73 protein-coding genes and 1 tRNA gene (1 of these 74 cut by a window edge) are annotated in these 52126 nt (G+C 58.3%); 53 read left to right on the top strand and 21 right to left on the bottom strand.

Annotation, left to right across the window (positions count from 1 at the left end):
- A protein-coding gene (gene hppD / locus OO25_RS17210; protein WP_040181478.1) for a 4-hydroxyphenylpyruvate dioxygenase crosses the window boundary here: on the top strand, positions 1-931 show its 3' portion. The gene continues 170 nt to the left of window position 1, outside the view; the window shows 931 of its 1101 coding nt (coding positions 171-1101); the start codon falls outside the window, past its left edge; its stop codon occupies positions 929-931.
- A 120-nt stretch (positions 932-1051) separates the two neighbouring features.
- Here hppD and OO25_RS17205 read toward each other — a convergent pair whose 3' ends face one another.
- Entirely contained in the window at positions 1052-3766 is a 2715-nt protein-coding gene (locus OO25_RS17205) for a hypothetical protein (RefSeq protein ID WP_040181476.1), read from the bottom strand.
- 169 nt (positions 3767-3935) lie between these two features.
- Between OO25_RS17205 and OO25_RS17200 the strand changes: the two genes are divergently transcribed.
- Complete coding sequence (locus OO25_RS17200) at positions 3936-4652, top strand: SIMPL domain-containing protein (protein WP_040181474.1); 717 nt, start codon at positions 3936-3938, stop codon at positions 4650-4652.
- Positions 4653-4719: 67 nt separating this feature from the next.
- On the opposite strand, the gene OO25_RS17195 is transcribed toward OO25_RS17200, so the two are convergent.
- The gene (locus OO25_RS17195; protein ID WP_040172471.1) at positions 4720-6012 is read right to left on the bottom strand and encodes an O-acetylhomoserine aminocarboxypropyltransferase/cysteine synthase family protein; all 1293 of its coding nucleotides are present in this window, start codon (positions 6010-6012) and stop codon (positions 4720-4722) included.
- Positions 6013-6187: 175 nt separating this feature from the next.
- Positions 6188-7177, bottom strand: coding sequence for a hypothetical protein (locus tag OO25_RS17190; protein ID WP_040181472.1), 990 nt, complete (start codon positions 7175-7177; stop codon positions 6188-6190).
- Between the two features lie 386 nt (positions 7178-7563).
- On the opposite strand from OO25_RS17190, the gene OO25_RS17185 reads away from it, so the two are divergent.
- Positions 7564-7639, top strand: a tRNA-Thr gene (locus OO25_RS17185).
- A gap of 74 nt (positions 7640-7713) precedes the next feature.
- On the opposite strand, the gene OO25_RS17180 is transcribed toward OO25_RS17185, so the two are convergent.
- The 12 genes from OO25_RS17180 to OO25_RS22310 form a co-directional block, all read right to left on the bottom strand.
- The gene (locus OO25_RS17180) at positions 7714-8805 is read right to left on the bottom strand and encodes a site-specific integrase (RefSeq protein ID WP_082035356.1); all 1092 of its coding nucleotides are present in this window, start codon (positions 8803-8805) and stop codon (positions 7714-7716) included.
- Positions 8799-8972, bottom strand: coding sequence for a hypothetical protein (locus OO25_RS23015; RefSeq protein WP_161496925.1), 174 nt, complete (start codon positions 8970-8972; stop codon positions 8799-8801). Before OO25_RS23015 ends, OO25_RS17180 begins: the two co-directional genes overlap by 7 nt.
- 54 nt (positions 8973-9026) lie before the next feature.
- Positions 9027-9353 (bottom strand): DUF4031 domain-containing protein, encoded by a 327-nt coding sequence (locus OO25_RS17175; protein WP_052465715.1) that lies wholly within the window; start codon positions 9351-9353, stop codon positions 9027-9029.
- Positions 9353-9601 (bottom strand): hypothetical protein, encoded by a 249-nt coding sequence (locus tag OO25_RS17170; RefSeq protein ID WP_040181468.1) that lies wholly within the window; start codon positions 9599-9601, stop codon positions 9353-9355. Before OO25_RS17170 ends, OO25_RS17175 begins: the two co-directional genes overlap by 1 nt.
- Positions 9602-9859: 258 nt before the next feature.
- On the bottom strand, positions 9860-10075 hold the full coding sequence (locus tag OO25_RS17160) for a hypothetical protein (RefSeq protein ID WP_082035355.1): 216 nt from the start codon (positions 10073-10075) through the stop codon (positions 9860-9862).
- 62 nt (positions 10076-10137) lie between these two features.
- The gene (locus OO25_RS17155) at positions 10138-11130 is read right to left on the bottom strand and encodes a DUF2303 family protein (protein ID WP_052465713.1); all 993 of its coding nucleotides are present in this window, start codon (positions 11128-11130) and stop codon (positions 10138-10140) included.
- Between the two features lie 32 nt (positions 11131-11162).
- Positions 11163-11585 (bottom strand): hypothetical protein, encoded by a 423-nt coding sequence (locus OO25_RS17150; protein ID WP_123585446.1) that lies wholly within the window; start codon positions 11583-11585, stop codon positions 11163-11165.
- Between the two features lie 34 nt (positions 11586-11619).
- Positions 11620-12165, bottom strand: coding sequence for an NYN domain-containing protein (locus OO25_RS17145; protein ID WP_040181462.1), 546 nt, complete (start codon positions 12163-12165; stop codon positions 11620-11622).
- Positions 12166-12191: 26 nt separating this feature from the next.
- On the bottom strand, positions 12192-12413 hold the full coding sequence (locus OO25_RS17140; RefSeq protein ID WP_139044799.1) for a hypothetical protein: 222 nt from the start codon (positions 12411-12413) through the stop codon (positions 12192-12194).
- Between the two features lie 65 nt (positions 12414-12478).
- On the bottom strand, positions 12479-12811 hold the full coding sequence (locus tag OO25_RS17135; RefSeq protein ID WP_206778545.1) for a hypothetical protein: 333 nt from the start codon (positions 12809-12811) through the stop codon (positions 12479-12481).
- Complete coding sequence (locus OO25_RS17130) at positions 12811-13173, bottom strand: hypothetical protein (protein ID WP_040181455.1); 363 nt, start codon at positions 13171-13173, stop codon at positions 12811-12813. Before OO25_RS17130 ends, OO25_RS17135 begins: the two co-directional genes overlap by 1 nt.
- 140 nt (positions 13174-13313) lie before the next feature.
- Entirely contained in the window at positions 13314-13874 is a 561-nt protein-coding gene (locus OO25_RS22310) for an autoinducer binding domain-containing protein (RefSeq protein WP_052465712.1), read from the bottom strand.
- Between the two features lie 303 nt (positions 13875-14177).
- Between OO25_RS22310 and OO25_RS23470 the strand changes: the two genes are divergently transcribed.
- Positions 14178-14846: an acyl-homoserine-lactone synthase gene (locus OO25_RS23470; protein ID WP_082035353.1), complete on the top strand. Its 669-nt coding sequence runs from the start codon at positions 14178-14180 to the stop codon at positions 14844-14846.
- A gap of 117 nt (positions 14847-14963) precedes the next feature.
- On the opposite strand, the gene OO25_RS22305 is transcribed toward OO25_RS23470, so the two are convergent.
- Positions 14964-15365 (bottom strand): helix-turn-helix domain-containing protein, encoded by a 402-nt coding sequence (locus OO25_RS22305; protein ID WP_082035352.1) that lies wholly within the window; start codon positions 15363-15365, stop codon positions 14964-14966.
- Between OO25_RS22305 and OO25_RS17115 the strand changes: the two genes are divergently transcribed.
- Entirely contained in the window at positions 15364-15564 is a 201-nt protein-coding gene (locus OO25_RS17115; protein ID WP_040181452.1) for a helix-turn-helix transcriptional regulator, read from the top strand. The two genes, OO25_RS22305 and OO25_RS17115, sit on opposite strands and share 2 nt — an antisense overlap.
- Before the next feature lie 319 nt (positions 15565-15883).
- Here OO25_RS17115 and OO25_RS17110 read toward each other — a convergent pair whose 3' ends face one another.
- Positions 15884-16159, bottom strand: a complete 276-nt coding sequence (locus OO25_RS17110; protein ID WP_040181450.1) for a hypothetical protein — start codon at positions 16157-16159, stop codon at positions 15884-15886.
- A 69-nt stretch (positions 16160-16228) separates the two neighbouring features.
- Here OO25_RS17110 and OO25_RS17105 point away from each other — a divergent pair, with 69 nt between their 5' ends.
- The 13 genes from OO25_RS17105 (at position 16229) to OO25_RS17050 (ending at position 23701) form a co-directional block, all read left to right on the top strand.
- Positions 16229-16681, top strand: a complete 453-nt coding sequence (locus OO25_RS17105) for a hypothetical protein (protein WP_052465710.1) — start codon at positions 16229-16231, stop codon at positions 16679-16681.
- Positions 16678-16815 carry a hypothetical protein gene (locus OO25_RS23010; protein WP_161496926.1) on the top strand — a complete coding sequence of 46 codons (138 nt, stop codon included), beginning with the start codon at positions 16678-16680 and terminating at the stop codon, positions 16813-16815. Before OO25_RS17105 ends, OO25_RS23010 begins: the two co-directional genes overlap by 4 nt.
- Entirely contained in the window at positions 16805-17314 is a 510-nt protein-coding gene (locus tag OO25_RS17100) for a DUF1937 family protein (RefSeq protein ID WP_052465709.1), read from the top strand. The genes OO25_RS23010 and OO25_RS17100 overlap by 11 nt, the downstream gene beginning before the upstream one ends.
- Positions 17311-18090, top strand: a complete 780-nt coding sequence (locus OO25_RS22300) for a site-specific DNA-methyltransferase (RefSeq protein WP_052465708.1) — start codon at positions 17311-17313, stop codon at positions 18088-18090. Before OO25_RS17100 ends, OO25_RS22300 begins: the two co-directional genes overlap by 4 nt.
- Complete coding sequence (locus OO25_RS17090; protein ID WP_040181448.1) at positions 18087-18389, top strand: hypothetical protein; 303 nt, start codon at positions 18087-18089, stop codon at positions 18387-18389. The genes OO25_RS22300 and OO25_RS17090 overlap by 4 nt, the downstream gene beginning before the upstream one ends.
- Positions 18389-18799, top strand: a complete 411-nt coding sequence (locus OO25_RS22295) for an ASCH domain-containing protein (RefSeq protein WP_052465707.1) — start codon at positions 18389-18391, stop codon at positions 18797-18799. Before OO25_RS17090 ends, OO25_RS22295 begins: the two co-directional genes overlap by 1 nt.
- Positions 18796-19182, top strand: a complete 387-nt coding sequence (locus OO25_RS17080) for a hypothetical protein (protein WP_040181447.1) — start codon at positions 18796-18798, stop codon at positions 19180-19182. The genes OO25_RS22295 and OO25_RS17080 overlap by 4 nt, the downstream gene beginning before the upstream one ends.
- A 217-nt stretch (positions 19183-19399) precedes the next feature.
- Complete coding sequence (locus OO25_RS17075) at positions 19400-19804, top strand: hypothetical protein (protein WP_242407066.1); 405 nt, start codon at positions 19400-19402, stop codon at positions 19802-19804.
- A gap of 3 nt (positions 19805-19807) precedes the next feature.
- A complete protein-coding gene (locus OO25_RS17070) occupies positions 19808-20458 on the top strand; it encodes a hypothetical protein (RefSeq protein WP_040181445.1) in 651 nt (216 codons plus the stop codon).
- Between the two features lie 248 nt (positions 20459-20706).
- Entirely contained in the window at positions 20707-21294 is a 588-nt protein-coding gene (locus OO25_RS17065; protein ID WP_040181443.1) for a hypothetical protein, read from the top strand.
- Positions 21291-22160, top strand: a complete 870-nt coding sequence (locus OO25_RS22290) for a transcription termination/antitermination NusG family protein (protein ID WP_052465706.1) — start codon at positions 21291-21293, stop codon at positions 22158-22160. Before OO25_RS17065 ends, OO25_RS22290 begins: the two co-directional genes overlap by 4 nt.
- A 319-nt stretch (positions 22161-22479) precedes the next feature.
- Positions 22480-22668 carry a hypothetical protein gene (locus OO25_RS17055; protein ID WP_040181441.1) on the top strand — a complete coding sequence of 63 codons (189 nt, stop codon included), beginning with the start codon at positions 22480-22482 and terminating at the stop codon, positions 22666-22668.
- A gap of 460 nt (positions 22669-23128) precedes the next feature.
- Entirely contained in the window at positions 23129-23701 is a 573-nt protein-coding gene (locus OO25_RS17050) for a phage tail protein (RefSeq protein WP_040181439.1), read from the top strand.
- An 8-nt stretch (positions 23702-23709) separates the two neighbouring features.
- Here the strand turns inward: OO25_RS17050 and OO25_RS17045 are convergent, their stop codons facing one another.
- Positions 23710-24411 carry a DUF4145 domain-containing protein gene (locus OO25_RS17045; protein WP_040181437.1) on the bottom strand — a complete coding sequence of 234 codons (702 nt, stop codon included), beginning with the start codon at positions 24409-24411 and terminating at the stop codon, positions 23710-23712.
- Between the two features lie 64 nt (positions 24412-24475).
- On the opposite strand from OO25_RS17045, the gene OO25_RS17040 reads away from it, so the two are divergent.
- From OO25_RS17040 to OO25_RS16925, 24 genes are all read left to right on the top strand, one after another.
- A complete protein-coding gene (locus OO25_RS17040) occupies positions 24476-24700 on the top strand; it encodes a hypothetical protein (protein WP_040181435.1) in 225 nt (74 codons plus the stop codon).
- A gap of 156 nt (positions 24701-24856) precedes the next feature.
- Positions 24857-25591 carry a helix-turn-helix transcriptional regulator gene (locus OO25_RS22285; RefSeq protein WP_052465705.1) on the top strand — a complete coding sequence of 245 codons (735 nt, stop codon included), beginning with the start codon at positions 24857-24859 and terminating at the stop codon, positions 25589-25591.
- The gene (locus OO25_RS17030) at positions 25591-27558 is read left to right on the top strand and encodes a phage terminase large subunit family protein (protein WP_040181434.1); all 1968 of its coding nucleotides are present in this window, start codon (positions 25591-25593) and stop codon (positions 27556-27558) included. Before OO25_RS22285 ends, OO25_RS17030 begins: the two co-directional genes overlap by 1 nt.
- Positions 27555-29150, top strand: a complete 1596-nt coding sequence (locus tag OO25_RS17025) for a phage portal protein (protein WP_040181432.1) — start codon at positions 27555-27557, stop codon at positions 29148-29150. Before OO25_RS17030 ends, OO25_RS17025 begins: the two co-directional genes overlap by 4 nt.
- A complete protein-coding gene (locus OO25_RS17020) occupies positions 29147-29416 on the top strand; it encodes a hypothetical protein (RefSeq protein WP_040181430.1) in 270 nt (89 codons plus the stop codon). Before OO25_RS17025 ends, OO25_RS17020 begins: the two co-directional genes overlap by 4 nt.
- A 17-nt stretch (positions 29417-29433) precedes the next feature.
- Positions 29434-30492: a head maturation protease, ClpP-related gene (locus tag OO25_RS17015; protein WP_040181429.1), complete on the top strand. Its 1059-nt coding sequence runs from the start codon at positions 29434-29436 to the stop codon at positions 30490-30492.
- A gap of 3 nt (positions 30493-30495) precedes the next feature.
- Positions 30496-30879, top strand: coding sequence for a head decoration protein (locus tag OO25_RS17010; protein WP_052465704.1), 384 nt, complete (start codon positions 30496-30498; stop codon positions 30877-30879).
- Positions 30880-30892: 13 nt separating this feature from the next.
- Positions 30893-31897: a major capsid protein gene (locus tag OO25_RS17005; RefSeq protein ID WP_040181427.1), complete on the top strand. Its 1005-nt coding sequence runs from the start codon at positions 30893-30895 to the stop codon at positions 31895-31897.
- A gap of 114 nt (positions 31898-32011) precedes the next feature.
- Entirely contained in the window at positions 32012-32398 is a 387-nt protein-coding gene (locus tag OO25_RS17000; protein WP_040181425.1) for a hypothetical protein, read from the top strand.
- Positions 32398-32769: a hypothetical protein gene (locus tag OO25_RS16995; RefSeq protein WP_040181423.1), complete on the top strand. Its 372-nt coding sequence runs from the start codon at positions 32398-32400 to the stop codon at positions 32767-32769. Before OO25_RS17000 ends, OO25_RS16995 begins: the two co-directional genes overlap by 1 nt.
- A complete protein-coding gene (locus OO25_RS16990; RefSeq protein ID WP_052465703.1) occupies positions 32769-33545 on the top strand; it encodes a hypothetical protein in 777 nt (258 codons plus the stop codon). Before OO25_RS16995 ends, OO25_RS16990 begins: the two co-directional genes overlap by 1 nt.
- Positions 33545-34066, top strand: coding sequence for a phage baseplate assembly protein V (locus OO25_RS22280; protein WP_052465702.1), 522 nt, complete (start codon positions 33545-33547; stop codon positions 34064-34066). Before OO25_RS16990 ends, OO25_RS22280 begins: the two co-directional genes overlap by 1 nt.
- On the top strand, positions 34066-34356 hold the full coding sequence (locus tag OO25_RS16980) for a PAAR domain-containing protein (protein WP_040181422.1): 291 nt from the start codon (positions 34066-34068) through the stop codon (positions 34354-34356). The genes OO25_RS22280 and OO25_RS16980 overlap by 1 nt, the downstream gene beginning before the upstream one ends.
- 23 nt (positions 34357-34379) lie before the next feature.
- Positions 34380-34586: a hypothetical protein gene (locus tag OO25_RS16975; protein WP_040181420.1), complete on the top strand. Its 207-nt coding sequence runs from the start codon at positions 34380-34382 to the stop codon at positions 34584-34586.
- A gap of 6 nt (positions 34587-34592) precedes the next feature.
- Positions 34593-34982 (top strand): GPW/gp25 family protein, encoded by a 390-nt coding sequence (locus tag OO25_RS16970; RefSeq protein ID WP_040181418.1) that lies wholly within the window; start codon positions 34593-34595, stop codon positions 34980-34982.
- Positions 34979-35935, top strand: a complete 957-nt coding sequence (locus OO25_RS16965) for a baseplate J/gp47 family protein (RefSeq protein WP_040181416.1) — start codon at positions 34979-34981, stop codon at positions 35933-35935. The genes OO25_RS16970 and OO25_RS16965 overlap by 4 nt, the downstream gene beginning before the upstream one ends.
- Complete coding sequence (locus OO25_RS22275) at positions 35928-36650, top strand: phage tail protein I (RefSeq protein ID WP_052465701.1); 723 nt, start codon at positions 35928-35930, stop codon at positions 36648-36650. Before OO25_RS16965 ends, OO25_RS22275 begins: the two co-directional genes overlap by 8 nt.
- Positions 36650-37264, top strand: coding sequence for a phage tail protein (locus OO25_RS16955; RefSeq protein ID WP_052465700.1), 615 nt, complete (start codon positions 36650-36652; stop codon positions 37262-37264). The genes OO25_RS22275 and OO25_RS16955 overlap by 1 nt, the downstream gene beginning before the upstream one ends.
- 4 nt (positions 37265-37268) lie before the next feature.
- The gene (locus OO25_RS16950) at positions 37269-37607 is read left to right on the top strand and encodes a hypothetical protein (RefSeq protein ID WP_040181414.1); all 339 of its coding nucleotides are present in this window, start codon (positions 37269-37271) and stop codon (positions 37605-37607) included.
- Positions 37604-38473: a hypothetical protein gene (locus OO25_RS16945; protein ID WP_040181411.1), complete on the top strand. Its 870-nt coding sequence runs from the start codon at positions 37604-37606 to the stop codon at positions 38471-38473. Before OO25_RS16950 ends, OO25_RS16945 begins: the two co-directional genes overlap by 4 nt.
- Before the next feature lie 11 nt (positions 38474-38484).
- Positions 38485-38964 carry a hypothetical protein gene (locus tag OO25_RS16940; protein WP_040181408.1) on the top strand — a complete coding sequence of 160 codons (480 nt, stop codon included), beginning with the start codon at positions 38485-38487 and terminating at the stop codon, positions 38962-38964.
- Between the two features lie 102 nt (positions 38965-39066).
- Entirely contained in the window at positions 39067-40245 is a 1179-nt protein-coding gene (locus OO25_RS16935; protein WP_052465699.1) for a phage tail sheath subtilisin-like domain-containing protein, read from the top strand.
- Between the two features lie 84 nt (positions 40246-40329).
- Positions 40330-40836, top strand: coding sequence for a phage major tail tube protein (locus OO25_RS16930; RefSeq protein WP_040181407.1), 507 nt, complete (start codon positions 40330-40332; stop codon positions 40834-40836).
- Between the two features lie 11 nt (positions 40837-40847).
- Positions 40848-41234 (top strand): hypothetical protein, encoded by a 387-nt coding sequence (locus tag OO25_RS16925; RefSeq protein ID WP_040181404.1) that lies wholly within the window; start codon positions 40848-40850, stop codon positions 41232-41234.
- 151 nt (positions 41235-41385) lie between these two features.
- Here OO25_RS16925 and OO25_RS16920 read toward each other — a convergent pair whose 3' ends face one another.
- Positions 41386-41589: a hypothetical protein gene (locus tag OO25_RS16920; RefSeq protein ID WP_139044797.1), complete on the bottom strand. Its 204-nt coding sequence runs from the start codon at positions 41587-41589 to the stop codon at positions 41386-41388.
- 65 nt (positions 41590-41654) lie between these two features.
- Here OO25_RS16920 and OO25_RS22270 point away from each other — a divergent pair, with 65 nt between their 5' ends.
- The 9 genes from OO25_RS22270 to OO25_RS16870 all read left to right on the top strand — a co-directional run bounded on the left by OO25_RS22270 (position 41655) and on the right by OO25_RS16870 (position 49262).
- Positions 41655-44633: a phage tail tape measure protein gene (locus OO25_RS22270; RefSeq protein WP_052465698.1), complete on the top strand. Its 2979-nt coding sequence runs from the start codon at positions 41655-41657 to the stop codon at positions 44631-44633.
- A gap of 8 nt (positions 44634-44641) precedes the next feature.
- Positions 44642-45064: a phage tail protein gene (locus OO25_RS16910; protein ID WP_040181399.1), complete on the top strand. Its 423-nt coding sequence runs from the start codon at positions 44642-44644 to the stop codon at positions 45062-45064.
- Positions 45064-45276, top strand: a complete 213-nt coding sequence (locus OO25_RS16905) for a tail protein X (RefSeq protein ID WP_040181396.1) — start codon at positions 45064-45066, stop codon at positions 45274-45276. Before OO25_RS16910 ends, OO25_RS16905 begins: the two co-directional genes overlap by 1 nt.
- 206 nt (positions 45277-45482) lie before the next feature.
- Entirely contained in the window at positions 45483-46475 is a 993-nt protein-coding gene (locus tag OO25_RS16900) for a phage late control D family protein (RefSeq protein ID WP_040181394.1), read from the top strand.
- A 45-nt stretch (positions 46476-46520) separates the two neighbouring features.
- Complete coding sequence (locus tag OO25_RS16895; RefSeq protein WP_040181392.1) at positions 46521-46766, top strand: hypothetical protein; 246 nt, start codon at positions 46521-46523, stop codon at positions 46764-46766.
- Positions 46763-47218, top strand: a complete 456-nt coding sequence (locus OO25_RS16890) for a hypothetical protein (protein WP_040181391.1) — start codon at positions 46763-46765, stop codon at positions 47216-47218. The genes OO25_RS16895 and OO25_RS16890 overlap by 4 nt, the downstream gene beginning before the upstream one ends.
- A 248-nt stretch (positions 47219-47466) precedes the next feature.
- Positions 47467-48228, top strand: a complete 762-nt coding sequence (locus tag OO25_RS23115) for a lysozyme (protein ID WP_052465697.1) — start codon at positions 47467-47469, stop codon at positions 48226-48228.
- Positions 48228-48569: a hypothetical protein gene (locus OO25_RS16880; protein WP_040181390.1), complete on the top strand. Its 342-nt coding sequence runs from the start codon at positions 48228-48230 to the stop codon at positions 48567-48569. The genes OO25_RS23115 and OO25_RS16880 overlap by 1 nt, the downstream gene beginning before the upstream one ends.
- A gap of 237 nt (positions 48570-48806) precedes the next feature.
- Positions 48807-49262: a hypothetical protein gene (locus OO25_RS16870; protein WP_040181388.1), complete on the top strand. Its 456-nt coding sequence runs from the start codon at positions 48807-48809 to the stop codon at positions 49260-49262.
- Positions 49263-49636: 374 nt separating this feature from the next.
- Here OO25_RS16870 and OO25_RS22840 read toward each other — a convergent pair whose 3' ends face one another.
- Positions 49637-49912 carry a hypothetical protein gene (locus OO25_RS22840; RefSeq protein ID WP_014873323.1) on the bottom strand — a complete coding sequence of 92 codons (276 nt, stop codon included), beginning with the start codon at positions 49910-49912 and terminating at the stop codon, positions 49637-49639.
- Positions 49913-50453: 541 nt separating this feature from the next.
- On the opposite strand from OO25_RS22840, the gene OO25_RS16865 reads away from it, so the two are divergent.
- Positions 50454-51062 (top strand): hypothetical protein, encoded by a 609-nt coding sequence (locus OO25_RS16865; RefSeq protein ID WP_040181387.1) that lies wholly within the window; start codon positions 50454-50456, stop codon positions 51060-51062.
- A gap of 485 nt (positions 51063-51547) precedes the next feature.
- On the opposite strand, the gene OO25_RS16860 is transcribed toward OO25_RS16865, so the two are convergent.
- On the bottom strand, positions 51548-51832 hold the full coding sequence (locus tag OO25_RS16860; RefSeq protein WP_052465696.1) for a hypothetical protein: 285 nt from the start codon (positions 51830-51832) through the stop codon (positions 51548-51550).
- Between OO25_RS16860 and OO25_RS23135 the strand changes: the two genes are divergently transcribed.
- Positions 51824-52126: hypothetical protein (locus OO25_RS23135; RefSeq protein ID WP_206778544.1), on the top strand; the 303-nt coding region annotated here is incomplete at its 3' end. The two genes, OO25_RS16860 and OO25_RS23135, sit on opposite strands and share 9 nt — an antisense overlap.

Raw genomic sequence — 52126 nt, 5'->3', positions numbered from 1 at the left:
CATCGAGCTGTGGCAGCAGGGTGATATCACCTATATCCTGAACGCCGAGAAAGGCAGCTTCGCAGAGCGTTTCGTGGCGGATCATGGTCCATGCGCGCCGTCTATGGGGTGGCGTGTTGTCGATGCGCAGAAGGCCTTCGAACACGCCGTCGCCAAAGGGGCAGAAGCTTATGAAGGCGACGACAAGACGATGGACGTCCCTGCGATCAAGGGGATCGGCGGCTCGCTGATCTACTTTATTGATCAGTATTATGACACCTCGCCGTATAACACTGAGTTTGAGTGGCTCACCCAGTCGAAACCGCGCGGTGTTGGCTTCTATTACCTCGACCACCTGACCCATAATGTTTTCAAGGGCAATATGGACAAATGGTTCAGGTTCTATGGTGAGTTGTTCAACTTCAAAGAAATCCGTTTCTTCGATATCGAAGGAAAATTCACCGGACTGCTGAGCCGCGCACTGACCTCGCCCTGTGGGCGCATCCGCATCCCGATCAACGAAGATCGTGGCGAAACCGGGCAGATTGTCTCCTATCTGAAAAAATACAACGGCGAGGGTATCCAGCACATCGCGGTCGGTAGTGAGGATATCTATGGCGCGACGGATGAGATTTCAGACCGCGGGATCAAGTTCATGCCGGCCCCTCCGGCCAGCTACTACGAGATGAGCCACGACCGGGTGGTCGGCCATGAGGAACCGCTGGACCGGATGCAGAAACACGGAATCCTGATTGACGGCGAAGGTGTGGTGGACGGCGGGGAGACCAAGATCCTGCTGCAAATCTTCTCCAAAACCGTGATCGGACCGATTTTCTTCGAATTTATCCAGCGCAAGGGCGATGATGGCTTTGGCGAGGGTAATTTCAAAGCGCTATTTGAGTCGATTGAGCGTGAGCAGATTGCCAACGGAGAGCTTGCAGGGGCTGAGTAAGCAACCATTCGCAGACCAAAACGACAAAAGCCGGGCCCAGGGTGGTCCGGCTTTTTCGATTTGGTTCGCAATTTGGGGCATCTTCTGCGCCGTGGTCGTATCGTTCCGGCTGGGTTGGCCTTAACTGCTGGGAATTTTCAGCGTTAGATTGCGATTGCCCTTTTGGTATTGCAGCTGGCTGTCGCCAATGGCCACAACACGCCCGCCATCGATCCGATCTCCGACTTTTACCTTCTTGTAACGGCCGTTGGGCATCAGGATCAGCGCGCGGCGATTTGACGGGGTGCCATAGACACCAATCAGGTTCACGCGGCGCAGATTGATCGCGTTGTCGACGGTCGCTTGCCGCGCAACCGAGGCGCTGGATGGGATCCGTGGTGTGACTGTCCGGGGCGGGGCGCTGGTGACCGCCTCTGAGATGCTGGCCGCCGCATTGCGCTGGCGATTGCGCTGCGCACGGTCGACCAGATTGGCGAAATTGGCTGGCCGCCCACGGGGCACAACGGAGCGGGCAATCGCCTGTGCGGTTGCGGGCAGACTGTTTTCCTCTGGCGGTTTCAACCCCGGTGGACGGCTGCGAGGGCGTAGCGCGCCCAGTTCAGCACGGCTCAATCCGCCAAGCTGCGCGCGTTCATTCTGCTCGACGAGATCATTGGGGCGCTGTTTAGGGCGAAGTTCCGACAGGATCGCCTGACGCGCGGCTTCCTCCGCTGCAGCGGCAACGTCCGGGTCTGGACGGGCAGGGGTCGGTGGGGGCACCTTTTCAGGTCGGCCGAGAAACACCATGATCCCATCCGGGTTCAGCGTCCCGTTCGGGGTGGCCTTGACCAATCCGCGCTCATCCAGCTCAAACTGCTGTCCGGCGGCGGTGGGGGTGCTGATCGCGCCCAGTTCCAGATCCGTGGCGAACAGGGTCTGATCGGGCAGGGCTATTGCATCTTCGGAGATATCGGTCGGGTCAATTGACGCCACATAGAGCGTCTCAAGCGTATCTGTTCCCGGGGTCTCGGGCGTTTCAGGTGCGTGTTGCCAGATGCCGGTTGCGGCATATTGTGCCGCGCGTGTCAGCGACGTGTCCTGATCTGCCGTCACCTCAGGTTCATCCGTTTCCGGGGCCAGCTCGGCGCGGTCCAGATCCTCCGTGAGCGTTCCACCTGCTGTTGGAGTAGTGTCCTGCTCCAGCCGCAGCGCGTCCAGAACCGCGGTATCCGTACTGGACAACCCTTCATCACCCTCCGCAGGGGCAGCCGTGTCATCGGGCGCTGTGCCGTCTGGCGTTGCGTCCAGCGGTAACAACGCTCCCCCATCAGGCTGATCTGGTATCGCGCTGACTTGGGGCGCGATATCACCGGGACCACTTGTGTCTGATCTGTCCAAGGGCGCTGTACTTGCATCACTGACCGCGTTGCGGGACTGCTTGTCGGCGAGGATCGCCCAAGCCACCACAATCGCCATGAAGATTAGCAGACCGCTCACTAGGGCCAAGCCAAGGAACCGTGGCTTGCCGCCGACCTTCTGCTTTGAGACGCCGGCCAGCAGCGAGGCCTTGCCAGCCTCATGAAGCGATTTCTTGTCCTTGGGCGTCTCGGTGAGTGGGATTTCCGTTGTGTCGTCGCGGGGTAGAACCGGCGCCGGGCCTGATGCCTTTGGGGCGGGCGGGATGACGCCCTTGGCGGCGGGGGATGGTATGACCAGCCCGGCCGTCGGAGCAGTTGGCGGCCGGGTTTTGGCGGTGCCGTCTCCCGGTGTCGCCGGGCTGTCGGCCAATGCAATGGAGCCTAAGGCAGCATGAGGCACCACCCGCGGGCCGTCCTTTGGCTTGGTATCTGTACGTGGCGTTGCGGTATTGGCCTCAACACCGGGCTTGGTTGCGGCAGGGGCTTTGGGCGGTGTGGGGGAGGCCGTTGGTACAGAGGTTTTCTGCGCGCGCAGGTGCCCATCCTTGCGTCGTCGTGTCGAAAATCCGCTCGCAGCGACAGCTGTTGGCGGTGCCGGTGTGTCTTCGGTGACCGCGACGGGCGCGGCGTCTGGGACGTGATCCGGCTCAACTATGGTCTGGTCAGCCTCTTTGCCCTTGGCTGCGGCAGTGTCAGACACATCGTCGGGATTGTCATCGGCAGATGCGTCCTTGGGGTCTGTTGGGGCAGGGACCGCAGAGGCAGTATCATCAGCGGTGGTGGTCAGCGGCGCCGCAGTGGTGTGGGGCACCTCGGGTGATGCGTTTTCGTCTAAGGGCGTGTCTGCATCGCCCTCTGCATCCACATCAGCGTCAGCAATAGTCGGCGGCGCGTCGGCGGGGCCGATGTCAACCACCGCGACGCCGTCAGGCTCAACCAGGGCTTCGCCGGATTGAAGCAGGGTTTGGGACGCTCCAAAAAACGGCTCTCCCAGAAAACTCATCTCCTGCGGCATCGCAACAAAGCTCACCGGCAGGAAACCATGCGCCAGCGCAAAATCTTCGGCCTCTTGCAAGGTTTCGCGGGCGACGGCGGCCACATGGGTTTGTGCGCCATCCTCGCTCAGGTCGAAGACCAGCTCATCCACCTGATAGGGCGTGGCCCCATCGAGGCCTTGCTCAGCAGCGGCGCGGCGGCTGTCGGGATCGGTGACCCCGGTTTCAAGCGTCAGATATCGAATCTGATCGTTCGGGATGATCAGCTTGCACGCGATTGGCCCCTGCGCATGGCGTTCGCCCAATTGGCGCAGATCCGCTAGCGCGCCGCTTAGATCTTCGACATCCAGCGAGACCGTGCCAATCTGGCGCCAACCACCGGCGGCACGTTGCAACAGGCCAACGCCGGTGGAGGACAGAGAGAGTGCAAACCCCGGTTTCATGATGCAAACACGCCTTCAGCTTTAGTATGCCCATACCCCTGTGTGGCAGGGCGATCTTGGCGCAGACCATAAGGCAGAGCGCGCGCAAGGGAAAGGAAAAGACACGATTTCCCCCTTGCAGGCGGTCAATTGCCATCCCCATGTTACACCCAGAAAAAGGAGCAGTTCGATGAAAGCTAGACATATCTTTGCCTCGGCGCTGGCGGTTCTGCTGGCAACAGGGCTTGCCCATGCGCAGGAAACCCCGGTGGATCGCCAGATCTCGGTCACCGGTGAGGCGCGTATCGCCGTCACCCCGACACTGGCGACAATCACCCTGGGCGTCACTGAAGAGGCCGAAGAGGCCGCTCTCGCCATGTCCGCCGTCTCAACCAAGATGGTCGCGGTTGTTGATGAATTGCGGGCGGCTGGTATCGCAGCGGAGGATATGCAGACCCAGCAGATTTCCCTAAATCCTGTCTGGTCTCAGGACCGCAGCTATTCGGATGGCCTCCGCAAAATCACCGGGTTCAACGCCTCCAATACCCTGTCCCTGCGCATCCGCGACCTGGATCAACTCGGCGAGGTGCTGGATCAGGTGCTAAAAGTCGGCGCCAATGATTTCCGGGGGTTGAGTTTTGGCGTCGCCGATCCGGCGAAAGTGCAGGACCAGATCCGCGGCGCCGCAGTGAAAGATGCACGACGCAAGGCAGCCCAGCTGGCAGAGGCCGCGGGGGTTGAGCTGGGCCCTGTGCGGTCAATTCTCGACCGCGACACCGGTGGTGGCCAGCCGATGATGGCGGTGGAGATGGCTCGCAGCGCTCCTATGCCGATCGAGGCAGGTGAGTTGAATTTCAGCCACAGCGTTTCCGTGGTTTACGATATCAAGCTGCCGACAAACGACTGAGAACCAAAAAAGGCCGGGATGTCCCGGCCTTTTCCTTATGACGTAACACTGGCTGGGTATCAGCGGGTTAGCTGCTCGCCTTGCTCAGGGCCTGATCTAGATCGCCAATCAGGTCATCGGCGTTTTCAATCCCGATAGAGACGCGCACAACATTCGCCCCGGCGCCAGCCGCCTCCTGCTGCTCAGGCGTCAGCTGGCGGTGGGTGGTTGAGGCAGAGTGGATAATCAGTGACCGGGTATCGCCAAGGTTGGCGACATGGCTGAAGATCTCCAGCGAGTTCACCAGTTTGACACAGGCGTCATACCCGCCCTTCACCGCAAAGGTGAAAAGCCCGCCAGTGCCCTTGGGATAGTGTTCTTTCGCACGATCATAATAGGGCGAGGATGGCAACCCGGCGTAGGTCACATAGTCCACGCGCGGATCCTGCTCCAACCACGAAGCCACGGTTTTGGCATTCTCGCAGTGGCGTTCCATCCGCAGGCTGAGGGTCTCAATCCCCATCAACGTATAATGCGCGGCCTGTGGGTTCATGGTCATGCCAAGATCGCGCAGGCCGATGGCAATGCCATGGAAGGTGAAGGCCAGCCCGCCAAAGGTCTCGTGGAACTTCAGCCCGTGATAGGCCGGCTCGGGCTGCGACAGCGACGGGAATTTGTCATTTGCCGACCAGTCAAATGTGCCGGAGTCCACGATCACACCACCGGTCACGGTTCCGTTGCCAGTCAGATATTTTGTTGTGGAATGCACAACCAGCGTCGCCCCATGAGCAATCGGATTGCAGAGGTAGGGCGTGGCCGAGGTGTTGTCGATGATCAGCGGTACACCCGCCGCATCCGCAACATCCGCAATGGAGCGGATATCTGTGACATAGCCGCCAGGGTTTGCAACAGATTCGCCAAACACAGCCCGCGTGTCGTCATCAATGGCTGCGGCCACCGCCTCAGGGTCGTCAAAATCCACGAATTTGGCCGACCAGCCAAACCGCTTGATGGTCTGGCTGAACTGGGTGACGGTGCCCCCGTATAGCCGGGTTGAGGCCACCACATTGCATCCCGGTCCCATCAGCGGGAACAACGCCATGATCTGGGCAGCGTGGCCGGAGGAGCAGCAGACCGCCCCAACGCCACCTTCCAAGGTCGCAATGCGCTCCTGAAGTACGGCCACTGTCGGGTTGGTCAGACGCGAATAGATAAAGCCGACTTCCTGAAGGTTGAACAGGGCCGCCGCATGATCTGCATCGCGAAACACATAGGCGGTGGTCTGGTAGATCGGCGTCTGCCGCGCACCGGTGGCCGGATCGGGCTTGGCGCCGGCATGAATTTGCAATGTGTCGAACCCGTAGCTTGGCGCTTCAGACATTGAATGTGCTCCCCTTGAATGGTCGACCCTACTGGTCGGAACTTGTTTCGCGCGTAAGAACACTCTGCCACGACCGGTAAGGCAAGCTGCAATTTGGCGCTGGCCTCGCGTGGCGCAGGATCCGGCTGGGCACACGAGGCACTCTTCCGCAGAGTGCGCATGTCTAAGAGGCTGATTATCGCATCCAGAAACCGGCGGATTTGATCCGGTTGCGCAAAGCCTGCTCCTTACGAGGCAGGTTCTCTCGATCAAACATCGCGCGTACCTTGGCGCCGCGACCCTGATAGATCATGCGCTTCATCGGCTCATATTGCTTCAGAACTTTCTTGATCTTATTCGGTCTGGCGACGGTCTCCAGCGCGGCGACCACATCATCGCTTTCCCGCGCGTATAGCAGCGGCAGGCTGCGGTAATGGCAACTCATCTCCCCATCAAGATAGCCCTCGGGCAGTGTCGCCCGCCCACCGCCAAGGCTGTGAATGACCAAGGGCAGGGCGATCTGATCCAACCAGGGATCCAGAGACTGGCCGATCAAGGCCCTTGGCAGATCGTCGCGGATGGAGACTGCATACTCAAGAAACCGCTGACCAAAGGCGCGGGGACAGGTCCCATAATAGTAGCCGGCATTGAAATAGAGATAGCGGCGCCAGAAATTTTCAGGCTGGCTGTGATCAAGGCTGCTGTCGAAATCCAGACCAAAGCGATCATATAGCGCGCGCCAAATCCCGGTCATGTCGGGACCATAAAGCGTAGGCTTCGGCCAGGTCCCCTCCCGGCGCAGTGACGCCGAGGGGCGGGCAAAATCCAGCGGTATCTGGTTGAGCGGACCGGTGATCAGCGTGTCACTGTCAAAGAATACAAATGGTTCGCCCTCTGGCATGGCCAGAAGCGCCTCAATCTTGTTGCCATAGGGGTAGCTCTCGCCAAAGGCGACGGATTGAAACGGCAGAATCTCCGCTCCCAAGGCTTCCAACGCCTCCAATACCGGTTTGTTGCGAATGCTGGGATCCTTGGTCCAGAGCGCGCCTGACTGCGGGACCGCCACATAAAGCCGCCCTGTAAATTCAGGGGCGTATTGGCGCAGGGAGGCCGCAAACAGCACCGCCTCATATTGCAACCGCCCCGCCTGTCCGACAATCATGATATTGAAACGTGTTTCCGTCATACGACTGCTTCCGGTTGCTCGGGGCGGTCAGCACGTCGCCTGCGCTGGCACGCAACAGCCCCTCTCATCTTGTTGATGGCATGATCATATATTTCCGCAGCGGTCACCAGCATGTCTTTGGATCGATTTGACATTTGGGTCCAGACCGCAACGCAGATCAAGCTGAAGAGAGCTATTTGGCGGGGCGCGACCGCCGAACCTGACTGATCACGTGGCGAGCGCAGGGAAGATACCACAGCAGTTGCTCATCAGGCAGCTATGGCGTCGATATCAGCCACAGTAAAACCAACTGGAAACACCATTGAAAACCGCTTTGAATTTCTCGCAGCCAAGATGAACTTTTCATCTTGCACCCCCACGCGAGAGACGCTAAATCGCTGCTCAAGGCCCCTATAGCTCAGCTGGTAGAGCAACTGATTTGTAATCAGTAGGTCCGCGGTTCGAGTCCGTGTGGGGGCACCATCTACTTTCCATAGCATTGATATTGCTGTGAAAATTCGGATTTTGGACCATGTTGAAATGGTCCGTGGTCCACATTACCACTCGAATCCATTGATGGTCCGCATTGCTTCCGCGGCCAGAACACGGCGCTCGGCGTCTTTAGTGTATATGGCTGACGTGCTGGGCTGGGTGTGCGAAAGGACTGCCATGATCTGGTGTTCACTGCAGCCTTCCTCCGCCAATAGCTCGGCTAGTGCCTTGCGTATGCCGTGGGAAGATTTGCCTGTCAGTCCGGCTTCGTCACAACGCTTTCTAAGCCAGTTACGGTAGCTGTCGGCATTCTTGAATGGCTTGCCGTGCTCGTTCAAAATGAATGCATCACCTATCCGGGCGACTGCTGCCACCGCTTCCCGAAGCGGTGAGGCCATCGGGATTTCCACATATGCGGCCCCCTTTTTGCGGGGTTGCCAGCCAAGCCAGCGCATTCCGTGGCTTTCAAACTCCTGATTGCGCCCCAGCCAGATTGCATCACCTGACCTCGCACCCGTGAACATGTGGAGGGTGAGAGCAAGGTGGGCCATAGTTCCCTTTGGGTGGCGTTCCTTGAACCTTTTCAGGTCGCTTGTCGTCCACGGGGTTGCCCCGCCTTGGCCGCGATGGATTTTGGCGATTCCGACCAGCGGGTTAACCTCCGCGTGCCCAACTTCGCAGGCCCATTTGTACATCACGCGCGCCGCTTTGATGATGTTGTCCGCTTCGGCAGGGGTGGCGGCACGCGCGTCCCGCGCCCGAACGAAAGCCGCGCTGGGGGCGGTAAGGCTCATTTCGCCGTATGCGTCGCCATCTTCCGTTTTGAAGCTGCACAGCCAGTTTAGCTGGCTCTTACGTTTGCGAAGAGTTGTGGGGGATGCTTGGCGGGCTTTCACCATGTTTTCCAAGTGCATCAGGTACTTGTCAGTGAGCCATTGGATTGAGAAGCGGATGGCAGTGGTTTCCGGTTCGAATGGCAGCTGAATTCCCGCGCGTGCGTTCCAATAGTGTTCGGAGAACTTCGGGTGATCCAGATCGACATTCAGGCGAATTTTGCGATTCGGCTTTCCTTCGACACGGACGCGCAGTCGCTGTTTGCCGGACGGCAGCGTTTCAATCGTTAGGCCGGGATAGTTCTTCCGCACATCGGTCACCATTGTTTTGGACCCTGACCTTTGCGTTTTTCGGGTGCTACGTCTACCGGGCAGCAAATTTTGATGGTGCCGTCAGGGCCGATCTCCACGGCGGTGACAATCAAATCGCAGGCTTTGGCAGCCTCCACAGCACGTGTAATTTCTGCTTTTGTGAAGCGCGTTGCTGCCATGGCTAATCTTCCCGTGCGTTGAACGCGTGGTCCGTCCATTCGATATTCGGCTGTTCAGCCATTGCGTGTTCCCTTCACGCTTGCAGCCATCGCGGTGTGCACGGCGGCGCGTTCCTGCGGATCTGTTGCCAGCCTTGCGCGGTAGCGTTTCATCGCATTTGCCAGCTGGCGGCGGTCCACTTCGACGGCCCCGGCGGCGACGGCTTTGGCGCGCTTCGCCTTGCAGATGTCGAAATGCGGATGGCTGAGTGGTTGAAACCACTTGCGGTCCACGCCAATCTGGTCGGCCATCGCCAGCAGTTCTTCCATGCTGTCGGCCAGCATGTGGCACATTATCATCCGGCCCATGGGGTGGCGGGGGGTGTCGACATAGACGGCCATCAGGACACCTGTTCCGGCTTGTCGATTTCCGGCACCGGTTTAGCATTGCCCATCATGGTTTTGATGGCCTGCTGGTAAATCCGTGCCCCATTCCAAATTTGTTTGGCAACCGCCGCGCGGGCGTGCGCTTCGGCGGGGCTAATCCTTCCCGCCCGCAAGTCCTTCAAATCCTGTGACAGTCCAAGGATGGTATCCTTCAAATTCAGTTCGTCGGATACCGGCGTGGAAACATAGTCGCGTTCAGCCATAAAGCGGTCCCTCTCCAATCAGAATTCTGTGGGCGTCAATTTCGAGCGCGCAAATCAGAGCGCTAATTTGCTTGATTGTGCGGCGGTCGGGGTTGGTATCGCCATACGCGCCGGTGCCAAATTCCTGTTCACACCCCCAGCACATCGGTTGGCGGTCCTGATGCTGCGGCGACTGCCAGCGACCGGGGCGCGCCTTGCCGCAAATGGCGCAATGGAAGGGGGCGGGTTTGGGTGGGTAGATCGGCATGGGTTGGCCGTCTATTCTTCGCGTTGCCAGCCCATAACCTTGAACTTCAGGAAGTCACCAATGCTGGCGGCGACGCAGCAGTGTTCCTTGGTTCGGCCATAGGTGGTGACATGTTCTCCGCCTGCATCACCGACGCGCCGGGCGATGATGACAACTTGATCATAGCCATAAGACTTGGCGATGCGCTCTGCGGCGCTGACGGGGATGGGCTTCATCGGCTTTGACATTGTGGAACTCTTTTCTCTGGTGTCCGTCGCTGGCCCCCGTTTCCAAGGGCCAGAAAGAGACATCAGGCTTCAGGCGTGCCCCGGAAGGTCGGCAAGCCGGTTTGTTCGGTGGCTTCTTCGATGGCTTCCTTGAAGGCGGCTTCGAAGGCTTTTTCAGGGTTGTAGATGGACAGGATGAAGCGGACGCTGCTGCCTGCCTTGCGGTAGCGGAACCGCACGGGCATGCGGTACGCCGCCCCGCCCATGAAGACCGGAATCGCAGTGATGATCAGGTTCGGGATCTTCAGCGGCTGGCCAGCGGCATCTTTGTGTTCGTTCAGGAACTGGATTTCGCCTTCGCCGGTGTCGCGGTTGCTGACCAGCTTTAAGTCGCTGGTCTCAAATACCTGAAACTGGCGCGACATCTGCAGCAGCTGGGTCAGTTGGCCATAGCGCCCTTCGATCTGCTGTGCAGTCCGAATAAGGCGGTTTTCGAAACCCTCATTTTTGTTGTCTTCCTTCCCGGCGATGATGGCCGGTGTGGGGTCCATGATGTCCTTGGCGTTGGCTTCGATGAACTCGCCCAGTTCGTCCTTGTCCAGCGGTTCGCCGGAAATGGCCATCCATGCCTTCCACTCTTCGGAAAGCGGGAAATCATATATTGCCCGGTGGTGGCAGTGGCGGGCGGAAGGGTCGCCATTCGGGTTCAGCGGGTCAGCAGCGCCAGCGGCGTGGTAGTCAGCAATGCAGGTGATGGTCGGTGCCTGCAGGTCGGGTTTTGCGAACAATACGGATGTGTCGGCCTTGTTCCGGTTGGTCCAGTCAATCAGACTTTGCAAGTCGTCAAAGTGGGCGGTGCCTTTGCGGCGGGTCGGTTTCAGGTGTTCCGCCGCTGCCAGATGCTTGGCGGTGAGGTCTTCGACCTTCCGGTGTTCGGGCATCGTCACCAGATGCGGCTTGGTCAGGTCCAAGCCGTTGGGCGTTTCGATTTCATCGTGGTGGCCCAGCTGTTCCATCACATCCCGCATCGTGACTGCGGGATTTTCCATGGTCGCAAGGTTGGTTTCTTTGGTCACTGTCGTGTTCCTCTGTTGTGGTCAGTGAAAATTCAGTCGGTGTCGCGGATTTCGCCGGTCACGGGGTCGAAGTCTTCGACATCGCGGACGGGCTGATGTATGCGCTTCATCATCGGGCTGTAGAGGGTCAGTTCCCCGGCATCGTTGATGTATGCGCCAGCGCTGGACGGGGGCTTTTTCGGGGCCTTGAAGGTCACATTCGCCCCCATTCCCACGTCGCCAGAATTGCCCACGGCATAGGAGATTTGTAGGGTCATTGTGCCGCTGCAGCCCTTGGGGCCGTGTTCGGCGTTGTGGTCTAGAAGATCCTGCATCAGTTTCTGGTGGCCGGACATCACTTCGGCCATGAAGTCGCCGCCATCGAACAGCATCAGGATCTGTTCCAATGTCCGCATTTTATACGGGTCGTGTGGATCTGCCGTGGGCGGCGCGGCTGGCTCTTTGCGTTGGGGCATCAAAGGTCAATTCCTTCTAATTGAAGATGGGGAGTCAGGCGGCAACGCCTTCGCGGGGGTGACGCGCGATGGCATCGCGCAGGGTGTCCAGTTCAAGGAAATTGTCGGCCTGCCGCCGCAGATCGTCTGAGACCATTGGCGGGGCTGTGCGCGTGCTGGACACGACTGTGACGCGTGTGCCGGCTGTTTGCAGGAATTCGACAAGAGGTGCGAAGTCGCGGTTGCCAGTGAACAGAACGGCGTGGGTGATGCTGGGGGCCAGCTTCATCGCCTCCACAGCCAATTCGATATCGGTATTACCCTTGATGCGCTTGCGGCCATTGCTGTCTTCGAAGGTCTTTGTGGGTTTGGTGACGACATTCCAGCCGTTGTACTGAAGCCAATCGACCAGCGGGCGGATTGCAATATGATCGTCCGTCTCGGAAAGCGGCGTGAAGTAGCTGGCGCGGAGAAGGTGCGATTTGGTCTGGAATGTGTGAAGCAGCCGCTTGTAGTCCACATCAAATCCCAATGCGCGGGCGGTGTGGTAGAAATTTGGGCCATCAATGAAGATCGCGATATTTTCGTTGGGATAGAACATGGTGTCTCCGGTGGTGGGGATGTCGATTAGGCTGAGCGCTGTTCCGCGCGGCTGCGAATGGCGGCCATGATCTCTTTGATCGTGGTCCACGGGACGTTGATTGTGCGGCTCACTTCTTCCCCGTCCTCATCGAATTCGGGAAATGACATGCTGAACTCGCCCATGTACTCCACTTTCGTGTCGTCGCTGGGGGTGAGGGCTTCGAGGTAGTGATCGGCTGTCGGCGTGGCCATTTGGCGTCTCGCCATCAAAGGGGTATGTGTAAAAAAATGCCGGGGGTCCGCAGACTGGACGCCCCGGCAGTTTGCCGGTTTCATACGGCGTGGGAGGACCCTTGCTGCGCGGTGGCCGCGCGTTGTTCCATGCGGGGGTGGACGGTAATGAACCCGTCGTCTTCGATGTCCTGTGCGGGAAAGTGCTGGCTGGCCAAACGCTTCCAGTTGGCCATGGCTTCTTCCGCAGATGCGCCATCGGCGCAGACGCCGTGCAGGTCCAGTTCCCAGCGATGCGTCCGGTCGCCTGATGGCGCATCGAAGCGCCCGAAGGTTTCCAGCGCCTCATTGAAAAAGGCGTCCTGCAAGCTGCCTGCATCAAGGCATGCCAGATTGCGCAGGAAGGCGACGGGGCGGGTGAAGGTGGCCAGCATCATGCTGCCCGGTGCGTTTGCGCCAATACTTGGGAGGCGGTTTCGCGTTCTGCGGCGCTTGGGGAGAAGCGCATGACGGTTTCGCAGGCGCGTTCAACCGTGCGGGCGGAATGCTGGGCCGGGGTGCGGACGATGCTGCGCGATTTTTTCAGAACCATTTCGCGCCGGGTGGTCTGCGCGTGGGCAGCCCGCTCCGCTGCATTCTGACGCCATGTCAGCAGTTCGCTGCAAATTTCAGGCAGAGCCACCGCCAGCATGGCGCGGATTTCCGGGTCATATTCGCCAAGCTGTTCTGGGGCAGTCGGATTGGCGAAGCGGTTCAGCAGGTCATCGCTGATGAGCGGGGTCGCTGTAGTCTGCATGCCGGTTCTCCTCTTTCACTAGAAGAAATATGACCAGCAAGAATATTCTTGTCAAGAATTATTATGACTATCAGGAATAATTAATCTCGCAACCCTGAGCTACTTTTCTGTGGTCGCGGTTGGCGATTCTTGAGAAAGTCTCAGCCTCTTGGCTCCACTCCGAGAAGGTTAAGCTCTTTTGCCTTGTAGCATAGGCCCGCTGTTGACTTGCAATCGTACTTTTCCCTAAGCCGTAAAAAGCGGCTCTTTACGCCGGACAGTGAGAGGCACAGTCGGTCAGCGATCTGGGCATAAGACAGCTCTTCCTGAATGAACAACTTTAGCATCGCCAGTTCGTCTGCAGTGGGGGATGGCGGCGGGATGAGTGAATTAAAGAAGGCTGTTGTGGAGTGGGTAAGCTCTCGCATTTCAGTATCGGAAAGTTCGCGATCATCTCTTGAGACAAAGATCATTGAGCGACGGGACCCGGTCAGCGCGGAAAACGCAGCCCCAAATGTCAGGCCGTGTCTCTGGGATTTTTTGAGGATCTTTTCCGGGTCTGGTAGGCCTATCTCTGACCATCGAATTGCCCCTTCATTCTCAAGTGCCCACTTGAAAACAGGGTCGTGCAATAGGTAATTTCCGGTGTCGTAAATCTCCTTCCACGTTTCATCAAACGAGCATTCGAAGTGTTCGTATCCCATGATCGAGAAGTTCACCATTAGCGTGTATCCCGATGGGCTAATCTTGCTAATTGCTGATCGGCAGTCGGAAAATGCTGTTGCGACTCTAACATTATTGGCCTCTGTCAGGCTTGAACTTTGCTGATGGCTTGGCAATGCTGGGTCCTCCGAGCGATGGGTTTGAGAATTCTGAGCAAATCTTTGCAACCTAGGTTGCATCCGGTGCAACTTCGGTTGCAATTAGCGTAACACCAATAGAACGATGTGGACAGTCAAAACACATCCTGAGATTGTTGCTAAATACTGATGTTATGTAACTAATGGGTAGTGGATACATGTCACATGGTAAGTAAGGAGAGAGTGAGCGCTCTGAACTTTCGGCGAAACATTGAAACTATAGTTGTTCAGTTTGACGCTAACCCCAGGCCTCTTGCGACCAGTAGTTTTGACCAAATTGTCCTAGGCTCCTTTATGGAACTCAGGAAAAAGGTGTTTGGTGATGGAAGGGGGTGGCGCGTTTGGCTTACATGTAAATCCGATCTTGATCAGTATGATCAGCTGGACACCCACTACGTTGTAGCTTTCGAGTCCTCAACCGGAAGGGCAGTGGCCGGCGCTAGGCTTTTGAGAACGGACCGTTCTGTAAGTTGTGGCAGTTCGACCCTGAGTTACATGGTACGTGACGCATCGCACGGCAAGCTTCCGGGGTTGCCGTGCGACCTCTGCTACGATGCTGCTCCTTGCGATAGTAGCATCTGGGAGCTGACAAGATTCGTTTCCGATGGCTCACCCGGGGCTGGCGCGCTGGTGCTGGCCGCAGTTAGGTCATTCCTTATTGAGTGTAATGCTCAAAAATTCATTTTTCTTTCGGCTCCGGCAGTGTCCAGATTTGCGCGGCCTGCCGGATTTGAAAACGTTAAACCTCTAGGCCCGCTGCGAGGGGAAAGAGGAGAGCGCTACCGGGTTTTTTCTGCTGACGTGCCGTCGCGATCAATGAAGGGTCGGACATGACATCGCGAGTAACGCCTGAAATACCCTCCTTTGGAGATGAGGCCATTAGGTACTTTTCAGACAACGTAGCGATGGCGGAACTTCTGGAGAAGATGTCTTCGCAGCAATTGGATGATTTTATTGATCGCCTTCTTGAGGCGGGTCTACTACCGATCGAGCCATGTCCAGCCAGCCGCTTCGGCGCTCATCTGACAGGGATCTGAACACTTCAAGTAGTCTAGCTTCTGCTTCAGTGTGCTCATCTTGAAGTAACATATAGGTGGGAACCCCAAGTGCATCGGCTATCAGGTTGAGACTGCGGAGTGTTACGCCATCCCACCCCTTTTCGACCTTAGAGATAGTTGATTGATCCAAGCCAGCTGTCTCCGCCAGCAAGGTTTGGTTCCAGCCTTTGATTTTTCGTAGACGCTTGAGTGCTTTCATACCTTTAGGTTGCATCACTGTAGCTGGATTATCAAATGACGGTGCCGCATAATTATTCTTGACGAGAATATGATTGTGAGGAATATTATGCCTCATGTCGCATCTGAAAAAATACCGACTGAAAGAGGATTTGCGCCAGAGAGATCTGGCCGCGAAGCTCGGCGTTGATCAGGCTACGATTTCCAAGCTGGAGTCGGGTGTAAAGCTGCCCAGCTTGGAACTTGCCTTTCTCATCGAAGACTACACCTGCAGCGAAGTCACCGCCCGTGGCTGGCTTCAGGAAGGTGGCTCCTAATGATTGCGGCCCTTTCGGCAGCGCCATTATGTCAATGTCAGTATTTTTCCTCATGCCCCCACACTGCAGCGCCTGCCGTGCCCTGCACAGGAAACGAGGTTTCGCATGGGTGAGGAAGTCGCAGGCAAGAGGGCACGCGCACCGCGCCAGTCACTGCAGGTGACTTGGCGTGGCACTACGCGGGATAAGATCCTGTTCAACTGCGAAGACGGGGCTGTGCTGGAACTGCTACTGCAGCCGGAGTGCTATCAGGCCCTTTGTGATGCGGTGGCGAACTGTCAGGGGGGCACGCAAAATGTGCGGCTCGCAGCGTCGTTTTTCAGTTGGCTGCGAGGTCTGCGTCTAGGTAGCCCGAAATTTCGCGCAACTCATCATGAAAGCCGCCTGTGTGATGTTCATCGGGCAAGGGCGTGTGCGCCATCGCAATGTTCTCGAGTGATCTCGCCAGAGCAATTTGCACGTCAGATGTCGGGGTGTCGCGAAGAAAGGCGGCAGTGCTTGCAAGAGCAATCCGATGCGCCTCAACGCGGCCTTCAAGGCGCAGAATTCTACGTTCCATCTCTGCAATCCGCGTTTCCAAGTCGGTGTCCGACATGTGGCAATCCTTTTTCATTGAAATCCAGCACCAGCGTTAACGCGGTGTCTGTGCAGAGGGAAGACGGCGATGCCTGATCTTCGAAAAATCACCCGCGCCAATATGAAGTCGCTTGTGGATTGGTTCGGCTGTTTTGATGCCGTTGCTGAAACCATCAACGCCCGATGGGGTGGTGGATCCAGCAAGGGCACAGTCAGCAAAAAGGTCAGCGGCAATCTGGATTGGACTGTGGCTGAGGTTGTGGCGCTGGAAGATGCGGCAGGCAGCTACCCTGTCACGCGCATGATGGCGCGGCGGCTGGAAAACCGGCCCGCAGCCGAAGCCGGATCATTGCTGCAGGACGGGTCCAGCATCGCCAAAGAAAGTGGCGAAGCGATTGCGGCCATTCTGGCGGCAGAACAATCCAGCTGCGCCGATGAACTGGCAGCGGCCAGCAGTGAAATCGGCGATGCCATGGAAGCCCTGCAGCGCGCGCAAGAGCGTGTCCATGCACGTATGCGGGCAGGGGGCGGCGCGGCATGATGGATCTGTTGTTTCTTTCTGTTGAATTCCCCGTGTGGTGGGTGCTGCTGGCGATTGCGGGTCTGGTTTCCTGCGCGGTTCAGTCCATTGCGGAATTGCGCCGGCTTCTGAGGGGTACGCGCGATGGGCATTGATTTTCAATTTCCGCGCAGCCCTGATTGGGAGTGGCTGAAGGCGACCTATCCCGGCGATGTGCTGCTGCATGTCGATTGCCCGTTTCTGGATGTTGTACGTCGTATTGGCGGGCGGATGGCGTATCTCGCCACGCCCTACACGCGGCAGGTTCTGGACAGTGACCTGCAATGGGATTCTGGCCTGTCGCTGGATCTTGAGGTTCGCACGGCCAGATGGGCGCGGGCCTTTGCGATTGAAGGGGTCACGGTTGCCTCCCCTATCGTGATGGCCTGCGCGATGCTGAATGCCGATGTTGAGGCGCAACTGGACCCGTTGGATATCGCATTCTGGGCGCGTTGGTGTCAGCCCATCCTGTCGGCCAGCGGTTCGGTGGTCATCCCGGCGATGGACGGGTGGGACCGGTCGCGTGGCGTCTGGCGCGAAGCCTGCTGGGGCCTGCAGCACAATGTTCCGGTGTATCTGGTGGCCGAAGGGTCGGAATTCGGGGTGGCCCTGTGACCGATGCCATCCAGAAAGATGTGACCATTGGCGGGTGTCGCCTGATTTTGGGGGATGCGCTGGCGGTGATGCCGGATCTTGACCCGGTGGACCACCTGTTTTCCGACCCGCCTTATGAACAGTCCCTGCATGACGCGAAGAATGGTATCGAGAAGCGAAAGCTGCGCACCGATGGCGGTGTGCGGTTGCGGGCGCTGGACTTCGCGGGGATTGATGAAATTCGTGCAGAGTTCACGGAACTGTCGGTGAATATCTGCGGTAAGTGGTTCATCGTTTTCTGCACCATCGAAGGTGTCGCCCGATGGGCTGATGTCATCAACCCGTCCGCTATGAAGTACAAGCGCGGCTGCATCTGGGTAAAGCCGGACAGCACGCCGCAGCTGAACGGTCAGGGGCCAGCGCAAGGGGCTGAATGCTTCGTCACTGCATGGTGCGGTTCCGGCCATGCCAAATGGAACGGCGGCGGCAAGCGGGGTGTCTACACCCATTTGACGAACCCGCCCGACCGGCACGGTGGGCACCCGACCGAAAAGCCATGGCGGCTGATGCGGGACATTGTGCTGGATTTTACCAATCCGGGCGAAACCATTCTGGACCCTTTCATGGGATCAGGCACCACGTTGGTGGCAGCTGCGCTGACGGGTCGCCGTGCGGTCGGTGTCGAAAAGAACCCCGAATATTTCGCAATCGCTGAACATCGGGTCCGCAAGGCGATGGCGTCGTCTCATGCGCTTGGCCCCCAGCTGTCAGCCGAAATTCAGGAGGCCCTGCTATGACATCGAAAGTTGCCCGCAAATCCCGGCGCACCCTCACCAAGGCTGAACTGAAGGCGCGCGCGGCGAAGCGGCTGGACGCTATCTTTCACCCGCGCTGGTCGTCGCGTGATGACCATCAACTGGTGACGTTGCGCTCTAAGGGTATTCCCTTTGATCACATCGCCGTGGGTCTGAAGCGTGACCGGCGGGCCGTGGAACAGCGCTGGCATCGGCTGCGGGTCATCCCTCGCATCGACAAGCTGTTGGAGGACTACGGCCTGACCTCGCGCGCCTATGCGCTGGACGCCGGGGTGAAGTGATGGTCGCCTATAGCTTTCAGCAGGAATTCGGGTCTGACATTCTGTCAGGTCGTAAGCTGTCCACCATCCGTCCGAACGGCAAGCGTCGTCATGCGGCGGCGGGCGATGAACTGCAGCTTTATGTGGGTATGAGAACAAAAGCTTGCCGCCTGCTGCTGCGGGTGCCGTGCCTCTATTCAAAACCCGTCGAAATTCATCATTGGGGCGCTGTCATCGGCGGTGTGGGCTGCGTGGGAGCAAACATGGAAAAGCTGGCGACCATCGAAGGCTTCGCCAGCGCAGGAAATATGCAGGCGTGGTTCGACAACCGCTATGGCCTTCCGGCGGTCGGTTTTACGCAGATCCGGTGGGATTTCAGTGCCGCAACTTTTGTCGCGGACAGCGCGGCAAATGGGAGTTTAGCACCATGACCCTTGCCGCACCCCGCTTCGCAAATGCACCGGCGGCGCATTTCGACCTAGAGCCGTTTCATGTGATCGCGCATGCCGAACTTGCGGATTTCCCGTTGGCCGCGCCGGGCGTGTGCCTGAACCCAATGTGTTCACGCCAATTTACACCGTCGCGCAGCTGGCAGCGCTATTGCTGCGACACCTGTCGCAAGATGGATGAGGTCGAAATGCGCCGCGTCGGGCAGAAGGCTGCGCCAGCACTGCTGGCATGGCGCATGGGTAAATACGAAGAACAGGACGCCGCCTTGCGGGCGCTTTCCCGTGCCGGTCGCAACTATATCAGTCGGCTGCAGTCGGAATGGTATTGCGACCGCCAGCGGCGCGCCTTCGGAAAGGGGGCGTAAGATGGCCTTTGAATCCGTCCGGGATGATCGGGGTCAGCCACAGTTGCGCTGTATTTGCGATGATTGCGGTGCTGAGCACTGCGTTCCTGCGGTTCATGGCAAGACCGGCAAAGACGGCGAAGGGCAGGCCGTCTTCAAGCTGCAGAAAATCAAATGGTCTTACATCGGCAAGCGCCTTCGCTGTGCTGCCTGTGAGACACAGCGAAGGGAGGCAAAATTGAGCAAGAGCAAAGTACAAACACAGCCCGAAACCCGCGAACCGTCCCGCGCGCAAAAGCGGGAAATCACGGATATGCTGGATGCGGTCTATGACACTGACGGCGAACGCTACAAGGCGGGTGATACCGACGATACGGTGGCTGATGTGCTTGACGTAATGCCGGGCTGGGTGGCGCAGCTTCGCGAAGAATTCTTTGGCCCGGCAGGAAGCAATGAAGACATGGCGCAGTTGGCCAAGGATGTTTGCGACTTTCTGAAATCGGCTACCGAACAGCGCAAGGCAATCAGTCAATACGCCCACCGTCTGGATGCTGAGATTGGCACAGGGCAGAAGATGCTGGAACGTCTCAAAAAGATCGAAGGGGCGCTGGGTCCCCGCGTTCTTTCGAAGGTGGGGCGGTGATGCATGGCTGAAGCGGCAAGACCCTTTGGATTGATCGATAGCGAAGACCTGTTTGAATACCCCATCCCATCCGGCGAACGGCTGGACAGTCATTTTTTCATGGCTTGGCGGTTTGACTGGTGGCTGCAATCGGAATTCCGGCTGATGGCGGATAAGGACGTGCGCGCGGTCGGGTTTGACTTGTTCAACATCGCGCAGAAGGAAGACCCGGTGGGCACCCTGCCCACCGATGACCGCCTTCTTGCGCGATTGGTGGGTGAGTCCCTTGAAGAATGGGAACGCCTGCAGGCGCGTCCGATTGGGCCGCTCTACAACTGGCGGAAATGCGTCTGCGACAATGGCCGCCAGCGCCTATATCACCCGGTAGTGTTGAAGATCGCACAGGACGCCTTGGGCATGCGCGAAGACAAGCTGGCCAAGCGCGAAGCGGAGCGCGAGCGCAAGCGACTGGAAGCGCTGCCTGAAAAGATGCTGCGCGCCGGTGCGCCCAAGGGCATGACGGAAGATCAAGGTCTGTTGCTGCGCTTTGACCAATTCCTTGTCGATAACTTCGATGCCAACGGGCAGCGCCGTGCGCCGATGATCCGGAAGGCGCTGGAAGCCTTTTCACTGGCACAGGAAGGCGTCGATTGGCGAGCTGAAATGTCTGGCTAGAACCCTTCCGCGTTTCTTCCGCTGGAAGGAACTTGGAAAGAAGTCGGAAAGAAACCGGAGCGAACACGGAAAGAATCCGGATGGATTTGGAACGTTCTGGCCTGTTTCCGCCCTTTTTCATTCCGGTTTGTTCCGGGCTGAAAGGACAGAAGATGAAAATATAGAAAACGAAATTGCCACAAGCGCCCCAATACCGACCGAACCACGATTTAAGACCGGGGCATATGCAAAGAAAAAGGGCAAGACGCATGGACAGTGCTGAACAGGCAAACGGTGAAAAGAGGGTCAGGGCGGTGCTGATTGAACCGCTGCTGGCGCGCGGGCTGGCAAAGCCAAAGGGGTTCACGAAACAGGCGGAGTTTGATGCGATGGTGGCAAAGGTGCTGTGCCCCAAGCTGGCCTATATGTCGGAACTCAATCTTGCGGCCCTAGAAGAGGAAGTGGCCGCCAACCCCAAGGGCAGGGGGCGTGACCAGATCATGATCCCGAATGAAATCCTTGAACGCGCCGCGAAGATCCAGCCCCCTGATGCCGAAGCGTCGCCGCTGATGCGGGCCGTCTTTGCCGCAGCTTTGGGCCGGGATGCTATGGCCGGGAACTGGGGGCCGGAACTGTTGCGGTTTCTCAAGAAAAAGCGGTCATGGCCGAAGCCTGAGGATGTGAAAATTATCAAGTCTGAGGCAGAGACCGCATTGCGCAAACTGGGTGACCTGGAACGCCGTATAGCCGATGGGCGCATGGTTTCAGATGCAGATCTGTCATGGCGCGCGTCGCGTGAGGCCGCGCAGGTGAAATGCGAAGAGATCCGGGCATTGGTTTTGGGGGGTGCATCATGATGATGGGCAAGATCGAGGCGCAGAACTTGCAGTGGTACGCTGTCCGGGTGGTGCGCAAACAGGTGGGCGGCATCAGGGCCATCACGGTGGGCGGTGAGTTTGAGACCTACCGCGACCGTCAGCGCCGTCTGCGCAAGCGCCGGGTCAATGGCACCGGCGACCGCGTGTTTCTGCCCGAACACATCCTGCGCCGCGCGGGGTTCGAAGTGTTCCTGCCCATTGAAAAGGTTCTGCGCCGCAAGAACCGCTTCAGCCCGGAACAGTCGCTGGTGTCAAAGCCCAAACTGGTGGACTGGCTGTTTGTTGGATGGCCGGTTGATCAGTCGCGCTGGCATCAGTTGATGGCGCTGGATGTGGTGACGGGTGTCATGGGGACGGGGGGCCGACCTGTGACCATTCCGCAGGCCCGCATCATCCGGCTGATGCGGCAATGGGGCGGCGGCGAACTGTCGCCTGCATGTTATCAGATGGTAAAAGCAGGCTATGCCGCAGGCGACGTGCTGCGCGTGCCTGATGGCCCGTTTGCGGGGTTTGATTTCACCGTGGTTGATGTGTCGGAAAAATCCGCGCGTGGCCTTGTGAGTATTTTCGGGCGCGACACGCCTTTGGATATTCCCTTGGCTAAGCTGCCGGTTTCGGAAAATGTGCCGGCTGAAACTAAGGCACCCGATAGATCCGGTGATGATATCGCTGACCCGCGCCTTGTCCCTTGCGGCTGTGGTCACCAGCTGGCGGAGGTTGTCCATGCGAAGGATGGTTATTGCATCAGTTGCGGCAACTGTGGGCGGCGCGCTGCGGTGGGGTCCAGAAGTGAAGGTGAGGCAATCGACCGCTGGAATGCTTGGCGTCGTCAGCTGATAGAGTAGGGGATAAAGGGGAACATATCCAATGGGTGGGATAATCGCCCCTCTCAAGGGGATTTCCGATATTAGCCGGGGGTAAGGCGGAAATATAATACACCCCCTAAATCGGCCCCCTAATCGCCTCTCCGAGGATTTTATAAGTTTGGCGTTGCAAAATCCGACCTTATCACCTAGAACGAATTAAGCCGCAGACTCCGGCAAGAGTCTGCGGCTTACATCAAACGCCGTTACGGGGCGAAAGAACAGTAGTTGTAAGGGTTATTACCCATTATTGGCCTTTCCAGTCAACCCCCAAGCGGCTCCAATCTTATGGAGAACGCGTATGCGTAATGATCTCAGACGCCCAAGCAAGAAACTTACCTTCAGCGATGCCGTAGCTATCTGGGGGCGGATTTTGCGGGGTGAGTTCCAGAACCGGATCGCTGCTGACTATGATGTCAATCCGGGAAGGATTAGCGACATCAAGATGGGGCGTCTTCACCCCGGCAGTAAGTCTGCGGCTTCCATCTGAAAAGCATATAAGTGGGCAGGGGCGGGCGACCGCCCCTCTCGCAATGTTAACCGACACTCGATATTGTTAAGGGGGGTTGACGCTCCACAGGATCTTCCCTTAACAATCAAAATTGTCGAAGGTTCGGTGGCCCCTGTTGAAAGATACATGCCATCATTCCGGGCGATCAAAGGCGCAAGAAGTAATTCCGCATTTGATTGTATGCCGACATGTCCGGGCAACCACGCAATAGCGTCGCCGCCTGTGACACTGCTGCTGCAATGGATGACAAAGGCCCGGCTGAAAAGCGCGGGCCTTCTTTGTATCTGACGCTGCCGAAGAGAGTTCAGGCAGAAATGCAGCAAGGGAGACCGCAATGCGCCACATCTGATTTCCTCTATTCCCCTCGGTATCAAGGCCGGTCGCCATAAACAGCGGCTGGCCTTTCTTGCTAAAGGCGGCGGAACTCTTGGGGGTGGCAATGTTCAGCGTGGGCGAAGTCAATGTGAAGGGCCTGCAGCGGTTTGAAAACATGCTGGGGGCCTTGGGTGAGGATGCACCAAAGGCGGTAAACCGGGCCATCAACCGTACCGGCGATATGGCGCGGACGCAGGTTGTCCGCACGCTGGCAAAACAGACCGGTCTGCCGCATAAAACCATCCGCAAGTCTGTGAAGGTCAAGCGTTCGTCCTGGGATGATCTGAACTACACGCTGAAGTCGGCGGGCGGTGATGTGGCGCTGAAGTATTTCCAGAAGCGCGAGACCAAAAAGGGCGTGGTCGCCAATCTTGGCACAGCCCGTGGCCGTGTTCTGTTCCCCCGCACCTTCTTCCGTGGCGGTGCTTTCCCCCGCCGCGTGGACCTGAGCGCCTTCGGCGGGCACGTGATGGACCGGATCAGCGAACAGCGCTTCCACCTGAAGCGGGTTAAGTCCGGCGTATTCATCCCTGAAGAGATGGTGGACGGCGCGACCGCCGATGCCTTTGAGCGCAGCGTGCAGCAGAACCTGCCGCGCCGACTGGATCACGAAATCAGCCGCCTTCTGGGGCTGTGACCTCGCAATCAGCTGCTTTGCTTGCGTTTAACTTCTTTTGGGAGTTCGAAGACCACTCGGAAGAACAGCTTTAGGAATTCAACATGCTGCTTTGCATCTTCCGCATTTGCTTGAATGTCATGAATTGCATCATTTCCATCGTCCCATAGCTCGTTGGCCCATGAGGCTATGTCTTCAGTAATAAGAAACCTGTCTTTAAGATTGCCAATTCGAGATTTTCGCAAGCCCTTGGTTTCTCCCAGTTCCTTCAGGCAAACGTCAAGGATGCTCCGGCATTCGGATACGATCCGGGATGGTGGATCGCCTCTATCCAGGGACAATTGGGTGGCAGGCCAAAGAACTTGTACGACCTCGGGCAGGTCGTCTGGAACGGAGTATTCTGTGGCGGCAGGTATTGTTCCCAAAAGCTCTATGTATTCGCGGGCGAACATCGATGCTGCCAAGGCGCTTTGTGGGTCAGCTTTCTTGAGAAGGTGCAGATTGTGGGTGCTTGAGTTGAAAAGAAGCAGAATAGGCTGGGCGCATTTGGGGCAAGTCGCATGACCATAGGCTGTCACCTTGTCCCTGCCGTCGGCGCGGAGGTGGTTGGGCCGCTTGTCACCGGAAAAAGCGGAATGCTCATTGCGCTGAATTGCTTCTATTGCCTGCAGAAAGTGCGGGTAGTCACTGGTGCGACGTGGTTGCCAGTCAAACACATCGTGTACTGGCATGTCTGTCTGTTTGGAGCAGTTCGGACAAGTCATCTCAATTTGAAAGTGCATACGGGGATTGGGCATGGAGAAAATCTCGATAGAAGAATCAACTGAATTCTTGGCAAGTCTCGTGGCAATGGCTGAGGAGAGCAACAGCGACCAAGAGTTTCTTAACAGGCTCAGTCAGTTGGGTTGGGTGGAGATGCATGGCTTGCGTGGATGTTTACAAGCCCACAGCACGTCGGTGCTGTTTCACTTTGAGCGTTTGTCGTTAGAGCGCAAGATGATCGCGCATTTGATCGGATAGTAGGGACCGTACCCCCATATTGACAGCACGCGGTGGTGGAACCGCCCGGGGGTTCGGTAGTCAGACGGGTTTTTGAAAGCCTTAACAAATGGGGGTTCGCTTAACACCGGGGGCTTAACAATCTGCCCGACCGGCGACGGACTGAACAGGTCAACCATGACAGATGAACGCCGGGAATTGTCGCAGGCAGAGTTCGCGCGTGAAATGGGTGTCAGCCGGGCGGCAGTCAGCCAATGGAAATCCAAGGACATCCTTAAGGACAGTGCGTTCACCAAACCCGGCAAGAAGGGAAAGATCATCTTTGCCGTCGCGGTGAACCAAGTTCGCCAAAACCGCGACATCGGCCAGTCGCTGGGTAATGGGATTGCCACGCGGACAACGGTGGACGCTGATCCGCAGGCAGAAGCGCCGACAGCGCCGGTTTCAGAGCTAGAGGAGGTTCTAGAACTGCAGCCGATTTTGCCGGTGCCTCAGCCGGAAACGGCGGAAGGCGCGCCGCCAGTCGATGATGCGCCTGAGGTGCCGCTTGCTGCGCAGCCCAAGCCTGACAGCGTGGAAGACATGCTTAAGCGGGCCAAGCTGGAACAGCAGCTGCGCACGAACCGGATTCAGGCGACGGAAGAGGCAGCCCAGCTAGGCATGCTGGTAGCGGCTGACGACGCGCGGGAACAGCTGACCCGTGTCGCCGGGATGATGATGCAGATCTTCGAAGGTGCATTGACTGATTTTGCTGCGGCTCTGGCGTCCCAGTTCGACGTTCCGCAGCGCGATGTCCTGCACCTTCTGAAGAGCGAATTTCGGAACGTCCGAAAGACCGCAACCATGAAACAGCGCGTGCTTGCGGAGGGTAAACCAAAGCGGGTGGAAACGAACTTGGAGATTGACGCCTAATGCTGGATGTCTCTGTCACCAGTGCCGAATGGATGGTGCACGATGTTCTGGCAGAGGTCTTGGACCCGCCGCCGCCGGTCGATTATCTGACGTGGGCAGAGCGCAACATTGAATTTTCGGAACGGGAAAGCGAGTTTTCCGGCCCCTATAACCGCCAGCGGTTTCGCTACTTCGACGCCATCCTGATGGCACTGTCGCCGGAAGATCCCTGCCGGATCGTGACTATGGCGAAGTCGGCGCAGCTGGGCGGCACGGTGCTGGCGAATATCTTTACCGGCGGGTCCATGGATATGGACCCCGGCGATTTTCTCTATGTCCATCCGACTGAAGAGAATGCCCGCCGCTGGTCGAAAATGAAACTGCAACCGATGCTGAAGGGCACCACGGCGCTGCGCAAGATTTTTCCGATGAAGGCCCGCGACGGGCAGGACTCAGTTTTTTACAAAGAGCGCCGCGACGGTCGCGGGGCCATCCTGATTTCCGGGGCCAATTCTCCGGCCTCGCTGTCGCAGGTTTCCATGTCCCGTCAGGTTCAGGATGACCTTGCCAAGTGGGATATGAACAGCGCGGGCGACCCTGAGAACCAAGCGGACAGCCGCAGTCAGGGCCGCGAGTTCGCCAAGATTTTCAAGATTTCGACGCCCATGGTTGTGCCGGGGTGCCGGATCACCACCAATTTTGAGGCGGGGTCGCAGGAATATCCTTATGTGCCCTGCCCGCACTGCGATTTCATACAGGTGCTGGAATGGGAAAACATGCTGCGCAGTCTGGATGAAGATCATCCGGAGCGCGCGCATTTCACCTGTCCGGAATGCGGATGCGCTATTGAAGATCACCATCGCGCGGAAATCATCCCGCGTGTGGAGTGGCGGGCCGCGAATCCAAAGATGAAGCGGGATCACCGTTCGTTTTACCTGTGGTCGGCCTATTCGCCGCTGCAGTCGTTTGAGCGGGTCGCGCGGTCATGGCTGGCTGCAAAGGGCGACCCGCCGAAGGAACAGACGTTCTGGAATGACGTGGTGGGCAAAGCCTATCGCGTATTGGGCGAGGCCCCGCCGTGGGAAGACATCCGCGACCGTGCTTCGGAATCGGATTATGCCCACGGCAGCATCCCGGCGGGCTATCCGATGCTGACCTGCGGTGTGGACTGTCAGGGCGACCGGGTGGAATGGCAGGTGGTCGCGTGGGGGCGGAACAAGCGCCGCGCGATTGTGGAATACGGCGTGTTCAACGGGCACATTTCCGATGAACAGTGTCAGACCAAACTGAACGGCCTTATGCGTCTGGGGTTCCGGAATGCCTATGGGCGCAAGGTCGAAATTGATCTGCTGGCCATCGACGGCAACGCCTACACCGAAGACGTTTGGGACTGGGCGCGCAAGCATCTGGCCAGCCGAGTCATCATGGTGCGCGGTGTGCATCCGGAAAGCGCCCCGCTGCTGGCGCAGGTGAAGAAAGAACGAAACCGCCGGGGCAAGGTTGTCCGTTATTCGAAGCGGTTCTTCAACTTCGCCTCGTCTGTTCTGAAAATGGGGCTCTACCGGAACCTGAAGAAAACCGACCCGGAAGAGCGCGGTTTCATCGCCTTGCCCAAAGGGTTGGATGATGAATTCTACCGGCAGCTGACTGCGGAAACGCGCAAGGCGCAAAAAGCCAAATCGGGCTTCACCCGGTATCTGTGGGTCAAAGACCCGAACCAAGCCAACGAGGGTTTGGATACTCACCTGCAGGCGGAAGCTGCCGCTATCAGGTTGGGGGTTCGGAACCTACCGGACGCCGAATGGGACCGGCTGATGGCGGAGCGCGAGTGCCCGCCGGAAGATGTGCAGGGCGATTTCGAAGACTTGCTGATGGCGGCGCAGCCGCAGGCGGCACCGGCGCAGGAAGTTGCGCCGCAGAACGATGAACCAGCCGAAGCGCAGGCCAAGGCCCGTGCGCGGTCGAAGTGGAGAAACCGGACGCGATGAGCAAATTCGCCAACATGGTCGGCAAGGCGTTGGGCTGGAACAAGATGCCCAAGGCGGAGCGGTCTTCGCGCCCGACCGCCCGCTATCTGCGTGACACCAGCAGCGGTGTTATCGCATCGCGGGTGGCCCCGGTGACCAGCCACAGGGACGATGTGCGCCGTTCATGGTCGCGTGCTGCCGGGCTGGCCATGGACCTGATCCAGAACAGCGGACGCCTGAAAGGCGCAACCGACCAAGTTCTGGCGGATACGGTCGGTGTTGGCCTGACGCTTTCGCCTGACCCGGACCTGACCGGCTTGGGGTATGACGACAAGGAAAAGGCGGACTGGATTCGCATCGTCAAGCGGCGCTGGACGGCCTACTGGAAGAAGGCCCGCGAATGCGACATGCGGGGCAAGCTGACCGGTCCGCAAATGGTGGACATTGGCCTGCGGTGGCACATCGCCTATGGCGAGGTCACCGGGGTCTTCGATTTTTTCGCGGATGACCGCCGTCGCAAGTACAACCTGACCACCGGCACCAAGCTGTTGCTGTATCCGCCAACCCGGCTGGTGCAGGACACCAGCGAGTTGGAAGGGCTGTTTCAGGGCGTCCGGCATGACGAAAATGGCCGCGCTGTCGCCTACCGGTTCCAGACATCGGCCAGCGGCCTGAAGGCAAAAAGGGATTATCCCGCGTTCGACACCGATGGCCGGCCAGTTGTCATGCACATCTTCGACCCGATGGATTCGGAAGATGTGCGCGGGATCTCGCAGCTGGCCCCGGCGTTCCGCAAACACATTCAGGCGGAAATGCTGGATGATGCCACGCTTCAGATGGCCATTCTGCAGACCGTTTTTGCCATCACGCTGACCAGTGAGCAGCCAAGCCAAGACGCCTATGAGGCGCTGGAAGTGCTGAAAGAGAGCGGGGGCGGGACCGGGTACGCGCAAGAGTATCTCGATTTCCTTGGCGCGCAGCTGGACCGCGCTGCCGAAAGTCGGATTTCGGTTGGGGCCGACCCGCAGGTGTCGCACCTTGGCCCCGGAGAAAAGCTGGGGCTGGAAACCGCGAACGTGCCGGGGCGGGACTTCCTGCCGTTTTCGAACAGCCTTGCCCGCGACATGGCACGGACCATCGGCTGCACTTACGGGGGCCTGACGATGGATTACACCGATGCCACCTATGCCAGCGTGCGCATGGAGGGGTCCAGCATCTGGCCCGTGGTTCTGCGCCGCCGGGAGCGGGTCGCCGCGCCGATGTGCCAGATGGTCTATGCGAACTGGCTGGACGAAGAGGTTGGCGAAGGCCGTATACCCTTCAAGGGGGGCTACCGCGCCTTCCGGGCAAATCGCGACCGGGTGTCTGCCGCCAACTGGCAAGGGCCTGCGAAGCCCACGGCGGATGATCATAAGGCCGCGCGGGCATCCACCGAACGGCTGAAAAACGGTACCAGTTCCATCGGCATCGAAACCGGGGATTTGGGTGTAGATCCGGACGCCTTGTTTGAAGAGCGCCAGCGCGAGCATGATCGCTATATCGAAGCGGGGATGGAATCGCCATACGCGGCTCGGCAGGCGCAGCCCATCATTGAAACGGAGCCAGCCCCATGACCGTGGCGAACACCGTGCGCATTGGTGCAGACACCATCGATATTTCGCAGCCCTGCGATGTCGTGACTGCGCTGAAGAAGATGCAGTTGAAGCTGGCAACCGGCGGGGTGCGGGAAACCGTTCGTATCGACGGTGAAGAGGTGACGTTTCAGCGGGCCAATGACCGACGTCTGGCGGCGCTGATCGCCACATATGAAACGGAATGCGCGCGGGCCACGGGCAAGCGCAGCCGGACCAGATACGCGAAGCGGTTCCGCTTCACCTGATCAACAAGGAGACAGTCATGACCATCTTGGTGGATGGCGAACTCGTTCTTTACGGGTTCGTCGGGGATGACTTTTGGGATGAAGGGTTCACCGCTTCCCAAGTCATCGACGCGCTGGCGATGCTGGGGCGTGATGCGGACATCACCGTGCGCATCAATTCGGGCGGCGGCTATACCGATGACGGCATTGCCATCTACAACGCCCTGAAGGCGCATCGCGGCGACGTGGCGGTAGTGGTCGATGCCATCGCGGCATCGTCGGCTTCGGTCATCGCGATGGCCGGTGACACCATCACCATGCGGTCCGGTGCCCTGATGATGATCCATGACCCTGCGAAGTTCACATGGGGCAATGCGGGTGACCACGAAAAGTCCACGGAACAGCTGAACAAGCTGGCCGACCTGATGGCTGACATCTACGCGGAGCAAACCGGCGAAGATGCTGAAACCATCCGCGAAGACATGAAAGACGAACTGTGGCTGACCGGCGAAGAGGCGGTGACGCGCGGTTTCGCCACGGACACCGAAGGGGGGCGGGCCAAGGCCGTCGCCGCATTCGACTACCGGGTTTTTGCCCGTGCCCCGAAGAAACTCGTGGCGAAGGCCAAGAAGGAAAAATGGTCCTTCGAAGCCGTCGCCCGGAATGCGGCGTCCGCCGCGCAATCCCCTGACCATGAAAAGGAGACACCGACCATGGCCAAGAAACCCGTGGCGGCGGACGGCACATCCGTCAGCCAGCCCTCTGAACAGGAAGTGCAGGGCATCACTGCTGCCGACGTGAAGGCCCGTATTAAGGCCATCACTGGCGATGATGCTGCAAAAGGCCATGAGGTTCTTGCGCAGCATTTGGCCTTCGACACCGAGATGCCGACGGAGGAAGCCCTTGCCGCGCTGAAGGCGGCGGCGGGTGATACGACCGCCGTGAAAGATGAAAACGCCCCAGACCCCGCAGGTTATCAGGCCAGCCGCAGCGCGGCATCCGAACTTGCGCAGCCTGCAGGCAGCCCGACCGGCAAGGCGCAGGCGCCAATCAACTCTGGCAGCGTCTATGCGCGCCGTGCTCGTAAGGAGGCATAACCCATGGAAAACGCAACCATGCAGACCCGCGCTCTGTCGTTCCTCAACACGCCTTCGAACGGGAACCTGTCTCTGGACAATGGCATTGTCCCGGCGGGCACTGGCAAAGTCGAAGCCGGAACCGTCATGGGTAAACTGACGGCCAACAAAAAGCACTTTGTACCGTCGCCGCATGCTGAAGTCGCCGGTGTCGAGGGTGCGGAGGTCGCCTGCGCCGTTCTGGCTTATGGCGTCAACGCAACAACTTCAGATGTCGAAGTATCATTCGTGGACCGCGATGCCGAAGTAAAGTTGCCGATGCTCGCGTACCACGCGTCGGTGGATGATCAAGCCAAAATGGATGCCAAGATTGAACAGCTGGACGCTGTTGGCATCCGCGCGCGCTAAGGGGGCAGCCAATATGGAACAATTTAACGATCCGCAATTCAGCGTCATCGCCCTGACGGCTGGGCTGAACGACCAGCCCTTTGTCCCCGGACAAATCGGAGGCCTGCGTATCTTCGAAGAAGATGGTGTGAACGTCACCACAATTGAGGTCGAGGAAGAAAACGGTGTTCTGGATCTGATCGAGCCGACACCGCGCGGCGGTCCCGGCGTCACGGTTGGCGACACCGAGCGGAACAAAATTCCGTTCAATATGGACCACTTCGAAATCAACGATTTCGTATCGGCGGATGAAGTGCAGGGTGTTCGCCAGCTGGGCAGCAACGACGCGATGGAGACCATCCAGTCCCGGATTGACTCAAAGCAGCAACGGCACGCCCGTGCGATGGATAACACTTTGGAACATTATCGTGTTGGGGCCATTAAAGGGCTGGTCGTGTCCAAGTCCGGCAAAGTGCTGCACAATCTCTATGACCGCTTTGGCATCGCGGTTCCGGCAGCGGTTCCTCTTGGTATCGGCGCGGGTGATGTAGATGATCTTGGGGAAATCTTGGATGGGGTGATGCACTCTGTTGAGGATGATCTGGATATGGCATATGGCCATCTCCACGTGATGACGGGCCGCACCTTCCACAGTAAGATGTGGATGCAGAAGGTTGTCCGGGAAACCTTTTTGAACACCGACAAGGCTGAAGTTCTGCGCCGGGGCGTTCCTAACAAATTCGAGTTCGGAGACTTTGTCTTTGAGCGCTACAAGACGGGCCGCCGCGCCAAAGAGGCGAACGCTAATGCGGCCTACATCGGCGATACCGAAGCGCGGCTGTTCCCGGTCGGTGTACCGGAGATGTATCTGACGCGCTTTGGTCCGGCTGACTATGAAGAGACCGTGAACACTATCGGCCTGCCGCGTTACGCGCGCCAGTACGCGATGGCCAATGGCAAGGGGCGCCATCTGGATGCGCAGATGAACGTCATCAACCTCTGTACCCGGCCTGCCGCGCTTCGCCGCCTGACACTGTAAGCGAACTGCTGTCTGCAAGAAATCAGGCCCGGCGTTTTGAGCGCCGGGCCTTTGTCGCCATTTCCCTGCACATATTTGGTGCAGCGGTATGCCATCAGATGAAAGGGTTCACCAATGGCTTCGAAGGCAAAAAAGTGGGTTGCGTTCCGCACAAATGCGAAAATTCCGGCTGTTGTGCTGGGGTCGGAAAGGGATGAGAAGGTCAACGCGAAAGAGCCGGTACTGCTGCCTGCTGGTTACGCGGATCACGTGGTGCATGACCGCTTCGCTGATTTTTGCAAAGCACCTGCGAAATCCGCGCCGAAGAAGAAGGCGGCTGAACTGACAGCGGAAGAAAAGGCTGCAGCCGAAACGGCGAAGGCATTGGAAGACGCCAAGCAGGCAGTGTCTACCGCAGATCTGCACCTGAAGTCTGTGGAGGGCACACCGGAAGAGGATGCGGCTCGTGAGGCGCTGAAGGCAGCTGAAGAGGCGCTGGCCGCGCTGCAACCCGCGTCCTGATGGACCGGTTGCTGCGGGAAGACCTGATGGCGGAGGTGGATGACGTTTGGTCTGAAACTATTCGCCATCTTCCGCTGGCCAGCGGGCAGAAAGATCCGGAGCGGGACACGGCGGAAATCGCCGCCTGTTTGCGTACCGGTGACCGCGACACCGAACGCCTTAACTTCGGACGTGGCAACAAAGGGCGCGCAGGTGTGATGGCCGATGGCGGGTATCTGCGCATCGACCGGTCCGCCTATCCGGATCTGGTGGTGCGCAAAGGTGACAAGGTGGTGGCACTGGACCGTGACGGCCAGCCGGTGTTCGAGGTGCAGGCGGTCGATGACCGGTCGCACCTTCGGCTGATTTGTGAACTTGGGGATGCGAACTGATGTCGTTGACGATGATGGCCCTGCGGATTGCGGCGGTTCAGGCGCTGAAGGCTGGTGGAACGCTGGTCGGTGATAATGTGTTGGACAGCCAGATTTCCGCCATCGACCAGACGGCGGACGGCCAGCTGCGCAGCGACCAGCAGCGTCCCTTCATTGCGGTCTATACCGACGCGGCCAAGTCGCAGGATTTGGGCCAGACCGGGCTGCGGTCCAATGGCCGGGTGGACATCATGTTCAACTGCGGCGTGTCGCTGACCATGGCGCAGACTGACAAGGAAACCGGCGAAGCCAGCATTGTCGAAGGGTTCCCGGCGACAGATGCCCATTTTGAAGCGGTTCTGGATGTTCTGGACGTGCAGATTGGCCGCGTTCTGACGGACCCGGACAGCCCGTGGGCGCAGGTCTTTGGTGATTTTGTGCAGTCATATGTCGCCAAGGACCATATGCGGTCCAGCAGCGCGGCGGAAAACGTGCGCCTTGCTGCCGGACAAACCAAGCTGACGGTCGAAGTTTTTGCCGACCCGCGCCTTGGCCAGCCCTTGCCTGATGGCGGGCCGTGGCCGCGCTTCATGGCGCTGATGGAAGCGCATAGCGTGCCGCAGCTGGCGTTGTTCCGGCAGCTGTTGGGCGATGCGGCATCCGGCCACTATGCCGAATTTGAGCGTCTGACCGGAATGACCACGCGTGATGCGGAATCACTGCAGCTTTATACCTTTGGTGGTGTCGCACGCGATGTCGTCGTGACTGGTGCGGCTCTTGAAGCGGTGCCGTCCTGATGGCGGGTCTTCCGGAAATCATTGATGACCTGCGCCGCCGGGTGAGCGAATTGGAGCGCCGCCAGCGGTCGCAGTCGCGTACCGGGGTGGTGACAGAAGTTGATGCGGGCAATGGCCTTGCCCGTGTCAAGCTGCAGGAAGGTGATGCGCCGTTCCTGACGGGTTGGATACCGTGGGAAGAACCCGCTGCTGGCGCGAACAAGACGCATAACCCGCCGTCGGTTGGTCAGCAGGTCAAAGTGTTTTCCGAATCCGGCGACCTGCATGATGCGGGTATTCAGGGGAGTATCAATTCGGATGCAAATGGGCGGCCTTCAGGGGCTGGCAACGAATACGTTCTGGCGTCCGTAGGACCGTGCGTCATCAAGATTAGCGATGGCGGTGGAACATGCCGAATTGCTGTTGGTGGGTCCAGTATCACTTTGACTGATGCGGCCATTACAGCGTTTTCAAATGGCTCATTGGTCGTGCTTGATGCGAATGGGATTCAGCAGGCTGGATCTAGGGTGGAGATGAACTGATGGCAGCGGTAACGCGCAAAGGCGATAGCTGCACAGGTCACGGCGCATTCCCGCCTAGGAATAGCACTGGCGGCAGTGGGGATGTTTTCGTCAACGGCATTCCGGTGCACCGGCAGGGGGATGGCTGGGCTGTTCACTGCGACCCGTTGCCAAGCTGTCATGGCGGTTCGTTGGCTGCGGGGTCCAGTACGGTCTTTGTCAATGGCAAGCAGATTGGCCGGGTCGGTGACCCGGTGGATTGCGGGTCAAGTGTTGCCAGCGGGTCTGGCAATGTTTTCGCGGGCGGTTGACGCTCTAAACCAAGGAGAAAGCGATGAGTAATGAGAAAACCGCTTTGGCGGACTATGAGGTGATGCAAGACCGCGAAATTGGCGGGGTGTTCCGGAGTAAAGGCGAGGTTCTGCCGATGACGGCGCGGCAGGCGAAGTACTACCTGCCGCCCTATGGCAGCGGACTGAAGCTGTTTGCCGGAAAAAATGCATCGAAGTCCGCAGCCGTTGCGGGCAAGGCAAGCGCCTGACCCGGTATGGATCTGAATCACGATACCGGGGGCACGGTCGAAGGGTGGGCGCATGTCGTGCAAAGCATCCAAACCATCCTGTCCACGCGGATTAACACCCGCGTCTTCCGGCGTGAGTTCGGTTCCGAAGTCCCTGGGCTGGTTGATGCGCCAATGAATGAGGCGAATATTCTGGCGCTTTATGTGGCCGTGGCCGAAGCGCTGGAGCGATGGGAGCCGCGTTTTGAACTGACCGATGTTCAGGTGGAGGGCGCGGCGACCGGGGCCATCACAATGACCCTGACCGGAAACCACCGCCCGCGCGCCCATGTGGGCGACCTGACCACAGTCGATGACGAAACCCGAACCGTCCGTGTTCTGCGCGACCGGGTGGATAATTGGAGCCTTGCCGCATGAGCCGTTTTGCTGCGCTTGATTTGACCACGCTGCCGGACCCGACCGCTATTGGCGTGCTGGACTATGACGCCATTTTGGAGGCGCGTCTGGTGGAACTGGAAGCGCAGCTTTCGGAGGTGTTTGACGCCCCTAAGGTGGCCGAAGTTATGGCGCTGGCGCGCAATATTGCGTCCAGTCCCATGCGCTATTTGAGTGAGGCGGCTGCGGCGCGGGAGCTGTATCTGGAAAACCGCATCAATGAGGCTATCCGGTCGGTGTTCCTGTCTACGGCGCTTGGCAATGACCTTGACCAGATCGGGGCCAATCGCGGCGTCGTGCGCAAGGTGCTGGATGACAGCGACCCGGAAAGCCCGCTGCTGGAAACCGATGAGGCGTTTCGTGCCCGCATTCAGCTGGTCATAGAGGCGTGGTCGCCGCACGGCACGGAGGGGTCTTATGTCTATTGGGCGCTGGACGCGGATGACCGGGTAGTGGACGTGGCGGTCTATGGTCCGAACCATGGGCTGAACCCAGCCATTCCGCCCGCCGAACCTAAGATGGTCATTCTGTCCAGTGAAGGTGATGGCACAGCGGATGCCGTGCTGCTGGATGCGGTGTTTCAGCACTGCACGGCGGACAAGCGCCGCCCTGTGGCCGACAAGCTGACCGTTGTGTCCGCGCAACCGGTGCCCTACGCCATTGAGGCGGTTCTGCACGTCACCGCTCCGGAAACGGCGACGGCGGTTCATGCTGCGGCACAGGCTGCTGCGGAAGCGTTTGTAAATGGTCGGATCCGCATTGGTCGGAAACTCTATCGCACATCTATCGCTGCTGCGCTGAATGTTCAGGGGGTGGTCGATGTCGAACTGGTGTCGCCCGCCGCAGATCTGGAAATAGGGCCGTTCGACGCCCCTCACTGCACGGGTATTGCGTTAAGCCTTCAGTCTATCACCGGGGGGTGGCGCGATGTCTGATCTGACGGACACGCAATTGCCTCCTACCGCTCCGCCTCTGGCGAAAGCGCTGGACATCTTGGAGGAGCGATTGTTTGGTCTTCCAGTTCAGATGATTACTAAAGACCCTGCCACAGCTGATATTGGGTTGCTGGACCATCTGGCGTGGGAGCATTCCGTCGATGTGTGGGATGTGGAATGGCCTGAAAGTGTCAAGCGCAGCGTGATTTCTGCCAGTGCTGAAGTCCATCGGCATAAAGGCACGCCTTTTGCTGTTCGTCGGGTTGTTCAGGCTTTGGGCTATGACGCTAGTCTGGCGGAGTGGTGGGACTATGCGGGCGATCCGGGAACCTTCCGGATTTCAATCGACCTTGGCGACCCCATGTCGGGAGCGATTATCGGACTTATCGGGGGGCAGGAAGCGCGGAACCTCGTGAGGGCCGTCACTTCGGTTGCACCTGTATCCCGTAGCTTTCAGATCCAAGTCAGCAGCCAGCGTCAGTTTGAAATTTCGATTGGGCGCGGCGTGCGGGTCGGTTCGGCTCTCAGCATCGGTCACGAAGTCGATGTTGCCTGCCAGCCCGCTGGCCAGACATTGGCTGTTGGTATTCATCGGCGTCGGCACTCCACCATCCTTCCGGCTGATCTGACCTTGGGGGCAGTCAGTTTGGACCAATTTTCTGCGGGCGCTGTTCATATCTCGCAGACCTTCACAATCAACCATGAGGTAAACTAATGGCAGCCTTTCCCGGAATGATCCTGACGGCAGCTGGCCGTCAGCTGCAGGCCAAGGCGCAGATCGGTCAGCAGCTGCAGTTCACGCGTGTCGGTCTGGGGTCTGGTGCTGAACCAGTGGACGTAGAAAACTTGCAGGCGTTGGTTTCTGAAGAAACGTCTCTTGGCATCCAGTCGATTGATCTAGTTGGTGACGGCACGTCCCGAATTCGGGTGGTGCTTGTTAATCAGGGTGTGCAGGCCGGGTTCTTTATTCGTGAACTTGGCTTATTTGCGCAGGATCCCGACACTGGTTCAGATGTCCTTTATGCTTATACCCATTCTGGCCAGACCGCAGATTTCCTGCCCGCTGAAGGTGGCGCGACTGTCGTCGAGCAAACTTTCGACCTGATCACTGTTGTTGGTCAGGCGCAGAATGTGACGGCGGTAATCAATGAGTATCTCACCCTCGCCACCAAACAAGATCTGAACGCGCTGGACCCCCGCCTGTTGCCCGAAGGCGCGCCGACACCGGGCGCCATGCTGCAAGGCGGCCCAGACGGCAGCGCCCAATGGGTGCCGCGCTCTGACGCCCTGTCCGACGCCGAACACCTCGCCATGATCGCAGGAGCCTGAACCCATGAGCATCATCCCAAGCCGTTTTCTGGCGCATGTCACGCAAGCCGGTGTCGCCATGCCCCCGGTTCCGGCGGATCACACCCGCCATATTGCCACTATTCAGACCAGCAATGACGCGGCATCCGGCGTTATTCTGACTTGCGAAATCGACGCAGGCGGCGAGACCTACAAGGTGACGCCCGCCCAGAGCATCACCGAAGGCGACGCCCGCGCCGCTATCGTCGGCCCCGGCACACTCTTGGCTGGTGACGTGCTGCGATTTGTTGCCAGCGATGATGCAGCGCTTGATGTCTGGGTCAGCTATCACGACCGTCCGGTCGCAGAGGCGGTGCCAGAATGAGACGCGTTGTCGGACATGACGGCGCGCTGAGCAGCCCGCTGCTGTCGCTGGGCGGCGCGGGTCAGGCCGGGGGCGGCTTTGGGGCCGCTGGCATTGCCGGAATGGGGTTCCTGAAACGCACGATCCGCCCGCGTGATGTACCGGGTTCCCCAACTACGGGCTACATTCCTGGGATCTTTACTGTTCTCAACTCAGATGGCACCGGCAAGCTGATCACCACTTCGGAGACCTCGGGTGGCAATATCGTCATCTACGATATTCAGAACTGGGACGATTTCAGCGATCCGGTCAATTCGGTCATCAGCTACGCGCCGATTTCGCCGGGCGGTGGCGTGAGGATCAGCCTTGCCGACGACGGGCAGCACATGGTTTTGAACCTTTCATCGCATTGCCGGATATACAATCTGACAACGCCTTGGGATCTGACCACAGCCGTGCAGATACCCTTGATTAATCTAAGCCATTCCTGCGTCGCGCCTGATGGCAGTTTCATGCTGCGCATCTTGACCGATGGATCAAACCCATATGTCACCACTTTGCATAAGTGGGATGCCACAGCCCCCTGGGATTTCTCCGACGCCGACGCCGCAAGCCCGGGCCAGAGCCAGCACATTCCCGAACTTTGGAACAATGGTGGATACGGCATCGAAATGCCGATGCAAGATCTGGTCATTACCGGGAACCGAGCGGGCACATCCACAGGCTACGGAGGCAAGACGTTTAGCTTCACAGCGCCCGGCGACATCAGCTCGCTTCAATACCACGGGCAAATGATGCTGGCGGATCTGTCCGGTCAAACCGCTTTTGCGCCGGGTCGGGTTCTGAACGCCTATCCGGGGCGCGAATACCTTTATGAACTGATGTGAGGTCAAAGCAGATGACACAGCCCCTTTATTCCTTGAATGGCGCGCGCCCGGCCTTGCCACCGGCAAAACTGCGCCTGCCCAATGGTCGCTGGCGGACTGCCCCCTATACCGAGGCGGATCTGACGGCTGCGGGATATGCACCGGCCCCGGCAAAACCCGCCTATGATCCGGCCACCGAGCGACTGGACTGGCAGGATGGCAGCTGGACGGTCGAACCGCTGCCGCCCCGCGATCCGGTCTACCGCCCCCTGACCAAGCTGGAAGCCATGACCCTGTTCCGGCACATCACCGGCATCGATGACGCGGGCGAGCTGGCCATGCGGGAAGATCCCGCAATCAAGCTGCTGTGGATGAAATGGGAAACCGATGTGCCCCAAAGCATCCACCGCGACAATCCGGTTGTTGAACACTTCCTCAGTGGTCTGATCGCAGCAGGTTACGCCACCGCCGAACACAAGGCTGCCATGCTGGCCGAGTGGCCGCAGGCGTAACTTCCTGAGCTGGCTATTTGCCCCCAATAACCCGCCCCAGAGAGTTCTGGGCAGCACCCGGCATCTGCTTGCCGGGTTTTCTTTTGTCTGAAGGAGAGAGCGATGAGCTTTGCAAGTTTCCACCACGGCGCGCGACTGGCGGAGTCCAGTGAAAACCCGGTCTTGGTGCAGGTGGCTCCAACCGCTGTTGTTGGCCTACTTGGCACCGCGCCTGACGCGGATGCGACCAAATTCCCGCTTAACACCCCGGTTTTGCTGAAGGGGACGCCCACGGATGCTGCGGGCCTTGGGGATGCGGGAACCCTCAAGGATGCTGTTGATGACGTGTTTGACCAGATTGGTGCATACACCATCGTCATCCGTGTCGATGAGGGTGTGGACACCGCTGCCACCATGTCCAATCTGGTGGGCGATGCCACGCAACTGACCGGCGTGCACGCGCTGAAGAAGGCCGAAGCGCAGCTGGGCATCAAGCCCCGGTTGATCGCCATTCCGGGCTTTACCAGCGGTGACGGTGTGACCGCCAATCCGGTGGTTGCCGAACTGATTGGTGTGCTGGACCAGCTGAAGGCCGTGGCCTTTGTTGATGGGCCGGACACCACCGATGCCGATGCTATCGCCTATCGTGACCTGATCGGGTCGCAGCGTGTCTATGTGGTGGACCCCAAGGTGCTTGTCTGGGATACTGCGACCAGCGCTTATGTGGCACGCCCGGCATCAGCCCGGTTTGCCGGTGTTCAGGCCCGCGTCGATACCAATCTGGGGTTCTGGCATTCGCTGTCGAACAAGAGCATCAATGGCATCGGCGGCGCGTCGCGGACTGTGACTTACGGTCTGCAGGCGAACTACCTGAACGAAAACCATGTGGGCACCATCATCAATATGGGGTCCGGCTTCATCACATGGGGCAACCGTGCTGCCACCACCGATGACCTGTGGGTGTTCTTGTCAGTGCGCCGGACGGCGGACTTCATCAATGAAGCCATCGAAAAGGCGTATCTGGAATTCGTGGATAAGCCGTTTTCGGCGGGTAACCTGAAGTTCATGCTGGAAAGCGGCAACGCGGCCATGCGGACGTTCAAGGCATCCGGGGCCATTCTGGGCGGTCGCGTCTGGATTGACGAAACCCTGAACGAGCCAACTGAAATGGCAGCGGGAAAAATCACCCTGTCCATGGAATTCGAGCCGCCCGCACCGATGGAAGACATCCGGTTCATCGCGCACCGCAACATCCAGTATTATCTGGAACTGACCAAGGAAGCGCTGAAGGCGGCGGCGTAAGCCTCCGCCACCGCTGAATGAACAAGGCGAATGCGCCGCCGGTGCGTTCGCCCCTCTAAGCTGCGCTGAGAAGGAGTAACAGCCATGAAATCCACCCCCGGATACATCCTGCGGAACTGCGCCCTGTGGGCCAATGAAGACGTGAAGGTCGGGCAGTTTTCCGAAGTCACGATTTCGATGCCGAAGGAAAAGACCGAAGGTTTCCGCAATGGCGGTATGATCAAAGAACGCAAGGTCGCCATGGGCTATGAGCACGATGACCTTGAATTCACCCTAACCGCGTTCGACCCGGCCACACTGAAGTTGATGACCGGCAAGCCCGGCACCGAACATGCCTTTATGGTGACCGGTGCCCATGTCGATGAAGACGGCGTGACGCACAGTGCCGTCTATTACGTACGCGGTCGCCTCGTCAGCGGCGACGCCGGGAACTGGAAGCCCGGCGACAAAGCCGAGCTGAAATGCACCGTGGTGCAGAATTATGCCAAGCTGGAAATCGACGGTTCGGAAATCTTTCAGATTGACGACTTTGATTTTTCGGTTGGCGGTGTCAGCCAGACCGGCGACATCCGATCTGCGCTGCTGCTGTGAGGTGATGCCGCATGAAACTCCCTATTGAAGTCCCGCTGAAGCGCCCCTTTACCTTTGATGGCGTGAGCTTTGACAAGCTGACGTTTGATGAGCCTTCCATTGGCGCGCAGATCGACTACGCGGATTTTGAGGCCGAACAGGGCCTTGAAGAAATTCGCCAGAAGGCTGAATTGGTCGAAGACCCAGTGGAGCGGGCGAACGCAATACCCGCAAAGGTTTCCATGCTGGTGAACCTGTTTTGGATTGAGGCGCTGTCCGGCCTTCCCAAGGGTGCCGGCCGCTTGATCAAGGAATCTGATCAGTCGGCTGTGCAGGCGGCCGTCGATGCCGTCCTGACCGGTCAATCTGATGTCGCGGCGGATGGTGATGCGTCGGGAAACGCAGTAGCGGCGAAGTAGCAAAGAAGCTGCGCTTCGCCGTGGGTTTGGTGGCAAAAGTGTTCTCGACCCCCTTGCCGCAGGTGCTGGCGATGAAAGTGGCGGAATTTCATCACTGGCACAGCGCGGCCATTGATGTGTGGGATGCGACCCGGCTGAAATTTGAATGAGGTTAGTCGTCGGCCAGCGGGCGCTGGAAGGCGTTCAACTGTTCGCGGCGCATCGGGTGTATGCGTCCGCTTTGGCGGTCCATTACCCGGTAGGTTAGCACCAGCAGCGCTGCAAAGGCCAAGGCGCCCCAAATTCCCCCAGCAAACATGCCAATGATGATTGTCGCCGCAACAGCGGCGGCAATCACAGCAAAAGCGAAGATCATCGCAAAGATTTCCATGCCTTACACATAGGCATCCCTTCCCTGCAATTCAATGTGAGCGACCGGCCATGGCGACCAAGCGTCTCGAAGCACAGCTGACCATCAAGGCAAATGACCGGTATTCCGGCATGTTGAAGAACATGCGAAATGTCACAGGCCGTTTCGCTGATGGTGTGCGTTCGGAAATGGGCCGGCTGCAGGGAATCCGCGGTTCTCTGAAATTGATTGAGGACTTCAATACCCTGCGCAGAAAAGCCAAGGCGTCTGGCGAAGCTATGGAAGCGGCACGGGAAAAAGTGCGGCGGCTGGAATTGCAGTTTAAGACCGCCAAAGCACCGACGCAGAAAATGTATCGGGAATTGGAGCGCGCGCGGGGTGCTGCGGATCGGCTGGCGGATAGTCACCGTCGCAACCGCCGTGCGCTTGATGCAAGTTTTAATGGTCTGCGCAAGGCTGGTATCAACACGGCTGACCTTGCTGGCGAACAGCGCCGTCTGTCCGGGGATGTGGATGGGGCTACTGCGGCTTTTGGACGGCAGATGGAACGTATGCGTCGCTTGGAGACAATGCAGACCCGCATTGCAGAAGCCCGCGAGCGCATGGACAGATCGCTGGCCACAGCAGCAAACCTGAGTTTTGTAGGTCAGGCGTCGATGCAGACCGGTCGCCGGATCTTGGGTGGGCTTTCAAATCCGGTGCAGGAAGCAATCGAATTCGAAAGCGCCATGTCGGATGTGCGCAAGGTTGTTGATTTCGACACCCCGCAAGCCTTCCGCCAAATGTCTGATGACATTCTGAAGCTGTCCACGCGCATTCCCATGTCCACATCCGCGCTTGCCATGTTGGCGGCGACCGGTGGTCAGTTGGGCGTGGCACGTGAAGACCTCATGGACTTTGCCGTTCTCGCTGCAAAGGTTGGTGTCGCCTTTGACATCAGCGCGGAAGAGGCTGCCGGATCTCTTGGCACACTGCAGACGGCATTGGGTCTTTCGCTGAAGGATGCCGGTTCGTTGTTCGATGCAATGAACCACATTTCCAATAAATCTGCTGCGCGGGCAGACCAGACCTTGGATTTCATGAACCGGGCTGGGGCATCTGGTGCGACGTTTGGTTTTGACGAAACTGAAACGCTGGCCATCGGTGCCGCTATGATTGCAGCGGGGGCCGGGTCAGATACTGCCGCAACGTCGTTTCGCAATATGGGGCGCGCGTTGACGCGCGGTGAAAGTGCAACCAAGCGGCAGTCTCAAGCTATGAAGAGGCTGGGCCTGGACTCTGAGCAAGTCGCACGTGACATGCAAAGCGATGCTGTTGGCACCACCATGGATGTACTCGACCGGCTGCGGAAGCTGCCAGAGCATGTACAGGCATCGGTGATGTCCGACCTGTTCGGCGATGAGGCGCGCGAGCTTACCAAGCTGATCACGAACGCGGAATTGCTGCCGCAGATTTTGGGTATGGTCGCTGATGAAAGGCAGTACCTTGGAAGCGCTGAAGCTGAGTATGCCGCCCGCGCGGAAACTACAGCGAACAATCTGCAGCTGATGCGAAACCAGATGACCCGTCTGGGAATTAGCGTGGGCGAGGTCGTGTTGCCGCATTTGAATGACCTGCTGGAGGTGTCGCAGGGCATAATTGACCGCATAGTGGCGTGGACGAAAGAGCATCCAGAGCTGACAAAATGGCTGGTTATCGGGGCGACCGCAGTCGGGGCCTTGGCGGTGGCTGGTGGTGCGCTGCTAACAGCGGGGGCGGGATTGATCGGCACGTTGGCCGTTCTGCGCTTTGGGCTTTCCGGGTTCGGTGCGGGGGCAGCATTTGCTGCGGCAGACATAATGGGAATGGGGGACTCTATTGGCCGTCTTAATCGCCGGGGATTTCGCCTAGGCAGGCCGAATTTCAGGCCACATCTGCGGGATTTCCGTCACTTCGGATCTAGTGCCATAGAAGAAATTCTAGACCTTGAGCGAAAACATGGACGGGCAATGGACAGGATGGCCCGTCGTCGTCGTGCTGCCCGTTGGGGCTTTCTGGCTGGTGCGGGAAAGTTTCTGTTGAAGGGGGGTGCTATCGGCACTGGTGTGGTTGCGGGGTTGGGCATTAAGCCTGTTGCAAACGCCGAACTGCCACAAGATGTTGCCGCACCGTCTCAGGCGGATATTGATGGCATGCATCAACGCGACACGGCCTTTGTGTCTGCTGCGGAACGGGTGCGCGCGGCAAAGGGGATTGGCGCCCTTCCGACGCGGGAGCATATTGCCTCACTTCGGGAAGATCTGGCGGGCTACCGGGCCGATCTTGAGGCGGCGCAGGCGGCGCTTGGTGATGCGCCTGAGTTTGGCAGCGGTATTCTGAACCCGATGCGGGTGCAGGCGCAAGCGGACCTTGATCGCGCCGCAGCTGATGTGCGCAAAGCTGAAGACCGCTTGGCCCAGGCGGAAAGTGCAGCTGGCAAACTATCAGAGGCGCTGCAGCTGCTGGGTGGACTGGACGTGGCACCGGAAGTCAGTACCGAGTCTATTGACCGTGCTCTGGGAAAAGTGCGGGAACTGTCCGGGCGACTGCAGGCGATGCCGTCAGCGGCCACCGGTGCAACGCCCGCGCTCAAACCTGCCGGTGCCCGTGCCTTCGGTGGCCCGGTCCGTGCTGGCCTGCCATACCTTGTGAACGAACATACGCCGCGCTCGGAGTGGTTTGTGCCATCAGCTTCGGGCGGTGTCCTGAATGTGGCGCAAGCGCAAAATGCGTTCCGCGCGCATCTGTCGGGCATGGGGTCGCGTCCGTTGTCACGGCTGCAAAGCGGTGCGCGGGGCCTGCAGGCTGCGGGGGTAGCAGTTCTGGCCACCTCGGCGCTTGCTGCGCCAGCTGCGGCGCAGACGGTTCCGGGCGCTGGTGGCGCGAAGGGCGGTGTGTCCGTTCACATCCATGGCAACATCACCATTCCGGTTCCGCAGGGGGTGACCGACCCGGAAGCGATTGCTGAACTGGCTGCGGACAAACTGGGCCAGCGCGTTATGGGCACCTTTGCCGCAAGCTATTCTGACTAGGAGGTAAAATGGCTGGACCTGTAACGATGGCTCTTGGGCCATTCGCCTTTCGTGCCCACGGCTTCGGTTACACCGATGTCGGGCGGAAACTGGATACAAGCTGGGCGGAAATAGAAACTGCAGGGCGGCTGAACGCTCTGCAGTGGACCGGGCCGCGCAACGAAACCGTAAGCATTAACGGCGTACTTTTTCCGCAGGAATTCGGCGGTGCGACAACACTGGAAGGTGTACGGCTCGCGGCGAAGTCAGGCATCCCTCTTGTGCTGGTATCACTGGGAGGCAGGGTTTTCGGCAGTCACGCTATCCAGAAGGTGGACGAAGATCGGTCCTATCATGACCGCAACGGCACACCCGGTCGCAATGCTTATTCAATTGAATTGAAGCGCGTTGGCGCGGGGTTTTCGCTATTGTCATTGCTTGGGGTGATCTGATGGCCAGTGAGTATATCACCCGCCTTGGGGATGCGCTTGATTTGATCTGCCTGCGCGAATACGGCGCGCAGGCGGGGGCCGTGGAGCGGGTGTTAGAGATGAACCCTCATATCAAGGATGTGGCGCACGCATTGCCGATTGGTACTGCAGTCACTCTGCCGGATCTATCGCTGCAAAGTGGTGTGGGTCAGTCGCTAAAACTCTGGGATTAGTCAGTAGAAGGCGATTCCGACGATAAAGGAAATCATCGCAAGCATTAGCGAACCGGTGGTGGTCCAAAGGGCCTTCCATGATGGTCCTTTGAATAGGACTGACAGGACTTCTATGGCTGCTGACAGCAGAAACAGAACGGCGAAAGTCATTCCTGCGTAGTAAATAAACACTTCTGAAATCTCCGAAACACAACGCAGGGGCGACCATGACACACCCTATAGTCGATATCACTGTTGATGGCGCGCCAGTTTCAGGCGCGTTTTTTAACAGCCTTGTAAAACTGACCATCACCGACCGGGAGGGTATCAGGTCGGACACATTGGAAATGGTATTCAATGATGCGCCGCCGCACTTCCAGTCACCTCGCCGGGGTGCGGTTGTGAATGTCAGTATTTCTTATAGAGCGGAAGTCTTTTCTGGTTCTTATGTTGTGGACCGGGTGGAGTACGCGTGTCTGCCTTACGAAATCACCGTCAAGGGTCATTCCGCTGATCTGCGCGCCGGGATGAAGACGAACAAAACCAAACACTGGGACAATGTGTCGGTAAAGAGCATTGTTCAGGAAAAGGCTACGGATCACGGTTTGGAAGCCAAGATTTCTGATGCGGTTTCCGGGCATGTCTATGATTGGTTTGGGCAGCAGGACGAAACCGACCTGCATTTTCTTGAGCGGCTGGCCCGCCTTCATGGTGCATTATTTACGATCAAGAACGGCACATTGCTTTGGCTTGAACGTGGCAAAGGGGAGACTGCGGACGGTACGGTTATTCCGCCCGTGCCGGTGCTGCGCCCTTCGGTGGTCAAGGGGACGCTGAAGGTTTCCGAAACGGATGTGGATCGCTACGCCAAGGTGAAGTGCTATTGGCAGGACCGCAAGGGTGCCAAGCGGCAAGAGGTGGTTGTGGATGCGGATCCTGAAGCCAGCGGTGAACATACACTGCGCACGCCCTTTGGCTCCAAAGCGGAAGCGGAAGGTGCCGCAAAGGCCGCAGCCCGCGAAATGATCCGGGGGCTGATTGAAACATCCTGTTCGATCGAGGGGCGGCCCGGACTGAACGCCGGTCAAATCGCGTTTTATGCAGGGGTGCGCCCGTTGGTGGATGAGCGTGAATTCATTCTTGATCTGGTGACACACACCTTCACGAAATCCGGCGGTCTGCGCACTGCTTTTACAGGGAAACTGAAGGCTCAGGGGTAGCAGCCTGGTTCCCCAATTCTGCCATGAAAAAAGGAAGGGCGCGCGGTGACGGGCGAAAAAACGAATGTCGGACTACTCGCGGAAAAACTGGCACATGCGTTGGCCGCCGTCGAAGGCGAAGAGCCTTATGTTTTCAGTCGTAGCGAGGTTGAAACGCTGCAAAGCGTTATCGCCTTCGTCGAGAAGCTGAAGGCGCTTCGCTGGTTCAGCAAATGGGCGATGTATGTTGTGGTGGCAGGCGGCACCATAGTCATCAACTGGGAACGCATTAAAGAGTGGTGGGTGCAATGAGTTTTCTGAAGCGGTCGCGGGTGATTGATCTATGCGCCATTGTGTTCGGCGTTATCTACGCCGCGATGGTTACGACCCCTGTGGGCCATTGGTACGAGGTCGGCGATGTCGCAGTACATGATGCTATCGTGGGTCAGCCTTTGGAAATCGACTATCACGGTGGCGCTGTCCGGCAATTTCGCGGTTCCTATAGCGTCATCGTGCGCCATTTTGGATCGCGCAGCATTGCCTGCGAAGCAACATCCAGCCCATTTACCTATGAAATTGGTGCGCGGCGGCCTGACCCTTTGACAATGGATTGGTGGGCGCCAAGTGACAGCCGCTGCTGGAGGCTTCAACCGGGCACTTACGTCATGGAAACCTGCTGGACAGTGCATTCACCGTTTCGGGGTTTTGTCCCGGCGAAGACTGCATGTGTGACCAGCCGCGACTTCACAATTCACGCCGCATAGGCGGTTCAATCATCTGAAAAGTGGTGGCGGCGGAAATGGCTGCTGGTGCTGTTCAGGCATCTTGGTAAGTGCTGGTCGCCCTTAAATGCGTGCTTCAGCATTGCATGTAGTGCGGGTGGCGCGGGTCATGCCGTTTGTTCCCGCTGGTTGCTCTGAAAATCCTTCCGACGCCTATCCTGCGCGCTCTGAAGTCCTGATCCCTCAACTCAACGCCCGCGCATGCGGGCTTTTCCATACGGAGAAAGACTATGCTTGATAAAGGCTGGCGGGCAATTGTCCTGCGTTCTTATACCGCTTGGGTCTTCTACACCCTTGCGGCCATCACTGTTGCTCCTGATGTCATCTATCTGGTGGCAGAGCGCGACACGAATCCCGCCGTCTGGTCCGCTCTGCAAATCTGGGTCATCGTGTTGGGCATTCTGGGGCGGTTGATCCTTCAGCCCCGCGAAGGGGCGCTACAGCGTCGGCTCATTCTGGGTGTTGTCGTGATTGGCACTGTCATCGCCTCTGCGCAGGCGATGGCCCAGACTACGGAACGGGCCACCATGCGCGTTCTTGTGCCGCTGGTGATCAAATGGGAAGGCGAACACCGCTGCAGAACCAACCCCGCGATGCATTGTGCCTATCTGGATATCGTCGGAGTGCCGACGCTGTGTTTCGGGGAAACGCGCGGAGTGCGCTTGGGGGATCGAGCAACCCATGCGGAATGCCGGGCCAAGCTGGAAAAGCGTCTGACCGATGATTTTCGGGCTGGTCTGCATGAGTATTTCACCGATGCCACGCGTTCTACCCGACTACCACCGCATCGGGATGCGGCATATGTGTCGCTTGCCTACAACGTGGGCATCCGTGGTGCGGGTCGTTCTACTGCCACCCGTCGTCTGAACGCGGGGGATGTGCTGGGTGGTTGTGTTGCTTTGGGCTGGTGGAACAAGGCAGGGGGTCGCGTTGTGCGAGGGCTGGTCAACCGCCGGGCTGAGGAGGTCGCCCTTTGCCGCCGGGGGCTTTGATGCTTTGGCGGTTCATGACCAGCCGTATCGGTCTGGCGGTCGTGGTTTGCGCCCTTCTGTGGGGCTGGCATGTCTATGACAAGCGTCAAGCGGTCAGCGCCGCCCGCGACGGGTTTGTGCGTGAATTCGAACTGACCGCCGTTCAGACCGAACTGGATGCGATACGCCGCAGGATGTCTGCGACGGATGAGGCAAACCAAGCCTTGCGAGAAAAGGTGCAGGTGGCCACTGGCGAGGCCTTGCGCTTTGCCGCCGAATTGGAGGCATATGAGCATGACACCCAAATCAATTCCGAAGGCGTTGTGGATTCCGATCTTCTTGAGCGCCTGCGGGCAAACTGACATCACCCGTGTCCGGACTGCCGGTAAAGCTGTTGGTGAGTTGCGGGCTGAACAGGTTTTGCCGGAACTGCCTGCAGACTGCCGTCGGCAGTCGCGCAGTAGTGTGCAGGTTGGTGACCGGTTGGATGTCGCGGTTCTGAAAGCCGATGCTGCGCTTTCCGGGCAAAACTTCCGTACCTTGCGTTGCGCCAATTGGTATGACCATCTGCGGGCCGGTCTTCGGCAGTATGGCCCGCAATGATTACACTTGCGTTCTACAAGGGGCTGGCCACCACCCCGTGGCATCGGCTGCAGGATGCGGGCATTCGCTTCGCGACCGGTGGCAGGTATAGCCATGTGGAATTCATCGCTGGGGCTGCGGAATTCCATATGCGGCTTGAATGCCTGTCATCATCCGGTCGCGACGGTGGCGTGCGTTCGAAAATGATGGTGCTGAGGCCTGCGAATTGGGATCTGGTCCAGCTGGCTATTGACCCTGATGGCCCGGTTGATTTCATCCGGTCCCGCATCGGTGCCCGCTATGATTACACCGGGCTTCTACTCTCGCATGTTCTGGCGTTCGGTCACCACGACAAAGACCGGTGGTTTTGTTCGGAGGTCATCGCGGCTGCCCTTGGTCTGCCGAACCCACAGCGCCTGTCGCCACAGCTGTTGTTTGATGTGGTCACGTGGGGGCAACGACAAGCCGAATAAAGTCAAGGCAGCTACGCTGTCATGGCGGCATAGGCTGCGTCGCAGCTGCGAGTGAGTTGTCTGGGTGGCGCATGGCTGGCCACTCAATGGCAGTAGCCAGCCCAGAGCAGACGGTCGTGCAAGGCCCGGCGCTGGTATCGCCGCAGGTGCAAAGGTCTGGGGCCAAATTCCCGGAAGCGGACGCTCGGCAGGGCCGAGCTGCATCACGGGATGCTGCGGGTTGCACCGGAGGCGGCGGAGCGCAGATAGAGACCTTTGCAAAGTCGACGGATCTGGTGCCATGACGAGCGATCAATGCCGCAGCCGCACGAGGAAAAGCTGACCTTCGCCGCGAGTGCAGCCGCCAACCATCATCGAATGGAAGGGGGGCGGACTTAGCTGCTGTCTGAAGTCAATTTGAAACTGAAATCCCGCTTTGCTTCCGACAGCGCCGTTCCATCTTCGAACGCTTGAAGTTCTTTTTTTGCGATCTCCAAAATCTCTTGCACACATGCGGCATCCAAAAACTCCGTGAACATTTGGAAACGCAGCTTTCTATCTGAATCTAGCCGCTCAACTATCACCAGGCATTCACCGTCTTCGCTGAGGACTTCGAGGATCAGAGAGTCGTTTTCTACATCTGAAGCAACCTGAGTCGTAAGTGTGTTCATGGATCCAGACTACCAAGTCGACGACCAGTAGCAACGGGCTTCGAGCTGACCTGCGGCGGTGCGGCAGGCGGTCTGCAGCAAGATCACCAAGCCCTCTAGGTATCCGAAGACAACAGGCAGCCCAATCACGACATTCAGGCAGGGCGCAGCGCAGGGGCCGCTGCGAGCGCGAGAGGTCTCCTGAAAGCGGACCTTCAAGCCTGTACAATTGATCCAGGCGATACTGCGATCAATGTAGACGTCAGCGACGCGCAGTTAGCGACCTTTGCAAAGTCTCAGTATCTGCCACCTGAGCAACGGTCCCATGCTGCACGAGCGATGGAGAGAGCAGACCTTCGCTGCAGATGCAGCCACCAACCACTGTCGAACGGAAGGGAAGCGGACAGAGCAGACATTCATCCCAATTGTCCAAATTACAGCTTTGAACTTCGCCCACCCACATCGGTTGCTTGCTTTTTCGGATTATACTGAGAAGGATTTCTCGTCTCGATCGGCAGAGTTTGCTTTGCCGCCTGTGGTTTCAAATTGATGGAGCGTGAGAATGTGCCAAAATCCAGAGGAAGGCCGTAGAGCTGTCTGGGGTTACACCTTCGATGAAATACTAGAGATCATCCAGCTACTTCGTTGGACGAACCGTCAAACGAACAGCCAAGTCTGCTCTGAAGAAACAGTTGATGCTTTGTTTGGGAAAAGGCCCGTCTCTCAGGCAGTGGCCCATCATTTACAGCAGCTACTCCCAGTGAAAATTGAATCCATCTTTGGGAAACGCGGCGGCGGATTCGACGAAGAAGGTAAGGAAGTGTCGGAGAACAAGCTGCTTGGTTGCCGATGGTGGAAACCAATGAGAAATTTCGCCGACGGCGCTATCGACGACGCTCAGTCCTTGCGTGAATTGTGGAATAGGCTTGAAGATGACAGGCATCGTTTGATTGCGCACAGAGAAGGAAAAACAGCCGACGTCACTCACGAGAGGAACGCAAATCAGCGTTCAATCAAGTTCAAAGCCAACCCCGATCCTTTCAAGGGGGAAGAACTTGAAGCACTTCAAACATACTTCCAAGCTTGCAAGTTCTTTTGCGAGCACGCCAGAGACACTAAAAGTGGACCGACACTGCCGCAGTTCGCCCAACAGGCTTGGCACAATGCGTGAATGAGAAAAAATAAACTTTGAAAGTGGCGGTCAGTTTATCCCGAGAGCCGTCATTGGAGTGCCGTGCAGCATTGGTTAATATGGGCTCTCTGCCGCCATGCGGCGGCACAGCACCGAGATCCCTGCACCAGCCTGCCCCAAGCAAGTTGTGATCGGCTCAAGCCAGCCCAATCACGACATTCAGGCAGGGCGCGGCGCAGGGGCCGCTGCGAGCGCGAAAGGTCTCCTGAAAGCGGACCTTCAAGCCTGTACAATTGATCCAGGCGATACTGCGATCAGTGTAGACGTCAGCGACGCGCAGAAAGCAGACTCTGCAAAACTGCAAACTATGGCCGCCCTTCTCGACAGACCCGGCCCAAAACCGACCTTCACCGACAGTTCAAGATGCTGCGGCGCGGCCCGTCGAAGGAGACATTCGCTGCAAGGCAGAAAACAGGGCGTCAGAAAATTCGCAGTCGCGGGACGGAGCAGTCGTTCCGGGATGTTTATTTCAATGTTTGCGCCAGCTCGTATGCACGTGTTCGTTCTTCCGCAAGCTCGATGTTGGCGGAAGCCGGAGCATCAAGGATCAAGTCGCTTAAGCTTCCCATGCCACCAAATAATCCTTCAAATAATTGTACACTGTAACCATCAGATTTTTCTGCGACTTGGCGCACTCGTGACAGTTTCTCTGCCCAAAACTCCTGATCGTGCTTTGCAAGAATGGCTTCCAGCTTTCGCAGGCTGGAAATAAATTCAAGTACGTCCGGATGAAGCGGTTTTTGGCCCATACCTTTCCATGTCACACGAAGAAATTAGGCGTGCAAGGCTTTCAAGCAGAAGAGAGTTTGGGCTCACTGCCGACTTGCGGCGATGCGGCAGCAGGATTGCAGCGAAACTTCACCAGGACGCTTCTACCATACGACGCCAAGCAGCCCAATCACGACATTCAGGCAGGGCGCAGCGCAGGGGCCGCTGCGAGCGCGAAAGGTCTCCTGAAAGCGGACCTTCAAGCCTGTACAATTGATCCAGGCGATACTGCGATCAGTGTAGACGTCAGCGACGCGCAGAAAGCGGGCTTTGCA

Source organism: Phaeobacter sp. S60 (genome assembly GCF_000826845.1).
GTDB classification, from domain to species: domain Bacteria; phylum Pseudomonadota; class Alphaproteobacteria; order Rhodobacterales; family Rhodobacteraceae; genus Phaeobacter; species Phaeobacter piscinae.
This window is presented reverse-complemented; position numbering and strand designations above follow the sequence as displayed.

Excerpts from the sequence above, each read along its gene's own strand:
- OO25_RS17205 (WP_040181476.1), bottom strand. The coding sequence starts at position 3,766 with ATGAAACCGGGGTTTGCACTCTCTCTGTCCTCCACCGGCGTTGGCCTG.
- OO25_RS17200 (WP_040181474.1), top strand. The coding sequence starts at position 3,936 with ATGAAAGCTAGACATATCTTTGCCTCGGCGCTGGCGGTTCTGCTGGCA.
- OO25_RS17195 (WP_040172471.1), bottom strand. The coding sequence starts at position 6,012 with ATGTCTGAAGCGCCAAGCTACGGGTTCGACACATTGCAAATTCATGCC.
- OO25_RS17190 (WP_040181472.1), bottom strand. The coding sequence starts at position 7,177 with ATGACGGAAACACGTTTCAATATCATGATTGTCGGACAGGCGGGGCGG.
- OO25_RS17180 (WP_082035356.1), bottom strand. The coding sequence starts at position 8,805 with ATGGTGACCGATGTGCGGAAGAACTATCCCGGCCTAACGATTGAAACG.
- OO25_RS23015 (WP_161496925.1), bottom strand. The coding sequence starts at position 8,972 with ATGGCAGCAACGCGCTTCACAAAAGCAGAAATTACACGTGCTGTGGAG.
- OO25_RS17175 (WP_052465715.1), bottom strand. The coding sequence starts at position 9,353 with ATGGCCGTCTATGTCGACACCCCCCGCCACCCCATGGGCCGGATGATA.
- OO25_RS17170 (WP_040181468.1), bottom strand. The coding sequence starts at position 9,601 with ATGGCTGAACGCGACTATGTTTCCACGCCGGTATCCGACGAACTGAAT.
- OO25_RS17160 (WP_082035355.1), bottom strand. The coding sequence starts at position 10,075 with ATGTCAAAGCCGATGAAGCCCATCCCCGTCAGCGCCGCAGAGCGCATC.
- OO25_RS17150 (WP_123585446.1), bottom strand. The coding sequence starts at position 11,585 with ATGCCCCAACGCAAAGAGCCAGCCGCGCCGCCCACGGCAGATCCACAC.
- OO25_RS17145 (WP_040181462.1), bottom strand. The coding sequence starts at position 12,165 with ATGTTCTATCCCAACGAAAATATCGCGATCTTCATTGATGGCCCAAAT.
- OO25_RS17140 (WP_139044799.1), bottom strand. The coding sequence starts at position 12,413 with ATGGCGAGACGCCAAATGGCCACGCCGACAGCCGATCACTACCTCGAA.
- OO25_RS17135 (WP_206778545.1), bottom strand. The coding sequence starts at position 12,811 with ATGCTGGCCACCTTCACCCGCCCCGTCGCCTTCCTGCGCAATCTGGCA.
- OO25_RS17130 (WP_040181455.1), bottom strand. The coding sequence starts at position 13,173 with ATGCAGACTACAGCGACCCCGCTCATCAGCGATGACCTGCTGAACCGC.
- OO25_RS22310 (WP_052465712.1), bottom strand. The coding sequence starts at position 13,874 with ATGGTGAACTTCTCGATCATGGGATACGAACACTTCGAATGCTCGTTT.
- OO25_RS23470 (WP_082035353.1), top strand. The coding sequence starts at position 14,178 with ATGGTAAGTAAGGAGAGAGTGAGCGCTCTGAACTTTCGGCGAAACATT.
- OO25_RS17115 (WP_040181452.1), top strand. The coding sequence starts at position 15,364 with ATGTCGCATCTGAAAAAATACCGACTGAAAGAGGATTTGCGCCAGAGA.
- OO25_RS22305 (WP_082035352.1), bottom strand. The coding sequence starts at position 15,365 with ATGAGGCATAATATTCCTCACAATCATATTCTCGTCAAGAATAATTAT.
- OO25_RS17110 (WP_040181450.1), bottom strand. The coding sequence starts at position 16,159 with ATGTCGGACACCGACTTGGAAACGCGGATTGCAGAGATGGAACGTAGA.
- OO25_RS17105 (WP_052465710.1), top strand. The coding sequence starts at position 16,229 with ATGCCTGATCTTCGAAAAATCACCCGCGCCAATATGAAGTCGCTTGTG.
- OO25_RS23010 (WP_161496926.1), top strand. The coding sequence starts at position 16,678 with ATGATGGATCTGTTGTTTCTTTCTGTTGAATTCCCCGTGTGGTGGGTG.
- OO25_RS17100 (WP_052465709.1), top strand. The coding sequence starts at position 16,805 with ATGGGCATTGATTTTCAATTTCCGCGCAGCCCTGATTGGGAGTGGCTG.
- OO25_RS17090 (WP_040181448.1), top strand. The coding sequence starts at position 18,087 with ATGACATCGAAAGTTGCCCGCAAATCCCGGCGCACCCTCACCAAGGCT.
- OO25_RS22295 (WP_052465707.1), top strand. The coding sequence starts at position 18,389 with ATGGTCGCCTATAGCTTTCAGCAGGAATTCGGGTCTGACATTCTGTCA.
- OO25_RS17080 (WP_040181447.1), top strand. The coding sequence starts at position 18,796 with ATGACCCTTGCCGCACCCCGCTTCGCAAATGCACCGGCGGCGCATTTC.
- OO25_RS17070 (WP_040181445.1), top strand. The coding sequence starts at position 19,808 with ATGGCTGAAGCGGCAAGACCCTTTGGATTGATCGATAGCGAAGACCTG.
- OO25_RS17065 (WP_040181443.1), top strand. The coding sequence starts at position 20,707 with ATGGACAGTGCTGAACAGGCAAACGGTGAAAAGAGGGTCAGGGCGGTG.
- OO25_RS22290 (WP_052465706.1), top strand. The coding sequence starts at position 21,291 with ATGATGATGGGCAAGATCGAGGCGCAGAACTTGCAGTGGTACGCTGTC.
- OO25_RS17055 (WP_040181441.1), top strand. The coding sequence starts at position 22,480 with ATGCGTAATGATCTCAGACGCCCAAGCAAGAAACTTACCTTCAGCGAT.
- OO25_RS17050 (WP_040181439.1), top strand. The coding sequence starts at position 23,129 with ATGTTCAGCGTGGGCGAAGTCAATGTGAAGGGCCTGCAGCGGTTTGAA.
- OO25_RS17045 (WP_040181437.1), bottom strand. The coding sequence starts at position 24,411 with ATGCCAGTACACGATGTGTTTGACTGGCAACCACGTCGCACCAGTGAC.
- OO25_RS17040 (WP_040181435.1), top strand. The coding sequence starts at position 24,476 with ATGGAGAAAATCTCGATAGAAGAATCAACTGAATTCTTGGCAAGTCTC.
- OO25_RS22285 (WP_052465705.1), top strand. The coding sequence starts at position 24,857 with ATGACAGATGAACGCCGGGAATTGTCGCAGGCAGAGTTCGCGCGTGAA.
- OO25_RS17030 (WP_040181434.1), top strand. The coding sequence starts at position 25,591 with ATGCTGGATGTCTCTGTCACCAGTGCCGAATGGATGGTGCACGATGTT.
- OO25_RS17025 (WP_040181432.1), top strand. The coding sequence starts at position 27,555 with ATGAGCAAATTCGCCAACATGGTCGGCAAGGCGTTGGGCTGGAACAAG.
- OO25_RS17020 (WP_040181430.1), top strand. The coding sequence starts at position 29,147 with ATGACCGTGGCGAACACCGTGCGCATTGGTGCAGACACCATCGATATT.
- OO25_RS17015 (WP_040181429.1), top strand. The coding sequence starts at position 29,434 with ATGACCATCTTGGTGGATGGCGAACTCGTTCTTTACGGGTTCGTCGGG.
- OO25_RS17010 (WP_052465704.1), top strand. The coding sequence starts at position 30,496 with ATGGAAAACGCAACCATGCAGACCCGCGCTCTGTCGTTCCTCAACACG.
- OO25_RS17005 (WP_040181427.1), top strand. The coding sequence starts at position 30,893 with ATGGAACAATTTAACGATCCGCAATTCAGCGTCATCGCCCTGACGGCT.
- OO25_RS17000 (WP_040181425.1), top strand. The coding sequence starts at position 32,012 with ATGGCTTCGAAGGCAAAAAAGTGGGTTGCGTTCCGCACAAATGCGAAA.
- OO25_RS16995 (WP_040181423.1), top strand. The coding sequence starts at position 32,398 with ATGGACCGGTTGCTGCGGGAAGACCTGATGGCGGAGGTGGATGACGTT.
- OO25_RS16990 (WP_052465703.1), top strand. The coding sequence starts at position 32,769 with ATGTCGTTGACGATGATGGCCCTGCGGATTGCGGCGGTTCAGGCGCTG.
- OO25_RS22280 (WP_052465702.1), top strand. The coding sequence starts at position 33,545 with ATGGCGGGTCTTCCGGAAATCATTGATGACCTGCGCCGCCGGGTGAGC.
- OO25_RS16980 (WP_040181422.1), top strand. The coding sequence starts at position 34,066 with ATGGCAGCGGTAACGCGCAAAGGCGATAGCTGCACAGGTCACGGCGCA.
- OO25_RS16975 (WP_040181420.1), top strand. The coding sequence starts at position 34,380 with ATGAGTAATGAGAAAACCGCTTTGGCGGACTATGAGGTGATGCAAGAC.
- OO25_RS16970 (WP_040181418.1), top strand. The coding sequence starts at position 34,593 with ATGGATCTGAATCACGATACCGGGGGCACGGTCGAAGGGTGGGCGCAT.
- OO25_RS16965 (WP_040181416.1), top strand. The coding sequence starts at position 34,979 with ATGAGCCGTTTTGCTGCGCTTGATTTGACCACGCTGCCGGACCCGACC.
- OO25_RS22275 (WP_052465701.1), top strand. The coding sequence starts at position 35,928 with ATGTCTGATCTGACGGACACGCAATTGCCTCCTACCGCTCCGCCTCTG.
- OO25_RS16955 (WP_052465700.1), top strand. The coding sequence starts at position 36,650 with ATGGCAGCCTTTCCCGGAATGATCCTGACGGCAGCTGGCCGTCAGCTG.
- OO25_RS16950 (WP_040181414.1), top strand. The coding sequence starts at position 37,269 with ATGAGCATCATCCCAAGCCGTTTTCTGGCGCATGTCACGCAAGCCGGT.
- OO25_RS16945 (WP_040181411.1), top strand. The coding sequence starts at position 37,604 with ATGAGACGCGTTGTCGGACATGACGGCGCGCTGAGCAGCCCGCTGCTG.
- OO25_RS16940 (WP_040181408.1), top strand. The coding sequence starts at position 38,485 with ATGACACAGCCCCTTTATTCCTTGAATGGCGCGCGCCCGGCCTTGCCA.
- OO25_RS16935 (WP_052465699.1), top strand. The coding sequence starts at position 39,067 with ATGAGCTTTGCAAGTTTCCACCACGGCGCGCGACTGGCGGAGTCCAGT.
- OO25_RS16930 (WP_040181407.1), top strand. The coding sequence starts at position 40,330 with ATGAAATCCACCCCCGGATACATCCTGCGGAACTGCGCCCTGTGGGCC.
- OO25_RS16925 (WP_040181404.1), top strand. The coding sequence starts at position 40,848 with ATGAAACTCCCTATTGAAGTCCCGCTGAAGCGCCCCTTTACCTTTGAT.
- OO25_RS16920 (WP_139044797.1), bottom strand. The coding sequence starts at position 41,589 with ATGATCTTCGCTTTTGCTGTGATTGCCGCCGCTGTTGCGGCGACAATC.
- OO25_RS22270 (WP_052465698.1), top strand. The coding sequence starts at position 41,655 with ATGGCGACCAAGCGTCTCGAAGCACAGCTGACCATCAAGGCAAATGAC.
- OO25_RS16910 (WP_040181399.1), top strand. The coding sequence starts at position 44,642 with ATGGCTGGACCTGTAACGATGGCTCTTGGGCCATTCGCCTTTCGTGCC.
- OO25_RS16905 (WP_040181396.1), top strand. The coding sequence starts at position 45,064 with ATGGCCAGTGAGTATATCACCCGCCTTGGGGATGCGCTTGATTTGATC.
- OO25_RS16900 (WP_040181394.1), top strand. The coding sequence starts at position 45,483 with ATGACACACCCTATAGTCGATATCACTGTTGATGGCGCGCCAGTTTCA.
- OO25_RS16890 (WP_040181391.1), top strand. The coding sequence starts at position 46,763 with ATGAGTTTTCTGAAGCGGTCGCGGGTGATTGATCTATGCGCCATTGTG.
- OO25_RS23115 (WP_052465697.1), top strand. The coding sequence starts at position 47,467 with ATGCTTGATAAAGGCTGGCGGGCAATTGTCCTGCGTTCTTATACCGCT.
- OO25_RS16880 (WP_040181390.1), top strand. The coding sequence starts at position 48,228 with ATGCTTTGGCGGTTCATGACCAGCCGTATCGGTCTGGCGGTCGTGGTT.
- OO25_RS16870 (WP_040181388.1), top strand. The coding sequence starts at position 48,807 with ATGATTACACTTGCGTTCTACAAGGGGCTGGCCACCACCCCGTGGCAT.
- OO25_RS22840 (WP_014873323.1), bottom strand. The coding sequence starts at position 49,912 with ATGAACACACTTACGACTCAGGTTGCTTCAGATGTAGAAAACGACTCT.
- OO25_RS16865 (WP_040181387.1), top strand. The coding sequence starts at position 50,454 with ATGTGCCAAAATCCAGAGGAAGGCCGTAGAGCTGTCTGGGGTTACACC.
- OO25_RS16860 (WP_052465696.1), bottom strand. The coding sequence starts at position 51,832 with ATGGGCCAAAAACCGCTTCATCCGGACGTACTTGAATTTATTTCCAGC.